General features: G+C 70.0%; 53 protein-coding genes and 1 pseudogene (1 of these 54 running past the window's edge). 22 read left to right on the forward strand and 32 right to left on the reverse strand.

The genetic code is table 11. The annotated features are described in order from the left end of the window. The 5 genes from ACFWYS_RS29810 to ACFWYS_RS29830 all read right to left on the reverse strand — a co-directional run. Window positions 1–270: the start of an oxidoreductase gene (locus tag ACFWYS_RS29810; RefSeq protein WP_384775501.1), read on the reverse strand. 660 nt of this gene lie to the left of the window's left edge; only the first 270 of its 930 coding nucleotides appear in the window; it begins with the start codon at window positions 268–270; the stop codon falls past the left edge of the window. Window positions 271–353: 83 nt separating this feature from the next. Continuing rightward, window positions 354–851, reverse strand: a complete 498-nt coding sequence (locus tag ACFWYS_RS29815) for an excalibur calcium-binding domain-containing protein (protein ID WP_384775504.1) — start codon at window positions 849–851, stop codon at window positions 354–356. An 85-nt stretch (window positions 852–936) separates the two neighbouring features. After that, entirely contained in the window at window positions 937–2,094 is a 1,158-nt protein-coding gene (locus ACFWYS_RS29820) for an alkaline phosphatase PhoX (protein WP_384775507.1), read from the reverse strand. Window positions 2,095–2,334: 240 nt separating this feature from the next. Next, complete coding sequence (locus ACFWYS_RS29825) at window positions 2,335–3,819, reverse strand: sensor histidine kinase (RefSeq protein WP_384775509.1); 1,485 nt, start codon at window positions 3,817–3,819, stop codon at window positions 2,335–2,337. After that, entirely contained in the window at window positions 3,816–4,733 is a 918-nt protein-coding gene (locus tag ACFWYS_RS29830) for a winged helix-turn-helix domain-containing protein (RefSeq protein ID WP_384775513.1), read from the reverse strand. Before ACFWYS_RS29830 ends, ACFWYS_RS29825 begins: the two co-directional genes overlap by 4 nt. Window positions 4,734–4,932: 199 nt before the next feature. Here ACFWYS_RS29830 and ACFWYS_RS29835 point away from each other — a divergent pair, with 199 nt between their 5' ends. Then, window positions 4,933–5,538 carry a carbonic anhydrase gene (locus tag ACFWYS_RS29835; RefSeq protein ID WP_384775517.1) on the forward strand — a complete coding sequence of 202 codons (606 nt, stop codon included), beginning with the start codon at window positions 4,933–4,935 and terminating at the stop codon, window positions 5,536–5,538. Next, window positions 5,535–7,397, forward strand: coding sequence for a SulP family inorganic anion transporter (locus tag ACFWYS_RS29840; RefSeq protein WP_384775520.1), 1,863 nt, complete (start codon window positions 5,535–5,537; stop codon window positions 7,395–7,397). Before ACFWYS_RS29835 ends, ACFWYS_RS29840 begins: the two co-directional genes overlap by 4 nt. Window positions 7,398–7,494: 97 nt before the next feature. Here ACFWYS_RS29840 and ACFWYS_RS29845 read toward each other — a convergent pair whose 3' ends face one another. Further along, window positions 7,495–8,520, reverse strand: a complete 1,026-nt coding sequence (locus tag ACFWYS_RS29845; RefSeq protein WP_384775523.1) for a response regulator — start codon at window positions 8,518–8,520, stop codon at window positions 7,495–7,497. 173 nt (window positions 8,521–8,693) lie between these two features. Between ACFWYS_RS29845 and ACFWYS_RS29850 the strand changes: the two genes are divergently transcribed. Next, window positions 8,694–8,894 (forward strand): hypothetical protein, encoded by a 201-nt coding sequence (locus ACFWYS_RS29850; RefSeq protein WP_384775526.1) that lies wholly within the window; start codon window positions 8,694–8,696, stop codon window positions 8,892–8,894. Between the two features lie 117 nt (window positions 8,895–9,011). Continuing rightward, window positions 9,012–9,296 (forward strand): hypothetical protein, encoded by a 285-nt coding sequence (locus tag ACFWYS_RS29855; protein WP_384775528.1) that lies wholly within the window; start codon window positions 9,012–9,014, stop codon window positions 9,294–9,296. Between the two features lie 88 nt (window positions 9,297–9,384). On the opposite strand, the gene ACFWYS_RS29860 is transcribed toward ACFWYS_RS29855, so the two are convergent. Continuing rightward, window positions 9,385–10,176 carry a hypothetical protein gene (locus ACFWYS_RS29860; RefSeq protein ID WP_384775531.1) on the reverse strand — a complete coding sequence of 264 codons (792 nt, stop codon included), beginning with the start codon at window positions 10,174–10,176 and terminating at the stop codon, window positions 9,385–9,387. 430 nt (window positions 10,177–10,606) lie between these two features. Between ACFWYS_RS29860 and ACFWYS_RS29865 the strand changes: the two genes are divergently transcribed. Further along, entirely contained in the window at window positions 10,607–10,903 is a 297-nt protein-coding gene (locus tag ACFWYS_RS29865; RefSeq protein WP_384775534.1) for a hypothetical protein, read from the forward strand. 221 nt (window positions 10,904–11,124) lie between these two features. Here the strand turns inward: ACFWYS_RS29865 and ppdK are convergent, their stop codons facing one another. Both ppdK and ACFWYS_RS29875 read right to left on the reverse strand, forming a co-directional pair. Continuing rightward, on the reverse strand, window positions 11,125–13,845 hold the full coding sequence (gene ppdK, locus ACFWYS_RS29870; RefSeq protein ID WP_384775537.1) for a pyruvate, phosphate dikinase: 2,721 nt from the start codon (window positions 13,843–13,845) through the stop codon (window positions 11,125–11,127). Window positions 13,846–14,286: 441 nt separating this feature from the next. Further along, window positions 14,287–15,483, reverse strand: coding sequence for an ROK family protein (locus ACFWYS_RS29875; protein ID WP_384775540.1), 1,197 nt, complete (start codon window positions 15,481–15,483; stop codon window positions 14,287–14,289). A gap of 120 nt (window positions 15,484–15,603) precedes the next feature. Here ACFWYS_RS29875 and ACFWYS_RS29880 point away from each other — a divergent pair, with 120 nt between their 5' ends. The 3 genes from ACFWYS_RS29880 (at window position 15,604) to ACFWYS_RS29890 (ending at window position 21,125) form a co-directional block, all read left to right on the forward strand. Further along, window positions 15,604–17,025 carry a hypothetical protein gene (locus ACFWYS_RS29880; RefSeq protein WP_384775543.1) on the forward strand — a complete coding sequence of 474 codons (1,422 nt, stop codon included), beginning with the start codon at window positions 15,604–15,606 and terminating at the stop codon, window positions 17,023–17,025. Then, on the forward strand, window positions 17,022–18,959 hold the full coding sequence (locus ACFWYS_RS29885; RefSeq protein WP_384775546.1) for a glycogen debranching N-terminal domain-containing protein: 1,938 nt from the start codon (window positions 17,022–17,024) through the stop codon (window positions 18,957–18,959). Before ACFWYS_RS29880 ends, ACFWYS_RS29885 begins: the two co-directional genes overlap by 4 nt. A gap of 336 nt (window positions 18,960–19,295) precedes the next feature. Continuing rightward, window positions 19,296–21,125, forward strand: a complete 1,830-nt coding sequence (locus ACFWYS_RS29890; protein WP_384775549.1) for a sulfatase-like hydrolase/transferase — start codon at window positions 19,296–19,298, stop codon at window positions 21,123–21,125. Window positions 21,126–21,287: 162 nt separating this feature from the next. Here ACFWYS_RS29890 and dusB read toward each other — a convergent pair whose 3' ends face one another. Next, a complete protein-coding gene (dusB, locus tag ACFWYS_RS29895; protein ID WP_384775552.1) occupies window positions 21,288–22,442 on the reverse strand; it encodes a tRNA dihydrouridine synthase DusB in 1,155 nt (384 codons plus the stop codon). Window positions 22,443–22,506: 64 nt separating this feature from the next. On the opposite strand from dusB, the gene ACFWYS_RS29900 reads away from it, so the two are divergent. Further along, complete coding sequence (locus ACFWYS_RS29900; protein WP_384775555.1) at window positions 22,507–23,952, forward strand: MFS transporter; 1,446 nt, start codon at window positions 22,507–22,509, stop codon at window positions 23,950–23,952. A 7-nt stretch (window positions 23,953–23,959) separates the two neighbouring features. Here ACFWYS_RS29900 and ACFWYS_RS29905 read toward each other — a convergent pair whose 3' ends face one another. Both ACFWYS_RS29905 and ACFWYS_RS29910 read right to left on the reverse strand, forming a co-directional pair. Then, complete coding sequence (locus tag ACFWYS_RS29905; protein ID WP_384775558.1) at window positions 23,960–24,208, reverse strand: hypothetical protein; 249 nt, start codon at window positions 24,206–24,208, stop codon at window positions 23,960–23,962. A 411-nt stretch (window positions 24,209–24,619) separates the two neighbouring features. Beyond that, window positions 24,620–25,537 carry a helix-turn-helix transcriptional regulator gene (locus ACFWYS_RS29910; protein WP_384775561.1) on the reverse strand — a complete coding sequence of 306 codons (918 nt, stop codon included), beginning with the start codon at window positions 25,535–25,537 and terminating at the stop codon, window positions 24,620–24,622. A 101-nt stretch (window positions 25,538–25,638) separates the two neighbouring features. Here ACFWYS_RS29910 and ACFWYS_RS29915 point away from each other — a divergent pair, with 101 nt between their 5' ends. Together ACFWYS_RS29915 and ACFWYS_RS29920 are read left to right on the forward strand one after the other, a co-directional pair. Next, on the forward strand, window positions 25,639–27,066 hold the full coding sequence (locus ACFWYS_RS29915; RefSeq protein ID WP_384775564.1) for an MFS transporter: 1,428 nt from the start codon (window positions 25,639–25,641) through the stop codon (window positions 27,064–27,066). A 162-nt stretch (window positions 27,067–27,228) separates the two neighbouring features. Beyond that, on the forward strand, window positions 27,229–27,444 hold the full coding sequence (locus tag ACFWYS_RS29920; protein ID WP_384775567.1) for a hypothetical protein: 216 nt from the start codon (window positions 27,229–27,231) through the stop codon (window positions 27,442–27,444). A 16-nt stretch (window positions 27,445–27,460) separates the two neighbouring features. Here the strand turns inward: ACFWYS_RS29920 and ACFWYS_RS29925 are convergent, their stop codons facing one another. Further along, window positions 27,461–28,057, reverse strand: coding sequence for a TetR family transcriptional regulator (locus tag ACFWYS_RS29925; protein ID WP_384775570.1), 597 nt, complete (start codon window positions 28,055–28,057; stop codon window positions 27,461–27,463). 26 nt (window positions 28,058–28,083) lie between these two features. After that, a complete protein-coding gene (locus ACFWYS_RS29930; protein WP_384775573.1) occupies window positions 28,084–29,094 on the reverse strand; it encodes an aldo/keto reductase in 1,011 nt (336 codons plus the stop codon). A gap of 149 nt (window positions 29,095–29,243) precedes the next feature. Between ACFWYS_RS29930 and ACFWYS_RS29935 the strand changes: the two genes are divergently transcribed. Both ACFWYS_RS29935 and ACFWYS_RS29940 read left to right on the forward strand, forming a co-directional pair. Continuing rightward, window positions 29,244–30,290, forward strand: coding sequence for a chitinase (locus ACFWYS_RS29935; protein ID WP_384775576.1), 1,047 nt, complete (start codon window positions 29,244–29,246; stop codon window positions 30,288–30,290). Window positions 30,291–30,393: 103 nt separating this feature from the next. Then, window positions 30,394–31,227 (forward strand): hypothetical protein, encoded by an 834-nt coding sequence (locus ACFWYS_RS29940; RefSeq protein ID WP_384775579.1) that lies wholly within the window; start codon window positions 30,394–30,396, stop codon window positions 31,225–31,227. On the opposite strand, the gene ACFWYS_RS29945 is transcribed toward ACFWYS_RS29940, so the two are convergent. The 3 genes from ACFWYS_RS29945 to ACFWYS_RS29955 form a co-directional block, all read right to left on the reverse strand. Then, window positions 31,228–31,833: a LysE family translocator gene (locus ACFWYS_RS29945; protein ID WP_384775581.1), complete on the reverse strand. Its 606-nt coding sequence runs from the start codon at window positions 31,831–31,833 to the stop codon at window positions 31,228–31,230. Between the two features lie 67 nt (window positions 31,834–31,900). Further along, window positions 31,901–32,815, reverse strand: a complete 915-nt coding sequence (locus ACFWYS_RS29950; protein WP_384775583.1) for a DUF4394 domain-containing protein — start codon at window positions 32,813–32,815, stop codon at window positions 31,901–31,903. 169 nt (window positions 32,816–32,984) lie between these two features. Beyond that, window positions 32,985–34,367 carry a glycine--tRNA ligase gene (locus ACFWYS_RS29955; RefSeq protein ID WP_384775585.1) on the reverse strand — a complete coding sequence of 461 codons (1,383 nt, stop codon included), beginning with the start codon at window positions 34,365–34,367 and terminating at the stop codon, window positions 32,985–32,987. A 150-nt stretch (window positions 34,368–34,517) separates the two neighbouring features. Here ACFWYS_RS29955 and ACFWYS_RS29960 point away from each other — a divergent pair, with 150 nt between their 5' ends. The 4 genes from ACFWYS_RS29960 to ACFWYS_RS29975 are packed head-to-tail and all read left to right on the forward strand — an operon-like array spanning window position 34,518 to window position 37,647. Next, entirely contained in the window at window positions 34,518–35,480 is a 963-nt protein-coding gene (locus ACFWYS_RS29960; RefSeq protein WP_384775587.1) for a metal ABC transporter substrate-binding protein, read from the forward strand. A 20-nt stretch (window positions 35,481–35,500) separates the two neighbouring features. Next, entirely contained in the window at window positions 35,501–36,268 is a 768-nt protein-coding gene (locus ACFWYS_RS29965; protein ID WP_384775589.1) for a metal ABC transporter ATP-binding protein, read from the forward strand. Beyond that, a complete protein-coding gene (locus ACFWYS_RS29970) occupies window positions 36,268–37,170 on the forward strand; it encodes a metal ABC transporter permease (RefSeq protein ID WP_384775591.1) in 903 nt (300 codons plus the stop codon). Before ACFWYS_RS29965 ends, ACFWYS_RS29970 begins: the two co-directional genes overlap by 1 nt. A 60-nt stretch (window positions 37,171–37,230) precedes the next feature. After that, window positions 37,231–37,647, forward strand: a complete 417-nt coding sequence (locus ACFWYS_RS29975; RefSeq protein WP_384775593.1) for a Fur family transcriptional regulator — start codon at window positions 37,231–37,233, stop codon at window positions 37,645–37,647. Window positions 37,648–37,656: 9 nt separating this feature from the next. Here ACFWYS_RS29975 and ACFWYS_RS29980 read toward each other — a convergent pair whose 3' ends face one another. The 6 genes and pseudogenes from ACFWYS_RS29980 to ACFWYS_RS30005 all read right to left on the reverse strand — a co-directional run. Next, window positions 37,657–38,193: a YcxB family protein gene (locus ACFWYS_RS29980; RefSeq protein ID WP_384775595.1), complete on the reverse strand. Its 537-nt coding sequence runs from the start codon at window positions 38,191–38,193 to the stop codon at window positions 37,657–37,659. Window positions 38,194–38,238: 45 nt separating this feature from the next. Further along, window positions 38,239–39,078 carry an isoprenyl transferase gene (locus ACFWYS_RS29985; RefSeq protein ID WP_384775597.1) on the reverse strand — a complete coding sequence of 280 codons (840 nt, stop codon included), beginning with the start codon at window positions 39,076–39,078 and terminating at the stop codon, window positions 38,239–38,241. A gap of 25 nt (window positions 39,079–39,103) precedes the next feature. Beyond that, window positions 39,104–39,850 carry a DNA repair protein RecO gene (gene recO / locus ACFWYS_RS29990; protein WP_384775599.1) on the reverse strand — a complete coding sequence of 249 codons (747 nt, stop codon included), beginning with the start codon at window positions 39,848–39,850 and terminating at the stop codon, window positions 39,104–39,106. 26 nt (window positions 39,851–39,876) lie between these two features. Continuing rightward, window positions 39,877–40,470, reverse strand: coding sequence for a DUF1266 domain-containing protein (locus tag ACFWYS_RS29995; RefSeq protein WP_384775601.1), 594 nt, complete (start codon window positions 40,468–40,470; stop codon window positions 39,877–39,879). Between the two features lie 52 nt (window positions 40,471–40,522). Then, a complete protein-coding gene (locus ACFWYS_RS30000) occupies window positions 40,523–40,726 on the reverse strand; it encodes an Arc family DNA-binding protein (protein WP_384775603.1) in 204 nt (67 codons plus the stop codon). A 15-nt stretch (window positions 40,727–40,741) separates the two neighbouring features. Further along, window positions 40,742–40,888: pseudogene (locus ACFWYS_RS30005) on the reverse strand (RNA-guided endonuclease TnpB family protein); the annotation flags it as partial. A 56-nt stretch (window positions 40,889–40,944) separates the two neighbouring features. On the opposite strand from ACFWYS_RS30005, the gene ACFWYS_RS30010 reads away from it, so the two are divergent. Continuing rightward, window positions 40,945–41,838, forward strand: a complete 894-nt coding sequence (locus ACFWYS_RS30010) for an RNA-guided endonuclease InsQ/TnpB family protein (RefSeq protein ID WP_384775605.1) — start codon at window positions 40,945–40,947, stop codon at window positions 41,836–41,838. Window positions 41,839–41,900: 62 nt separating this feature from the next. Here ACFWYS_RS30010 and ACFWYS_RS30015 read toward each other — a convergent pair whose 3' ends face one another. After that, window positions 41,901–42,116: a hypothetical protein gene (locus ACFWYS_RS30015; RefSeq protein WP_272113076.1), complete on the reverse strand. Its 216-nt coding sequence runs from the start codon at window positions 42,114–42,116 to the stop codon at window positions 41,901–41,903. A gap of 317 nt (window positions 42,117–42,433) precedes the next feature. Here ACFWYS_RS30015 and ACFWYS_RS30020 point away from each other — a divergent pair, with 317 nt between their 5' ends. Together ACFWYS_RS30020 and ACFWYS_RS30025 are read left to right on the forward strand one after the other, a co-directional pair. Then, window positions 42,434–43,267 carry a helix-turn-helix domain-containing protein gene (locus ACFWYS_RS30020; protein WP_384775607.1) on the forward strand — a complete coding sequence of 278 codons (834 nt, stop codon included), beginning with the start codon at window positions 42,434–42,436 and terminating at the stop codon, window positions 43,265–43,267. Further along, the gene (locus ACFWYS_RS30025) at window positions 43,249–43,446 is read left to right on the forward strand and encodes a DUF397 domain-containing protein (RefSeq protein WP_384775609.1); all 198 of its coding nucleotides are present in this window, start codon (window positions 43,249–43,251) and stop codon (window positions 43,444–43,446) included. Before ACFWYS_RS30020 ends, ACFWYS_RS30025 begins: the two co-directional genes overlap by 19 nt. On the opposite strand, the gene ACFWYS_RS30030 is transcribed toward ACFWYS_RS30025, so the two are convergent. From ACFWYS_RS30030 to ACFWYS_RS30060, 7 genes are all read right to left on the reverse strand, one after another. Beyond that, entirely contained in the window at window positions 43,424–45,613 is a 2,190-nt protein-coding gene (locus ACFWYS_RS30030; protein ID WP_384775611.1) for a tetratricopeptide repeat protein, read from the reverse strand. The two genes, ACFWYS_RS30025 and ACFWYS_RS30030, sit on opposite strands and share 23 nt — an antisense overlap. A 506-nt stretch (window positions 45,614–46,119) precedes the next feature. After that, on the reverse strand, window positions 46,120–47,091 hold the full coding sequence (locus ACFWYS_RS30035) for a DUF6879 family protein (protein WP_384775613.1): 972 nt from the start codon (window positions 47,089–47,091) through the stop codon (window positions 46,120–46,122). A gap of 42 nt (window positions 47,092–47,133) precedes the next feature. Next, on the reverse strand, window positions 47,134–48,102 hold the full coding sequence (locus tag ACFWYS_RS30040) for an SCO2521 family protein (protein WP_384775614.1): 969 nt from the start codon (window positions 48,100–48,102) through the stop codon (window positions 47,134–47,136). A 1-nt stretch (window position 48,103) separates the two neighbouring features. Beyond that, window positions 48,104–49,084 (reverse strand): SCO2522 family protein, encoded by a 981-nt coding sequence (locus ACFWYS_RS30045; RefSeq protein WP_384775616.1) that lies wholly within the window; start codon window positions 49,082–49,084, stop codon window positions 48,104–48,106. Next, entirely contained in the window at window positions 49,081–49,998 is a 918-nt protein-coding gene (locus tag ACFWYS_RS30050) for an SCO2523 family variant P-loop protein (protein WP_384775618.1), read from the reverse strand. The genes ACFWYS_RS30045 and ACFWYS_RS30050 overlap by 4 nt, the downstream gene beginning before the upstream one ends. Window positions 49,999–50,001: 3 nt before the next feature. Continuing rightward, entirely contained in the window at window positions 50,002–51,852 is a 1,851-nt protein-coding gene (locus ACFWYS_RS30055; RefSeq protein WP_384775620.1) for an SCO2524 family protein, read from the reverse strand. Between the two features lie 74 nt (window positions 51,853–51,926). Further along, on the reverse strand, window positions 51,927–52,694 hold the full coding sequence (locus ACFWYS_RS30060; RefSeq protein WP_384775622.1) for an SCO2525 family SAM-dependent methyltransferase: 768 nt from the start codon (window positions 52,692–52,694) through the stop codon (window positions 51,927–51,929). Between the two features lie 210 nt (window positions 52,695–52,904). Between ACFWYS_RS30060 and ACFWYS_RS30065 the strand changes: the two genes are divergently transcribed. Beyond that, on the forward strand, window positions 52,905–53,438 hold the full coding sequence (locus tag ACFWYS_RS30065; protein ID WP_384775624.1) for a GNAT family N-acetyltransferase: 534 nt from the start codon (window positions 52,905–52,907) through the stop codon (window positions 53,436–53,438). Between the two features lie 83 nt (window positions 53,439–53,521). Further along, the gene (locus ACFWYS_RS30070) at window positions 53,522–55,003 is read left to right on the forward strand and encodes an alpha/beta hydrolase (RefSeq protein WP_384775626.1); all 1,482 of its coding nucleotides are present in this window, start codon (window positions 53,522–53,524) and stop codon (window positions 55,001–55,003) included. Between the two features lie 71 nt (window positions 55,004–55,074). On the opposite strand, the gene ACFWYS_RS30075 is transcribed toward ACFWYS_RS30070, so the two are convergent. After that, window positions 55,075–56,217 (reverse strand): abortive phage infection protein, encoded by a 1,143-nt coding sequence (locus ACFWYS_RS30075; protein ID WP_384775628.1) that lies wholly within the window; start codon window positions 56,215–56,217, stop codon window positions 55,075–55,077. Window positions 56,218–56,307: the final 90 nt, after the last annotated feature.

Genomic DNA, 56,307 nt, shown 5'->3' on the forward strand with positions numbered 1-56,307 from the left:
GTCGTACGGAAAGGTCTCGGCGAACTCCCGCACGGAGGCGAGGTCCCCGAGGTCCAACCGCCTCAACTCGACGTCGGCGCCCGGCACTTCGGCAGCCATCCGGTCCCGCGCCGCCGCACCCCGCGCCTCGCTCCGGCACGCGAGCACCACCCGGGCACCGCGCCGCGTCAGCTCCCGCGCCGTGACATACCCGAGCCCGCTGTTGGCCCCGGTGACGACGGCGACGCGCCCGCTCTGATCGGGGATGTCGAGCGTGTTCCATCCGGACATGACCGAGCTCCTTTCCCGGCTACCGGAAGGCGTTGCGACACCCTCAATCCTGCCCCCGCCGCCCCCTTCGGGCGAGACCACGCTCAGCTGTCGCAGGCCACGCCGTCGTTGTCACGGTCCAGATGGGAGGCATAGCCGGGCTCGCCCCGGTAGATCGGCGCAGCACCGGCGGCCCGGGCCGCGCTGCAGTTGGCGTAGTAGACGTCATCACCGGACGAGCCGCCGTCGCCGCCGGACGAGCCACTGCCGTCACCGGAGACGGACCCGGCGTCGGCGTCGGCCGCGGGTGTCGCCGTGACCGTCCTGGTGACCTTGACCGTCTTGGTGGCGGTCACGGTCGGCGCCGGTTCGGGTTCCTCCGCCGGGGCCGTCGTCGTCGTCGTGACGGTGACCGTGGGCCGCGGTGAGGCCGCCGCCGGCTTCGCGTCGGAGGTCTTCGAGCCCTGGTCGGACGCCCCCGCGCCGATGCCCAGGAAGAAGGCCAGGCCGAGCGCCGGAAGTACGTAGCGCTTCCGTGCCCATCTGGGGGCGGGGCGGAAGGGCGGTCGCGGCATGGATGGTGCGGTGTACGGATTGGTCATGTCATCCCCCCACTGGTGTTGCGTGAGGGGATGACCGTAATGCTCGGTGACCGGATGTGAAGGAGGTGTGTCTAATTCGTGACCGTTATGAGCGGAACGGGCCCGTCACCTCGTATGTGATGCCGCCCGACGAGCTGCCCGACGTGCCCCGCTGGCTGGAGAAGTACAGCCGTGTGCCGTCCGGGGAGAAGGCCGGGCCCGTGATCTCCGAGCTCGACTGGCCGTCGATCCGCAGGAACACGGCGATGACGTCGTCCGGGGTGATCAGGCAGATCTCCATGTTGCCGCCGTCCTCGGCGACGAACAGGTCGCCGGAGGAGGAGCCGGTGATGTTGTCGACGCCGGTGAGCGGGGCCGTGCCGTTGACGAGGGAGTCGTCGTAGGCCAGCTCGTAGGTGCTGTTGGCGAGGTTGACCTGCCAGACCCGGTTGTCGCCCTTGGTCGTGAACCAGACCGTGTCGTTGGCGTAGTGGCAGCCCTCGCCGCCGTTGAAGGACTTGGAGCCCGAGACCTGGGTCCGGGTGGTCGTCGGGGAGCCGTCCGGGTCGGGGACGTTGGCCCAGGTGAAGGAGCCGGACGTGCCGCTGCCCGCGACCATCACCTGGAGCGTGCCGGCGGACAGGTCGCCCCAGGTCGTCGGCACGAAGCGGTAGAAGCGGCCGTTGGTCTCGTCCTCGGTCAGGTAGATGACCTGGCGCACCGGGTCGGCGGCCGCCGCCTCGTGCTTGAAGCGGCCCATCGCGTCCCGCCGGACCGCCGCGTTCACGCCGAAGGGGTCGGTCTCGTAGACGTAGCCGAGGGACACCTCCTCGCAGGACAGCCAGGTGTTCCAGGGGGTCTTGCCGCCCGCGCAGTTCTGGCGGGTGTTGGACAGGATCCGGTAGGCGCCCGTGATCGCGCCCGCCGACGAGAACTTCACCGCGCTCGCCCCGCCGGAGGGGTTGATCTCCGAGTTGGAGACGTAGATCCAGCCGCTGCCGTCGGCGTAACAGGCGCCGCCGTCAGGGGCGTTGTGCCAGCTGTACGACGTTCCGGAGACGGTCTGGCCGGAGCGGGCGATGACGCGGCTGGTGAAACCGCTGGGGAGTCTGATGCCGTTGGCGTCGGGGGAGCCGATCGCCCCGTAGGGGCCGGGGCCGGGCTGGGCCGGCGCGGCGTACGCGGCGCCACGCCACAGGCTGCCGCCGAGCGCGGCGGTGGTGCCGCCGAGGACGGCCGCACGCAGGAGGTTACGACGTTCCACTCTCACTCCAAGAGGTGGAGTACCGCCCCGCCACCGGTCGGCGACGGGGTCGTACGAGGGGGGCGGCTTGGAACCTAGGGGCGGTTGGTTGACGGACCGTGGCCAACGCATGACTGTCGGACGGCCTGCCTGAGTGCTGACTGTGCGCCCCTCAAGAGCGCTCACGTGAATGCCGACCGCGCACGCTCCCCGGCGCATCACCACCCGCCTGCGCCCCTCTGAGTGCCCGCCAGTGTGCGCTCACGCACGCAACGCCGGAACCCCTCGCTTCCGCTGCCCGGACCGCTCCGCGACCGGCGCGTGCCCCTCCCGCGGCGGCTCCGCCGACGGCAGCCGGATCACCACGTCCAGCCCGCCCGCGGCCGCCGCGTGCAGACTCGCCTCCCCGCCACTCGCGTGCGCGAGCCGCTGCACCAGCGAAAGCCCCAGCCCCGTCCCGCCCTTGGGGGCGCCCGGCGCCCGCCAGAAACGGTCGAAGGCGCGGGCGCGCTGCTCCGGCGTCATACCGGGACCCTCGTCGGTGATGTGCAGGTCCACCCAGGCGGGACGGGCGTCGCGCAGCGCACGCCGGGCCGCCACATGGAGCCGTAGCTCCATCGTCACGGTGGAGCCGGACGGTGAGGCGCGCAGGGCGTTGGACAGCAGATTGTCCACGATCTGCTCGACCCCGCCCGGCACCGCCAGCACCGGCCCCACGCTGCCCGCGAACAGTACGAGGCTCACCCGCTGCTTCTCGAACAGCGGCTGCCAGGTGCGGTGCCGCTCCGCACAGACGCCTCCGACGTCGACCGGCCCCGGTATCGCGGCGTCCTCCTCCAGCCGGGCCATCGCCAGCAGGCCCTCCACCAGCCGGGAGAGCCGGTCCGTCTCGGTCACCGCGGCGGCGAGGCTCCCCCGGCCCCGCACGGCGACACTGGGTTCCAGGTTCTCCAGCCGCAGCCGCAGCGCCGCGAGCGGTGTCTTCAGCTGATGGGAGGCCTCGCCCGCGAACGCGTGCTGGGCGGCGAGGAGATGGGCGAGCCGGGCGGCCGTACGGTTGAACGCGGCGGCGAGACGCCGTACTTCGGGCGGGCCCTTCGTGATCGTCACCGGAGTGGCGAGACCGCCGTCCGCCAATTCGTCGGTGGCTTCCTCCAGTTCCCGGATGGGCCGGCCGGTCCAGCGGGCAATGCCGAAAGCGACCCCGGCGACCGTGGTGAGGACCCCGGCCCCGCCGACGGCGAGCAGCAGCCAGACGTGATGGACGCGCTCGTGCACCGTCCGCGTCGGCAGCGTCAGCCACACCGCGCCCTGGAGCCCCGAGTCGTGCCGGATCGGCGCGGCGACCGAGAGGTACTCGACGCCGCCGATGGTCGACGTACGGACGTCCACCGTGGAGGTGCCTCGGAGGGCGGCCGCGATCCCGGGGCGGGAGGCGAGGTCGGCCGACATGACGGCGGCCATCGGATGCGAGGCGGCGAGCAGGGCGCCCGCGGCGTCCACGATCACCACCTTGCCGCCGATGCGCTCGGCGCAGTGGGCCACCCGACGGGGCAGGTCACGCTCGGCCCGGCCGGTGCTGAGGGACAGCGACGCGTACGCCGCCACCGACTCGGCCTCGTCCTTCGCCGCGTTCACCACCCGCTCCCGCTCACTGCGCGAGTAGACGAAGCCCAGCGGGATCTCCAGGCACAGCAGCACCAGCGCGGCGAGGCTGACGTAGCTGAGCAGCAGCCGGCGGGTCATGGCGAGGACACCTGCTGCCCGCCCGGCTCGGTCTGCACCGCCAGCCGGAAGCCGACCCCGCGCAGCGTCTGGATCCACGCCGGGTCGCCCAACTTCCGCCGCAGCGAGGCGACATGGACGTCCAGCGTCTTGGTCGGCCCCTCGTAGTGCGGATCCCACACCCGGTCCAGGATCTGCTGCCGGGAGTAGACGGCCCCCGGATCCTCGGTCAGCAGCGCCAGCAGCTCGAACTCCTTCGGAGTGAGGGTGACGGGCACCTCGCCGACCCAGACCTGACGGGTACGGCGGTCGACGACGAGGGGGCCGGGTGCGTACGGGGGTTGCGGCGCGGTGTCGTCGTACGACGGGTTCGGCGGCGCGGCCTCGTAGGACGGGGGCGGGGGTGGCGCGGCCTCGAACGACAGGGGCGCGGGTGGTACGGCGGCCACCGGTTCCGGGTCCGCTTCCGCCCCCGCCGACACCCCGGCCGCCGCACGCAGCCGCTCCACCAGCGCTTCCGTACGGCCACTCCCGGCCGGCGTCGCCGCACGCACCGGCTCCGCCCCCGCCGCCTCCATGCGCTGGGTACGCCGGGTCACCGCCCGCACGCGTGCCACCAGCTCCCGCACACTGAACGGCTTCGCCAGATAGTCGTCGGCGCCGAGCTCCAGCCCCAGCACCCGGTCGGCCTCCTCACCCCGCGCACTCAGGATGATGACCGGTACGTCCGAGAGCCGCCGGATGCCGCGGCAGACGTCGATGCCGTCCATGTCCGGCAACCCGAGGTCGAGCAGGACGACATCGCCGTACGGCCTTCTCAACCCCTCGGTCCCGGTGGTGACGTGATCCACCGTCAGCCCGAAATGCGCCAGCCCCTCGATGAGCGGTTCGGCGATCGTCTCGTCGTCCTCGATGAGCAGCACTTGTATGCCCATGGGTTCTGTTGAGTCCCGTCTCTTGAATTCACATTCTCTGCCCTGGAGTCGACACGCTACAGGGAACAAGCGCTTTCATGGGCTTGCGACAAAGAATGTCCAATTCCTGGGCGGGCTCTGGCCTTCACTTAACCTTCGTCTGGTGCGGCCCTCTCTACGCTGTGATGACCTGGCCGAACTCCCAGCCGAGGAGGCTGCGTTGAAGGCATTGCTGGATCGTGCCCGTTCATTCAAACGACGGGTGGATTTCGAGAGCGTTGAATACCGGAAACTGGCCGACGGGCAATATCCCGAGGCCCTCTTCATTACCTGCGCGGACTCACGGGTCATACCCGCCCTGATTACCGGCGCACGCCCCGGAGAGATATTCGAGCTGCGCAACGCGGGCAATATCGTGCCGCCGTACGGCAGCCCCGGCGCGTCCGGGGAGGCCGCCACCATCGAGTACGCACTGGAGGTGCTCGGGGTTCAGGACATCGTCGTGTGCGGTCACTCACACTGCGGCGCGATGGGCGCCCTGAAGTCCGGCGACGACCTGACCGCGCTGCCGGGCGTGGACGCCTGGCTCCGACTGGCCCGCCCCGAACTGACCCCGATCCTCACGACCGCCTCCGACGACCCGTCCCTGCCGGACGTCTCCCAGGGCAATGTCGTCAACCAGCTCGCCGTACTGCGGACCTACCCGGTGGTGCGGCAGCGGCTGGACACGGGGCGGCTGCGGTTGCACGGCTGGTACTACGAGGTCGACACCGGGCAGGTGCACGAGCTGGAGGGGGACGGCCGGTTCCGGGTGCATAGCGGATGAGCGGGGCGCATGCGCGCAGTCGCGGCCCGGGACGCACGAAGGCGGCTCCCGCCCCGAAGAGCACGGGGCCGAAGAGCACGGGACCGGGGAACACGAGGCCGGGGAGCACGGGACCTGGGAACACAGGACCTGGGAACACAGGACCTGGGAACACAGGACCTGGCGCAGGGGCGCCATCGGCGAAGTCCGGTGCCAAACCCGACCTCGCCACCGAGATCACCGCCTCCCTCGTCGTCTTCCTCGTCGCCCTGCCGCTGTGCATCGGCGTGGCCGTCGCCTCCGGTGTGCCCGCCGAACTGGGGATCATCTCCGGGGTGATCGGCGGTCTGGTCGTCGGCGCGGTACGGGGCAGCACGCTTCAGGTCAGCGGCCCGGCCGCCGGGCTCGCCGCGCTGGTCGCGGAGACGGTGGCGGAGCACGGGCTCGCGATGCTCGGCGTGATCGTCCTGTTCTCGGGCATCCTGCAGATCGTCCTCGGCGTCGTACGCCTGGGCCGGATGTTCCAGGCGATCTCCCTCGCCGTGGTGCAGGGGATGCTGGCCGGCATCGGGCTGCCGCTGATGTTCAGCCAGGCGTACCCGATGGCCGACGCGAAGGCGCCCGGCACGCCGATCGAGAACATGGCCGGGATCCCGGGCCTGTTCGCCGACGTCCTCACCGATCCGCAGGCGATGATCGCCACGCTGCTCGGCATCGCCACGGTCGTGCTGAGCTTCGTGTGGAAGAAGGTGCCGGGCCCGGTGAAGCGGATCCCGGCCGCGCTGGTGGCGGTCGCCGTCGGCATCGTGGTCGCCGCGCTGCCCGGGGTGGACGTGAAGACGCTCCAGGTGGGCAATCTGCTGGCGTCGGTGAGGGTGCCGGGAGCGGACGAGTTCGCGGGTCTGGCGGATACCGCGATCCTCACCTCCATCCTCACGTTCACGGTGATCGCCTCCGCGGAGAGCCTGTTCACCGCGGCCGCCGTGGACCGTATGCACAGCGGCCCGCGCACCCGCTACAACACCGAACTCATCGCCCAGGGCGCCGGCAACACGATCGCGGGCATCCTCGGCGCCCTCCCGATCACGGCGGTCGTCGCCCGCAGCTCGGCGAACGTCCAGGCGGGCGCGAAGACCCGCATCTCCCGCACCCTGCACGGCCTGTGGCTCCTGGCCTTCGCGCTGCTGCTGCCGCAGGTCCTGGCCCTGATCCCGATCTCGGTACTCGCCGGCGTCCTCGTGTACAGCGGCTGGAAGCTGTTCGCGCCGGAGGAGTTCCCGAAGATGTGGCGGCAGGACCGGGGCGAGTTCGTGGTGATGACGGTGACGACCCTGGTCATCGTGGCGACGGCCCTCCTGGAGGGCGTCCTGATCGGCCTCGCGGCCGGCATCGTACTGGCGGCCCTGCGCATGTCCCGGACGGTGATCCGACAGCACATCGAGGACGACACCGCGAAGGTCGTCATGGCCGGCAACGCGACGTTCCTACGACTCCCCCAGGTCATCGAGGCCCTGGAATCCGCAGCGGCCTCGGGCAAGCCCCGCATCCGCCTGGACCTGACCGGCGTGACCCACCTGGACCACGCCTGCCGGAACCAGGTGGAGGAATTCACGGCGCAGCAACGGGGGTTGGGCCTGCGGGTGGAACTGCTGATGCCGGGGCCGGCGACAGGGGCAGAGGCGGGGGCAGCAGCATCGGCGGCAGCGGCAGCCACCCCATCCGAGCCGGCATCGGGGCCGACGCAGCCCTACCCACCGGCCGCCCACCCCTCACCGCCCGGCCCGGACGCCGAGTGGTTCTACCTGGACACGCGCCCGATGCCGGGCGAGTACGGCCGCGGGTACGACGACTACGCGGGGCGACCGCCGTTGGTGGGCTGAGCGGACGGGGGCGGGGGCGGAGCGGGGGAAGGGGGGCGGCGGAGCCGGGCACACGGAGAGCCGCCCGCCCCCCGGTCCCGTCACGCTCGCATCACCGTCACGCTCGCATGACCGTCCCGTCGACCAGGCCGTGCTCGACCGCGTAGCGGACCAGTTGGATTCGGCTGTGCAGGCCCAGTTTCTCCAGCAGTCGCTGTACGTGGAGCTGGACCGTACGCACGGATACACCCAGGCGTTGGGCGACTTCGCGGTAGCTGCTGCCTCTGGCGACCAGGCTCAGGATCTCGGTCTCCCGTGCGGTGAGGCCTGGTGCGGGGGCGTCGCGGGAAGTGAGAGGTTCGTGGTCGGAGTCACTGGCCAGCCCCGGGCTGAACACCCGCTCGCCTGCGGCCGTTCGGCGTACGGCGTCGATGAGCTCCTCACGCGTGGACGACTTGTGGACGTATCCCGAAGCTCCCGCTGCCAGGGCCTGCCGTACATCCTGCGGCGATCGGCTGGCGGAGAAGACCAGGACGGGCGCGGCCACTTCGCCGGCCCGCAGCTGGCGGCAGAGCCGGGCACCTGAGGCGTCCGGCTGATCCATCCCCGCCACCACCACATGGGGCGCCCTGGCCCGCGCCTCCCGCACGGCTCCGACCATCTCGCCGACGGTGGCGACGACTTCGCATCCCGCCGCGGTCAACTGCGTGGCGACCTCGCGCCGCCAGAGCGGATGCCGGTCGACGACCAGGACACGCGTCCTGTCTCCGCCCTGGCGCCGGATCCGAGCCCCCCGACTCGACGTGGACGGCCCGGCACGGGTCCCCGTCCCGACGGCCCGCCGACCGCCGACGGCCTCCGTCCGTGCGTCGCCCAAGTCGCCGTCCATCGGGTCCTGACCCGCCTCGGCCAGCCGTGCCGCCACCCAGAGATCGCGGAACTGCTCGACGTCCCCGCCCAGCGCGGTCACCACCAGCTCAAGCGGACGCCAGCGCGGTGTCTCGGAGCGGGTCAGGACCCGATGGACGGTGTCATGGCTCAACAGCCGGGTCCGGCCCGCCAGTTCGCGCATGCTGGGCTCTCCGCCGCGCAGGTGCAGCAGGTACAGGGCCCTCAGCAGGTCGGCGAGAGGACCTGGTGCCACGTCGGGTCTCCGTATACGGGCCATGCGTGCACTCCTGCTCGGCGCGGGCCGGGGGGCCGTAGTCCGATGCTGTCAGATTTTGTCGAACCAGATGTACAAGATACTCAGAGAACCGTGAGTATTCCAGGAAGTGCCGCTCTCTGGCGGCGAGTTGGGATTCCTTGGAGCACTCGATGGGCCGACGCCGGACCGACCCCGCCCCGGAGCCGTTGTTGTCGCTGCGGGCTGCCGTGATCCTGCTCTTCGGGATCGTGGGCGCGTGCGCGGCCGGAGGCTTGTCCGTGCTGGCCGGGGCGCCTTGGGCACAGGCCGTTCTGACCGGCGCGGGTGCCTTCCTGGCGCTCGTGGCGTTCCTCGACGCGATCATCGCCTGAAACCCGCGACCGACCGCACCGAGAACCAAGAACAAACACCGCCCCCCGCCCGATGAACCCCCCTCCCCACAGCCCCGTCTTCCCTCCCGGCCACCACGTGCAGAGGGAGAACAGACCTTGCGGCAGAGCGATGCCGAGCAGAACGGCGAGCGGGCTGACGACCAGCGTCCCTGGTGGACGGAGCCCACCACGTGGGGTGCCGTCGTACTGATCACCCTCGGGTTCCTCCTGGCGGCATGGACCTACTTCGGCCTGCCCGGCGCACCGGAGGAGGCGAACGGCTACTTCGGAACCGGCAAGGTCGTGGCCTTCGGCCTGGTGCTCCTGGGAACCACGGTTCTCGGCCGCCGCGATACGGCATCGGGGGACGACACGGACCCGGACGAGCCTGAACGTCCCTGACCGACGCCGACCGGAGCACCGCCCGCCGCAGTGCCGATTGCGACGGACGGTCACTTCTCAGGGCCGGGCTCACTTCATCGGGCCGGGCTCACCTCACATCGACGAAGTCGGCCGAGCCGGTCGTGGCCGTGGTGAGGCTCGTGCCCGCGAAGTCGTAGCGGTACGCGCCGTCCGCCGTGGCCGGCACGGTGGCCGTGGCCCAGCCGTTGCGATCGGTCTTGACCTTCTTCAGCGTGACGAAGGCGCCGCTGGTGCCCTTGCGGTACTGGAGCAGCACCTGGTGCCCGATGAGGGGCACGTTCTTGTTCGTCTCCCAGCCGGCGACGGTCATCCGGGCCTTGACCGAGAGGTTCGTACCCTTCTTCACCCTCTGCGGGGTGGCGACGGTCTGGGACATGGAGGTCTGCCGCTTGATGCGAGCGAGGTAGGCGCCGTCCCCGCGGGTGACGTTGCCGGCGCCGTCGGTGGCCACGGGGGTGATGGTCCAGACGCCGGCGAGGGCGTTGCTGCGGAGGTTGGCGTTCGGGTCGGCGGTCACGAGGGCCTCGCAGAAGGAGGTGGTCTCGTTGAGCTTCACGCAGTGGCCGGCCCCGGTCAGAACGCCGTCGGCGTTCGCCCGGTCCGCCCCGTGCCACAGCTCGTACGACACGCTCTGGACGCCGGACGGGTCGCTGACCGTCGCGGAGACCGAGAACACCCTCTTCCGCGCCGCCTCGACGCCGACGGTGTAGTCGCGGTCGTGGTTGACATCGATGTTCCAGAACTGCGTGGCCGAGTCCTCCTGATCGGCCCCGGCGGCCGGTACGGCGAGAGCGGCTACGGCCAGGACGGCGCTGAAGGCGGCGGCGGTTGCTATGGCGGCGGTGGCGCGTCTGCGCATGGTGTTCGGTTTCCCCACGCTCGATGAATTGGGTGGTGACTTCACCCGCGTGAGACCAGGGGGACTGCAGGGGGGTTGTGCCCTCTGACCGCCCCGGCCCAGCTCTTGACCCTGCCGTCGCCTCGGGTTGGCGAAATCACCGGTCGCCGGCCAACTTCCCTGAGAGCTGACGTGGCTTCCCATGGCCGACGCCGTCAAGGCGGCCGTACAGGGCCGATTCCTGCTCCCGGCCGGCCCTTTGAGGCTGGAAGACGCCTGCGTCCCACCCTCGACGCAAACCCGGCCTTGGTCACAACCGAAGCCAGGCGGCGCACTCCGGTGATGGGAGGTTGCCTCCGCACGCCGAATACGGACAGCACTAGATCGAATACCTTGAGTGACATCGGCGGGCCGCATCGTGCGCGGCCTGCTCTGTGGAGGGGGTCTCAACATGATTCGACGACGCATGGCCGTGGCTCTGGGGGCGCTGGCGGCCGCCGCGACCTTGGCGGTCGCGGTGCCGGGATCGGCGTACGCGGCGGAAGGCGTCCTGGTCATCAACGGCGCTGCGTACGAAAGCCCGAGCGGCTGCTACGCCGTCGACTGGTTCCCGTCCTCGGTGAGCAACTACACAGACGCCATCGCCGAGGTCCACTCCGGACCGGACTGCTCCGGCCCGGTCGAGTGGCTGGTCTATCCGGGCGAGACGTACCAAACGGACACAGCCCAGAGTGTCTTCATCCTCTGAGCCGACCCGCGGCATTGGCGCCCCGTCCCCAGCGGGGCGCCCCGGTCTGGAGCCCCTGATCACACTCAGAATGCAGTGGAGGGCGGCACCCCCGCACAGGGTGCCGCCCTCTTTGGTGCACCGGAGTCGCCGCCCATCGGTCTTGAGGGTCGGGGACAGGCGACGACTCCGGAGTTTCCGTGGCCGGCGGCCGTAGGGGCTGCCGTTGGCCGGTGTCGGGGCTAGCGGTGGTCGCTGCCCTCCGACTGCGTCGCCGCGCGGCCGGCCTCCAGGCGGGCCACCGGGATGCGGAACGGCGAGCAGGAGACGTAGTCCAGACCCACCTCGTGGAAGAAGTGGACGGACTCCGGGTCACCGCCGTGCTCGCCGCAGACGCCGAGCTTCAGGTCGGGGCGGGTCTCGCGGCCCGCCTTGGCCGCCGCCGCGACCAGGGAGCCGACGCCGTCCTTGTCGATCGTCTCGAAGGGGGAGACGCCGAAGATGCCCTTCTCCAGGTACGCCGTGAAGAACGAGGCCTCCACGTCGTCCCGGCTGAAGCCCCACACCGTCTGGGTGAGGTCGTTCGTGCCGAAGCTGAAGAACTCCGCCGCCTCCGCGATCTGGGCCGCCGTCAGCGCGGCGCGCGGGAGTTCGATCATCGTGCCGATCGAGAGCTTCAGCTTCGTACCCGTCGCCGCCTCGACCTCCGCGATGACCTGGTCGGCCTCCTCGCGGACGATCTCCAGCTCCTGGACGGTGCCGACGAGCGGGATCATGATCTCGGCGCGCGGGTCGCCCTTGGCGTTCTTGCGGGCCGCCGCCGCTTCCGCGATCGCGCGGACCTGCATCGTGAACAGGCCGGGGATGACCAGGCCCAGGCGGACGCCGCGCAGGCCCAGCATCGGGTTCTGCTCGTGCAGGCGGTGCACCGCCTGGAGCAGGCGCAGCTCGTTCTCGTGCGGCTCCTGGCGGGACTCCGCCAGCGCCACGCGGACCGACAGCTCGGTGATGTCGGGGAGGAACTCGTGCAGCGGCGGGTCGAGGAGACGGACCGTCACCGGCAGGCCGTCCATCGCCGAGAACAGCTCGACGAAGTCCTTCTTCTGCAGCGGCAGCAGCTCCGCGAGGGCTGCCTCGCGCACCGCCTCGGTGTCGGCGAGGATCAGCTTCTCGACCATCTCGCGGCGCTCACCGAGGAACATGTGCTCCGTACGGCACAGGCCGATGCCCTGCGCGCCGAAGCGACGGGCCCGCAGCGCGTCCTCGGCGTTGTCCGCGTTGGCACGCACCCGCAGCCGGCGCTTGCGGTCGGCGAACGCCATGATGCGGTGGACCGCCTCGACCAGCTCGTCGGCGTCCTGGGCGCCCGCGTGCATACGGCCCTCGAAGTACTCCACGACGGGAGACGGGACGACCGGGACCTCGCCCAGGTAGACCTTGCCGGACGAGCCGTCGATGGAGATGACGTCGCCCTCCTCGACGACGTGTCCGCCCGGGACCGTCATCCGGCGGCGCTTGGTGTCGACCTCCAGCTCCTCCGCACCGCAGACACAGGTCTTGCCCATGCCGCGCGCGACGACGGCCGCGTGGGACGTCTTGCCGCCGCGGGAGGTGAGGATGCCCTCCGCCGCGATCATGCCGTCGAGGTCGTCGGGGTTGGTCTCCCGGCGGACCAGGATGACCTTCTCGCCCGAACGCGACCACTTCACCGCGGTGTACGAGTCGAAGACCGCCTTGCCGACCGCCGCACCCGGCGACGCCGCGATGCCCCGGCCGACCTGCTCGACCTTGGCCTCCTCGTCGAACTTCGGGAACATCAGCTGGGCGAGCTGGGCGCCGTTGACGCGCTGCAGCGCCTCGGCCTCGTCGATCAGGCCCTGGTCCACGAGCTGCGTGGCGATACGGAAGGCCGCGCCCGCCGTGCGCTTGCCGACCCGGGTCTGGAGCATCCACAGCTGACCGCGCTCGATGGTGAACTCGATGTCGCAGAGGTCCTTGTAGTGGTTCTCCAGCGTCTCCATGATCTGCATCAGCTGGTCGTACGACTTCTTGTCGATCGTCTCCAGCTCCGCGAGCGGCACGGTGTTGCGGATGCCCGCGACCACGTCCTCGCCCTGCGCGTTCTGCAGGTAGTCGCCGTAGACGCCCTGGTGGCCGGAGGCGGGGTCACGGGTGAAGGCGACGCCGGTGCCGGAGTCCGGGCCGAGGTTGCCGAAGACCATCGAGCAGACGTTGACCGCGGTGCCCAGGTCGCCGGGGATGCGCTCCTGACGGCGGTAGAGCTTGGCACGGTCGGTGTTCCAGGAGTCGAAGACCGCGTGGATGGCGAGGTCCATCTGCTCGCGCGGGTCCTGCGGGAAGTCCCGGCCGGCCTCCTTCTTGACGATCTTCTTGAAGGCGGTGACCAGCTTCTTCAGGTCGGCGGCCTCCAGGTCGGTGTCGACCGTGACCTTCTTGGCCTCCTTGGCCTTGTCGAGGGCCTCCTCGAAGAGCTCGCCGTCGACGCCGAGGACCGTCTTGCCGAACATCTGGATGAGGCGCCGGTAGGAGTCCCACGCGAACCGCTCGTCGCCGGCCTGCTCGGCGAGGCCCTTCACGGACTTGTCGGAGAGTCCGATGTTGAGGACCGTGTCCATCATTCCGGGCATCGAGAACTTCGCGCCGGAGCGGACCGAGACGAGCAGCGGGTTGTCGGGCTGGCCGAGCTTCTTCGCCATCCGGGACTCAAGGGCGTCGAGGTGCGCACTAACCTCGTCACGCAGTGCCGCGGGCTCCTCGCCGCTTTCGAGGTAGACCTTGCAGGCCTCCGTCGTGATCGTGAAGCCGGGAGGAACGGGGAGCCCCAGGTTGGTCATCTCGGCGAGGTTGGCGCCCTTGCCACCCAGGAGGTCCTTGAGATCCTTGTTGCCCTCGGTGAAGTCGTAAACGAACTTCGCTACGTGGGGTTCTTTGTTTTCCGACACGGTCTCGACTCCCTCGGGACGCGGTGGCTGCCCTGACGGCGAGGAACATACCCAGATCGAAGGCGTCTGGGTACGTCCACTCATGCGTCATGCAGCCGTAACCACCCGTCCGCCAGCGGATCGAAAGTCAAGGCTTGGCAAGCCATGACGCGCTGATGTTTTCACTTCTTGAACGCAAGCCGACCCACGAGGGCGGCCAATCGCTCAGATGAGCGCCCTTACCGCACGTTTGATTTCGATCGATGAACGATCAAGGGGTGGCACTGAGTGCCACCCCTTGGAGAAGTGCAGTCGCTCAAGATCCGCTCATCTGAGCGCAACCCTTATCAAGGGTGGCGAGAATCACGCTGCCACAGCGCGCCGGATTTCACCATGCGGACGTGCGTCCCGAGATGGAAACGCGCCCGTCACACCCGGTGCGAAACACCTGCCGCACCCCCGTCACACCCCCAGCGCGACCAGCCGTTGCTCCACCCGCTCCGGTGCGTACAGATGCTCCACGACCAGCGCCCCGGCCCCCACCAGCCCGGCCCGCTCCCCCAGCCGCGAGGTCATGACGTCCAGGTGGGCCGTGGAGCGCGGCAGCGCCCGCTGGTACAGCAACTCGCGTACGCCGGTGAGGAAGGGGGTTCCGGCCAGATCCCCGGCGATCATCAGCACGCCGGGGTTGAGCAGCGTCACCACGGTCACCAGCACGTCCCCGACCTGCCGCCCGGCCTCCCGCGCCAGCGCCGCCGCCCCCGGATGCCCGGACGCCAGCAGATCCCGCACATCCGAGCCGGACGCCGCCCGCACCCCGCTCTCGGCGAGCCGCCGGGCCACGGCACCGCCGCTCGCGACGGCGGCCAGACAGCCGTAGGACCCACACCGGCACAGCGCGTCGGCGCCCACCCGGATGTGTCCGATGTCGCCCGCGCCCCCGTCGATCCCCCGGTACAGCGAGCCGTCCACCACGACCCCGGCGCCGATGCCGGTCGACACCTTGACCAGCACGAACGCCGAGCAGTCGGGGAAGCCGGTGCGCTGTTCGCCGTACGCCATGAGGTTGGCGTCGTTGTCGACCAGGACCGGGACGGGGGCGGCGCCGGTGGCCTCCGTGAAGGCTCTGGCCAGGCGCCCTCTTATGTCGTAGCCGTCCCAGCCCGGCATGATCGGCGGCTGGACCACCCGGCCGGTCTCGGAGTCGACGGGGCCCGGCACCGCGAGCCCGATGCCGCAGACCTCCTCGGCACGATGGCCCGCCTTCTCCAGCAGCTCGGCGAACCAGCGGCCCAGGTCACCGAGCACCGCGTCCGGCCCGTCCTCGATGACCAGCGTCCCGGTGTGCTCGGCGAGGATCTCACCGGTCAGCGACAGTACGGCGGCACGCGCGTGCCGGGTCTCCAGATCGGCGGCGAGGACGACGGCGTGGGCGTCGTCGAACTCCAGGGTGATGGACGGGCGGCCGCCGAGCGGGGAGCCGACCGGGCCGCCGGCGCCCTCGCGCAGCCAGCCCGCGCGGAACAGCCGGTCGAGGCGCTGGCCGACGGTGGCACGGGACAGCCCGGTGGCCTGTTGAAGTGCTCCGCGTGTGACGGCCCGTCCGCTCCGCACCAGTTCGAGCAGTTCTCCGGCACTCACCTGACCCCGTGCGCTCATGCACACCCCCTTGTGTTTCTCAAGCTTGCATTACATATTGAGTTTTGCGTGTTAAATAGACGTAACCCTACGGTGGCTAAGACCGAACTGGTCGGCCGGACGTCTTTTGGGGAGCCCCGAGTGGATCGCACTGCCCAGCTCACCGCCCGCCGAGCGGACCGTGACATCGCATACGATCCGCCGCCGGACGACGCCTTGCATCTCAGAGCCGCCGGTGTGCTGGAGGCCAACTGGACCGGCGCCTCGACGGTGCCCTCCCGCAGTCTGTATCCCCACCAGTGGTCCTGGGACTCGGCGTTCATCGCGATCGGCCTCAGGCACGTCTCACCGTTACGGGCCCAGACGGAGCTGGAGACACTGCTGGACGCCCAGTGGGGTGACGGGCGCATCCCGCACATCGTCTTCAACCCCTCCGTACCCCTCGACGCCTACTTCCCGAGCCCCGACTTCTGGCGTTCCTCGACCGCGGGGCAGTCCGCCGGCGCCCCGCGCACCGTACAGACCTCGGGCATCGTGCAGCCACCGGTGCACGCGCTGGCCGCCTGGCTGGTGCACTGCGCCGACCCGGGCCTGTCCCGGGCGCGCGGTTTCCTCGCCCGGACGTATCCCCGCCTCGCCGCCTGGCACCGCTATCTGCTGCACCGCCGCGACCTCGGCGGAGCCGGCCTCGCGTCCGTCGTACACCCCTGGGAACAGGGCATGGACAACAGCCCCTGCTGGGACGCCCCGCTGAGCAGGGTGACGCCCACCCCCGCCCGCTCCTTCCGCCGCGCCGACCTCGCCCACGGGGCGCCCGAGGACCGGCCCACGGATCTCGACTACGGACGCTATGTGCGCCTCGCGACGGACTACCGCGACGGCGGCTACGCCGACGGGACCGGCGACTTCGCCGTCGAGGACCCGGCGTTCAACGCCCTGCTCATCGCCTCCGAGCACGCGCTGGCCCGGATCGCACAGGAGCTGGGCGCGACGGGCACGGCCCGGCACGCACGCGCCGAGCGGCTGACGGCGGCCCTGATCGCCCGGATGTGGGACCCGGCGGAGGGGATGTTCTTCTGCCGCGACGTGCGGGGCGACGGACCGGGCGGGGAGCTGATCCCGGAGCGCAGCGTCTCCGGGCTGATCCCACTGCTCCTGCCCAAGCTGCCGCGCGACATCGCCACCACCCTGGTACGGACGATGAGCGGACCGCACTTCGGCCTCGGCGGCACGACCCGCCTCGTACCGAGCTACGACCTGCTCGGCGAGGCCTTCGAACCGCACCGCTACTGGCGGGGCCCGGCCTGGTTCAACACCAGCTGGCTGCTTGAGCGCGGGCTCCGGCTGCATGGCGAGCGCGGCCGGGCCGACGCCCTGCGCAGGGCGATCCTGCACACCGCTGACGCGTCCGGGTTCGCCGAGTACGTCAACCCGTACACCGTTGAGGCATGCGGAGCCACCAACTTCGGCTGGACCGCCGCGCTCACGCTCGACCTTCTGCACGACCACCCATCGTGGGACACGAACGGCATCAAGGAACTCAAGGGAGGTAACCGGGGATGACGGACCGGCAGCATCTGCTCGTGTACGGGAGTACGTTCGCCGCCGTGGGCGACGGCGGGGACATCAGCGGAGTGCGGGGCACCGGCTCCCCCGACGGGTTATTCGTACGCGACGCCCGCCATCTGAGCCGCTGGCAGCTCACCGTGGACGGGGCCGTACCGGAGGCCCTCAGCCCGGTCGCCGACGGGGACACCACCCGCTGTGTCCTGGTCCCGCGCGGTGGCCGCAACGAACCCCCGGGGTACACGCTCTTCCGTGAACAGGCGGTGGGGGACGGCTCGTTCGTCGAGTCCCTGCGCGTGACCAGCAACCGCCCGGTCCCGACGACGGTCCGCCTCGCCATCACCGCCGACGCCGACTTCACCGACCAGTTCGAGCTCCGCTCCGACCACCGCACCTATGCCAAGGCCGGTGCCGTCCGCTCCCGCCAGGTCCTGGACCACGGCGTGGAGTTCGCCTACCAGCGCGGTGAATGGCGCTCGGTCACGACCGTGACGGCCGACCCCTCCCCCGACGGCGTGGAGGAGACCGGCACCGGTGCCCGCCGCCTGGTCTGGACCCTGGACCTGGACCCGCACGGCACAGCGGAACTGACCGTCCGGGTGATGGCCCGCCCGCACGGCGACAAACGGACGCTGCGCGTACCCCGCTCCCCCGCCGCCCTCAACGCCCAACTCCTCTCCCTGGAGGGAGAGTTCGTGGAGGGCGTGGCCTTCCCGACCGGCTGGCCGGAGCTGGCCGCCGCCTGTGCCCGGGGCCTGGCCGACCTGGCCTCGCTCCAGGTCCCGGCGCAGGGCCCGGACGGCGAGGAGCTCCGCGTCCCGGCGGCCGGTGCCCCCTGGTTCCTGACGCTGCTGGGCCGGGACGCCCTGCTGACCTCCCTCTTCTCACTCCCCTACCGCCCCCAGCTGGCCGCCGCGACCCTCCCCGCGCTGGCCGCCACCCAGGCGACGGAGACCGGCCTCGACGCCGTCTCCCAGCCCGGCAAGATCGTGCACGAGGTACGGCACGGCGAGCTGGCGTACTTCGAGCAGGTGCCGTACGGCCGCTACTACGGCTCGGTGGACGCGACGCCGCTGTTCCTGATCCTGCTGGGCACGTACGTGGAACAGACGGCCGACACCGAGCTCGCCCGCCGCCTGGAGCCCCACGCCCGAGCGGCGATCGGCTGGATGCTGGACCACGGCGGCCTCACCACCGTCGGCTATCTGGTCTACCGCGCCGACCAGGGCGGCCTGGCCAACCAGAACTGGAAGGACTCCCCCGGCGCCATCTGCTCCGCCGACGGCACCCGCCCCACCGGCCCGGTGATGGCGGCGGGCGCCCAGGGCTACGCCTACGACGCCCTGCGCCGCACGGCATGGCTGGCCCGCACGGTGTGGCAGGACGAGACCTACGCCGCCCTCCTGGAACAGGCGGCGGCCTCCCTCCGTGACCGTTTCCAGCGGGAGTTCTGGATGCCGGACCACTCTTTCCCCGCCCTGGCTCTGGACGGCACCGGCCATCAGGTGAACGCCCTGGCCTCGGATGCGGGGCATCTGCTCTGGTCCGGCCTGCTGGACAAGGAGTACGGCGAGCTGGTGGGCCGCCGCCTCCTGGAACCGGACTTCTTCTCGGGCTGGGGCGTGCGCACCCTGGCCTCCGGCCAGCCTGCCTACCATCCCCTCTCCTACCACCGCGGCTCGGTCTGGCCGCACGACAACGCCCTCATCGCCCTGGGCCTGTCCCGCTACGGCCTGCACGACGAGGCCCGCACGGTGGCCCACGCCTTGGTCGACGCGGCGACGACAACCGGCCACCGCCTCCCCGAGGTCCTGGCGGGCTACGGCCGCGACACCCACGCGGAACCGGTCCCCTACCCCCACGCCTGCGTCCGCGAATCCCGCTCGGCGGCGGCCCCGCTGGCACTGCTGACGGCCGTGGGAGGGGCGTAGGGCCGCCCCCCTGGGGCAGTTGGCCTGGTGTTTGCCCAGCGTTTGCCGAGCGCTGGGGCGATTTGGCTGAACAGCGCCTGGGGGCCCACCGTACGGATGGGTGGCGGGCCCGGGCGGGTCCGAGGAGGTGCGGGTGCGTTCCCGCGTCGTTCGGTGCGTGCTCTCGGTGTGCCGGGGGAAGGCCCTCGTAGCGGAGCTACTTGGGTCTTCTCCCGGTGCGGCGAGAGTGCGTGCCGGGCGGCGTGGGGGCGTGCTCGCACCTCCTCGGACCCGCCACCTCCCCAGCGAGGCCCGCCGCACCACTCCACCAGGGGCCTCGCACGGAAGGACCTTCGGGTGCCTGTCTTCACTCGCCTACGTCAACTGCCTGGAAAGAACGACGACTTGGCCGTCGAGGCACCCACGGACACCGACGTACCGGTAGCCGCCGACGACGAAGAAGCCCCACAGGGGGCACCCGCACCCGACGACGAAAGTGACACGGGTGGTGCGGGTGGGAACGACCCGACCGAAGGCGAAGCCGAGGCCGAAAAGCCCGCAGCCCGCTACCTCCGCTGGACCCTGACCGTCCTCGCCGCCGTCCTCATCCACGTCTGCCTGCAAATGCCGAACACCCTCGGCAACCTCAAGCCCACGGAGTTCCTGCGCCTCCCCGCAGAGGCCGTCATCGGAGCGGCCGTACTCCTGACCCTCCCCCGCCGCCCCCGCCTGATCACCGCAGCGACCTCCGGCGCGGCCCTGGGCGCCCTGACCGCCCTGAACCTCCTCGACATGGGCTACAACGAGTACCTGGGCCGCCACTTCAACATCGTCCTGGACTGGGAACTCCTCGACGACGCCCATTCGTACATCAAGGACTCCCTCGGCGGCACGACCACGGTCCTGCTCACCATCGGCCTCGTCATCCTGGTCATACTCCTCATAGCCCTGGTCGCCCTGGCCACCGTACGCATAGCCAACCTCCTCGCCCGCCACAAGGCCGATGCCTCCAGGGGCGCCCTGATCGCCGGCACCGTATGGATCACCTGCACGGCGTTCGGCCTGCAGATAGCCGGCGTACCGATCGCCGCGGACCACACCGCCGGCGTCATCAAGGTCCACGCCCGCCGCGCCATGGACACCCTGCGCGACGAGGCGGCGTTCGCGAAGGACGCGAAGACCGACACCTTCGGCAACACACCCGGCGCCCAACTGGTCCCCGACCTGCGCGGCAAGGACGTCGTCTTCACCTTCATCGAGAGCTACGGCCGCAGCGCGATCGAGGACCCGGAGATCGCCCCCGGCGTCACCGGCACCCTCGACACCTCCACCAAGGCCCTGGCGAAGGCCGGTTACCACGCGAAGAGCGGCTGGCTGACGTCGGCGACCTACGGCGGCAGCAGCTGGCTGGGCCACTCCACCACCCTCTCGGGCCTGTGGATCGACAACCAGCAGCGCTACCGCACCGTCATGGCCAGCGACCACCTCAGCCTCACCAAGGTCTTCCAGAAGACCGGCGACTGGGACACGGTCGGCGTCATGCCGGGCGTTCAGAAGGCCTGGCCGGAACAGCAGTACTACGGCCTCGACAAGGTCTACAACGCCTTCCAACTCGGCTACAAGGGACCGAAGTTCAGCTGGTCGACCATGCCCGACCAGTACGCCCTCGAAGCCTTCCAGCGCCAGGTCCACGGCAAGAAGCACGACAAGCCCCTGATGTCGGAGATCATCCTGACCTCCAGCCACCAGCCCTGGGCGCCGATCCCGAAGATGGTCGACTGGGACGACCTGGGCGACGGCTCCGTCTTCAAGCCCATCCAGGAGGTGGGCACCAAGCCGGCGGACATCATCAGCGACTCCACCCGTTCCAAGCAGGAGTACGGCAAGTCGATCTCGTACTCGGTGACCAGCCTCACCCAGTGGCTGGAACGCTACGGCACCGACGACACCGTCCTGGTCTTCCTCGGCGACCACCAGCCGATGGCCCGGGTCAGCGGCACCAAGGCCAGCCGGGACGTCCCGATCTCGATCGTCGCCAAGGACCCGAAGGTGCTGGACAAGATCGCCGACTGGAACTGGACGGACGGCCTCCAGCCGGCCGCCAAGGCCCCGGTGTGGAAGATGAGCTCCTTCCGCGACCGCTTCCTGACGGCGTACGGCTCGACACCGAACCCGTCGAAGGGCTGACGCTCACGACGGCTCGCTCATCGCCGCGCGTGCCACTTCGACGAAGCGTTCCAGGCGGAGCAGACAGTCCGCCTGCGACGCGTCGAAGTATCAGGGGGTCGAAGGCGGCACGCCGCAACTCCCGTATCCGGCTGCGGTGTTGTGCCCGCTGTCGAGGCCGCCTCAGCCGCCCGACGTGTCCAGTTCCGCGTCCTCGCTCACGCCCGCGCAGTCGTACGGGTCCTTCAGCCAGCCGTCCGGCAGCACCACCCGGTTGTTGCCGGACGTACGGCCGCGGGGCCCGTCGGCGCCGGTCGGCCAGGGCTGGTCGAGGTCCAGCTCGTCCAGCCCGCCGCGCAGTTCCTCCAGCGAGGACGTGATCGCGAGCCGCTTGCGCATCTCGGAGCCGACCGCGAAGCCCTTGAGGTACCAGGCGACGTGCTTGCGGAAGTCGATGACGCCGCGCGCCTCGTCGCCGATCCACTCACCGAGCAGCGTGGCGTGCCGGACCATGACGTCGGCGACCTCGCGCAGGGTGGGCCGTGCGATGTCTTCCGTACGTCCTTCGAAGACCGCGACCAGGTCCGAGAACAGCCACGGCCGCCCGAGGCACCCGCGCCCGACGACCACGCCGTCGCACCCGGTCTCCCGCACCATCCGCACGGCGTCCTCGGCCGACCAGATGTCCCCGTTCCCGAGCACGGGAATCTCCGGCACATGCTCCTTCAGCCGCGCGATGGCGTCCCAGTCGGCCGTGCCGCCGTAGTGCTGGGCGGCGGTGCGGCCGTGCAGCGCGATGGCCGTCACACCCTCCTCGACGGCGATCCGCCCGGCGTCGAGGTAGGTGATGTGATCGTCGTCGATGCCCTTGCGCATCTTCATCGTGACGGGCAGATCGCCCGCCCCGCTGACGGCCTCCCGCAGGATCGCCCGCAGCAGGTGCCGCTTGTACGGCAGCGCCGAGCCGCCGCCCTTGCGCGTCACCTTCGGCACCGGGCAGCCGAAGTTCAGGTCGATGTGATCGGCGAGGCCCTCCTCGGCGATCATGCGCACGGCCTTGCCGACCGTCGCCGGGTCGACGCCGTACAGCTGGATCGAGCGCGGCTTCTCGGTCGCGTCGAAGTGGATCAGCTGCATGGTCTTCTCGTTGCGCTCGACCAGCGCCCGGGTCGTGATCATCTCGCTGACGAACAGCCCCTTGCCACCGCTGAACTCCCTGCACAGGGTGCGGAAGGGCGCGTTCGTGATCCCGGCCATCGGGGCCAGGACGACGGGCGGCTGGACGGTGTGCGGGCCGATCCGCAGGGACGAGGCGGTGGACGAGACGGTCGTGGGCATCCACCCATTCTCACGTACCGGACGGGGTGCGGCGAAATTGATTAGTTAGGCGTACTATTCAAGGATGCCGGAGCTCAGCCCACGCCGCCGCGTGCTGGTCCTCGCGATCTGCTGTATGAGCCTGCTCATCGTGAGCCTCGACACCACGGCCCTCAATGTGTCCCTCCCCGCGATGCAGCGCGACCTCGGCGCCAGCACGTCGGGCCTCCAGTGGACGATCGACGCCTACACCCTCGTCCTGGCCTCCCTGCTGATGCTGGCCGGCTCCACGGCGGACCGGATCGGCCGCAAACGTGTCTTCATGGCGGGCCTCGTCCTGTTCACCATCGGCTCGGCACTGTGCTCGCTGGCACCGAACCTCGACTCGCTGATCGCCTTCCGGATGGTGCAGGCGGTGGGCGGTTCGATGCTCAACCCGGTCGCGATGTCGATCATCACCAACACCTTCACGGATCCGCGCGAGCGGGCGCGGGCGATCGGTGTGTGGGGTGCGGTGGTCGGCATCTCGATGGCCGCGGGGCCGCTGGCCGGGGGCCTGCTGGTGGACGGGGTGGGCTGGCGGGCGATCTTCTGGGTCAACCTGCCGGTGGGCCTGGCCGCCCTCCTCCTCACCCTGCGCTTCGTCCCCGAGTCCCGCGCCCCCAAGCCACGCCGCATCGACCCGGTGGGCCAGCTCCTGGTGATCGCGCTCTTCGGCTCGCTGACGTACGCGATCATCGAGGCGCCGAGCGCCGGGCCGGTCTCGGTCCTGCCGTTCGCGGCGCTCGCGCTGGCGGCCCTGCTGGGCCTCCTCCGGTACGAGCCGCGCCGCGCCGAACCCCTGATAGACCTGCGGTTCTTCCGGTCGGCGCCGTTCAGCGGGGCGACCGTGACGGCGATCGGCGCGTTCGCCGGACTGGGCGGGTTCCTGTTCCTGTCGACGCTGTACCTCCAGAACGTGCGGGGTCTGGACGCCCTGCACGCCGGCCTGTGGATGCTGCCGATGGCGACGCCGATGTTCCTGTGCGCACCGCTGTCCGGACGGCTGGTGGGCAGTCGCGGGCCCCGGCTCTCGCTGCTGGTCGCGGGGGTCGCGATGACGGCCGGCTGCGCACTGTTCGCCCTCTTCCAGGCGGAGACGTCCGACGCCACGATGGTCCTCGGGTACGTGCTGTTCGGCATCGGGTTCGGCTTCGTCAACGCGCCGATCACGAACACGGCGGTGTCCGGGATGCCGCGGGCCCAGGCGGGGGTGGCGGCCGCCGTCGCCTCCACTAGCCGCCAGCTGGGGCTGACGCTGGGGGTCGCGGTGGTCGGGGCGGTGCTGGCCGCCGGCGTGGGGACGTCGTCGTACGAGGAGACATTCGTGTCGGCGGCGGTGCCGGGGTGGTGGATCCTCACCGGGTGCGGGCTGCTGGTCCTGGTGGTGGGGACGCTGACGAGTGGTCCGTGGGCGCGCCGGACCGCCGCACGAACCGCTGAGCGGCTGGATGCGGGCGAGGTGCGGCAAGCCCTGGGGGTACACGGTTGAGCAGCGCTCAGGTCGGCGTCCCGGTCCGGGGCTGAGGTGGGGGCGTGGAACTTCCCCTGTCGTCGGTGAAGTCGAAGAGAGCGATCACGGCCACTCCGATGGCAAGCAACGCCACCGTCGCACCTCCGCCGGCGGAGACCGCCGCCAGCCGGGACGCGCCGAGCGCGCCGACCGCCAGCCCCGACGCGAACCCCAGGACGAGGGAGATCAGGACACAGAACGCGAAAGCGATGAGCCTCTTCTGATTGGCGCTCACCGTTGCTCCTTCTTCTGAAGGTGGCCGGTGAGCGCGCGACAGCCTCGACCAGCCACCTGCGCATGCAGATGACGTGTACTCCTCGCCCCGTGCCGCGCCGTCTGACGCGGTCCTCTCAAGGAGTTGGTCGAGTCCCGTCGCACCAGCCCTGTGCTTCAGTCCTCAAAACGGGCCACTGGCCCGGTGGAACTTCCGTGCTGTTGGTGATCGCGTCTCCCGCGCTTCGCGAGAAACCCCCCGTGCTCTCGTCCGGCTGGGCTGTGCACCGGACGAAGCAGGGTCGAACCGCGGCCGTGGCATTTCCCAGCCGCTCCTGCTGAACAGCAAAGTAGCACAGCACCAAGTGGCGCAACATATGCGAAAGGCCCCTCAACTGTGGTCAGTTGAGGGGCCTTTGGCAGCCGCGACAGCTCAGGCCGGCGCCCGCTCCGACGCGATCGCGTGCAGCTTCTCCAGGCGCGCCCTCGACTCCTCGTCCGCCGGTACATACGTCACCATCCGCGGACCCACCTCCGGGCTCAGCCACAGGTCGGTGTGGTCGACCAGGATCCGGCCCACATACCGGTTGAGGAACTCCTTGCGCTTGCTGCGGTGCGCCACCACCTCATGCCGGTCCCACGCTTCGCAGAACTCGGGCGACTCCGTGCGCAGCCGCTTGAGGAGCATCTTCCAGACGGGCTCGCCGAGGTGACCGGCCATCGCGGCGCGGAAGCGGGCGGCCATCAGGCGCTGGGTCTGCTCCAGGTGCACGATCGAGGACTGCCACTCGTCGTGCGTGTAGGACAGGATCATGCAGTTGCGGTCCTCGGGCGGCACCGCTTCCAGGTCGCACAGCAGCAGGCCGTACGTACGGTTGTGGGCGAGGATGTCGTACCTGCTGTTCTGCAGGCACGCCGGATACGGCTCCAGCTGCTCAAGAATGGCGCGCATCGCCGGCGTCACCGAGGGGCAGGTCGTCGCCGGGGTCGGGTCCACCGCGCCGGCCAGCTGGAAGAGGTGGGACCGCTCGCTGGGGTCGAGCATCAGCGTGCGGGCGAGGGCGTCGAGGACCTGGACCGAGACCTGGATGTCGCGGGCCTGCTCCAGCCACGTGTACCAGGTGACACCGACCGCGGCGAGCTGGGCGACCTCCTCGCGGCGCAGACCGGGGGTACGGCGGCGTCGGCCGCGAGGGAGGCCGACCTGCTCGGGGGCGATGTGCTCGCGGCGGTGGCGCAGGAAGGCGGCGAGTTCATGGCGCCGGATCTCGGACGCGGCCGTGGCGCGGGGCGCCGGGGTCACCGTCCCTTGGGCATTCGTCCGAGTCGTCGTCCCGGCCATCGTCGTCATGCCTCCAGCCTGCCCTCACCCGGACCCTGTTTCCAGGTGCTTCCGCTACCAGGATAAGGACACTCTGGTACCAGTCTCGGAGTACTCGCAGGCTCGTAACCGTGACCGAAACCATCACTGCACACAAGCCCCGGGCCACCCCGGCCCCACCCACACTCGGCGGTCTGGGCCTCTTCACGGTGCTCCTGGCAGCCGCACTCCCCCTCATCGACTTCTTCATCGTCAACGTCGCCCTGCCCGCCATCGGCCACGACCTCGCGGCGAGCGAGACCATGCTCGAACTCGTCGTCGCCGGTTACGGGTTGGCGTACGCCGTGCTCCTCGTCCTCGGCGGGCGGCTCGGCGACCTGTTCGGCCGGCGGCGGCTCTTCCTCGGCGGCATGGCGGCCTTCGGGCTGACCTCGCTGGCGTGCGGGCTGGCGCCCAGCGCGTGGGCGCTCGTCGCGGCGCGGGTCGCACAGGGCGCGGCGTCGGCGGCGATGCTGCCGCAGGTGCTCGCCACCATCCAGGCGACCACCAGCGGCCCGCGCCGCGCGAAGGCCATGGGCCTGTACGGCGCCACGGCCGGCCTGTCGATGGTCGCCGGGCAGATCCTCGGCGGCGTCCTGGTCGCGGCCGACGTCGCGGGCACCGGCTGGCGCTCGGTGTTCCTGGTGAACGTGCCCGTCGTCCTGGTCGGCCTCTTCCTCGCCGCCCGCGCGGTCCCGGAGACCCGCTCACCGCATCCGGAGCCGCTCGACGGACCCGGCACGGTCCTGCTCGCCGCCGCCCTCCTCACGCTCCTCGCCCCGCTCACCGAGGGCCGGGCGGCGGGCTGGCCGCTGTGGACGTGGCTGTCGCTGGCGGCGTTCCCGTTCGTGGCGGCGGCGTTCTACGCCGTGGAGCGCAGGGCGGACCGTCGGGGCCGTACGCCGCTCGTGCCGCCGAGCCTGTTCGCGCTGCCGTCCCTGCGCCGCGGTCTGGTGATGATCGTGCCGTTCTCGATCGGCTTCAGCGGGTTCATGTTCGTGATCGCGGTGGCGTTGCAGCAGGGCGCGGGCCGCGGCCCGGTCGCGGCGGGGCTGGCGCTGGCGCCCATGGCGGTGGTGTTCTTCTTCGTCTCGCTGGCGGGCCCGCGTCTGGTGGCCCGTTACGGCACCCGGGTCGTGACCGCGGGCGCGGCGATCCAGGCGGTGGGCGTGGCCCTGATGGCCCTGGCGGCCTGGCGCTCCTGGCCGGACCTGGGCCTCGTCGAGCTGCTGCCGGGCGCGGCGGTCGCCGGTGCGGGTCAGGCCCTCCAACTCCCCGTCGTCTTCCGGATCGTCCTCTCCGAGGTGCCGACGGCGCGAGCGGGTGTGGGCAGCGGGGTGATGATCACGACCCAGCAGTCGTCGCTGGCCCTGGGCGTGGCGACGCTGGGCACGCTCTTCCTCGCCCTGATCCCGGGGCTGGGCATGCGGGACGCCCTGGTGACCACGCTCCTGGTCCAGTTGGCCGGGGTGGCCCTGACGGGACTGCTCAGTCTGCGACTGCCGCGCACGATCGGCTGACCGAGATGTGGCTGATCGAAATGTGAGGGTGTGGCCACAGGTTGGTCAACTCATGAAGGAGGTGTCCCTGTTGATGTTGGTCTTGCTGCACACTCCTTGCTGCGCAAAGCCGCGCGCGGACTCGACGTCCGCAGACTCGATGTCCCGGACGCTGGAGGCGTCATGCTGGAGATCAACACGAGCAAGGTGAGCCGCTGGGACCAACACGGACGGGAGCACGTCGTACGGGTACAACGCAAGGGCACGCAGCGCACGGTCAGATGTGACACCTGTGGCTGGCGCAAGGGCGCCCAGTTCCTGCCGTGGCTGAAGGCCGAGGAGCATCTCGCGGAGGCCCATCAGGCGACGGTGGACCCGGCGGAGGCGCAGACCGAGTGACCGACGGCTCAGAGCCTCAGTCGCGGGCGCGCAGTCCGCGCAGCAGCAGGTCGACGACCGCTTCCAGCTCGCCCTCCACACCGGGCAGTTCCCATTCCTTGGCGTAGCAGGGGTCGTGGAAGCGGCCCGTGGCCTGGAAGAGGGCGCGGGCCGCGATGGCGGGGTCCGCGACGGTGAAGGCGCCCGTATCGGTGCCCGCACACACGATCGCGGCCAGCTGGTCGGTCAGCTCGGTGATGTGCTCGCCGACGACGACGCCGCTCTCGCCGGCCAGCACGGTGTACGTGGCGAACAGCTCCGGATCGTCACCCGCCTTGCGCCGCTTGGCGGCGAGCAGGGCCGCGAACCACTCGCGCAACCGGGCTTCCGGCTCCCGCTCCGTGTCCGCGACGATCGCGGCGAGCACCTCGGTCGTACGGTCCAGCCAGCGCTTGGTCACCGCCTCCCGCAGCGCGGCCTTCGTGCGGAAGTGTCGGTAGACGCTGCCGTGGCTGACGCCGAGCGCGCGGGCCACGTCGACCACGGTGGCCTTGGCCGGTCCGTGTCGGCGCAGCACCTCCTCGGTCGCTTCGAGGATGCGCTCGGCGGTCAGGGTCGGGGAGGTCGCTGCCATGCCCTAGACGGTACCCGGCACCACGATCAGCGTTCGCTGTCGAGCATGGCCATCTGGGCGGGGGCGTACCGCTCGCCGGCCGCCGCGTCCGCCGGTACGGCGGCCTCGATGGCGGCGAGGTCGGCCGCGTCCAGAGTCACGTCCAGGGCGCCCAGCGCCTCACCGAGCCGCGCGCGGGTCTTGGCGCCGATCAGCGGCACGATGTCCTCGCCCCGGGAGAGCACCCAGGCAATGGCGATCTGGGCGACGGAGACACCCTTCTCCTCGGCGATCTTGCGCAGGGACTCGACCAGGGTGAGGTTGTGCTGGAGGTTGTCGCCCTGGAAGCGGGGCGAGTGGGCGCGGAAGTCGTCCGCGCCGAACCCCTGGCCGGGCGTGACATGGCCGGAGATCAGCCCGCGGGAGAGGACGCCGTACGCGGTGACGGCGATGCCCAGCTCGCGCAGGGTGGGCAGGATCTCCCGCTCGGGGCCACGGGAGATCAGCGCGTACTCGATCTGGAGGTCGACGATCGGGGCGGTGGCGGCGGCGCGGCGGATGGTCTCCGCACCGACCTCGCTGAGCCCGATGTGGCGGACGTACCCCTTCTCGACGAGCTCCGAGATCGCGCCGACGGTCTCCTCGATCGGGACGTTCGGGTCGAGGCGGGCGGGGCGGTAGACATCGATGTGGTCGACGCCGAGGCGCTGGAGGGAGTACGCGGCCCAGGCCTTCACGGCGGCCGGGCGCGCGTCGTAGCCGAGCCACTCGCCGTCCGGGCCGCGGTGGGCGCCGAACTTCACGCTGGTCAGCGCGTTCTCGCGCAGAGCGGCCGGGGCGGTGCGCAGGGCCTCGGCGATGAGTAGTTCGTTGTGGCCCATGCCGTAGAAGTCGCCGGTGTCGAGCAGGGTCACGCCGGCTTCGAGGGCGGCGTGGATGGTGGCGATGGACTCGGCGCGGTCCGCCTCGCCGTACGCGCCGGACATGCCCATGCAGCCGAGGCCGAGGGCGGACACCTGGGGGCCGGTGGTTCCGAGGGAGTGGGTTCGCATCGTCATGGCCTCCACCTTGCCCTAACAACTGACAGATTTCAATATCTGTCACTCCATACTTGTCCAGAATGGTCCAGACCTATTGACGGGAGGTCTGGACCACGAGCACTGTCATGCCTACGACACCTCACCGCACCCCCACCGGGAGGCCCCGCATGCTCCGCCGCGCCCTGCGCCTGCTCGCCACCGCACTGACGACCGCCTGCCTCGCCCAGCTCCCCGTCGCCGCCACCGCGTCCGCGGCCGACACCTGCGCCGTGAAGTCCAAGCCCGCCGGCAAGGTCCTCCAGGGCTACTGGGAGAACTGGGACGGCGCCGCCAACGGCGTCCACCCGCCCTTCGGCTGGACCCCGGTCACCGACTCCCGCATCGCGGCCCACGGCTACAACGTGCTCAACGCGGCGTTCCCGGTCATCCGCTCCGACGGCACCGCGCTCTGGGAGGACGGCATGGACAGCGGGGTGAAGGTGGCCACGCCCGCGGAGATGTGCGCGGCGAAGGCGTCCGGCCAGACGATCCTGCTGTCGATAGGCGGCGCGACGGCGGGCATAGACCTCAACTCGACCGCCGTAGCCGACCGGTTCGTGGCGACGATCGTCCCGATCCTGAAGAAGTACAACTTCGACGGCATCGACATAGACATCGAGACGGGCCTGGTGGGCAGCGGCACCATCACCCAGCTCTCCACGTCCCAGGCCAACCTGATCAGGATCATCGACGGGATACTGGCCCGGATGCCGTCGAACTTCGGTCTGACCATGGCCCCGGAGACGGCCTACGTCACCGGCGGCAGCGTCACCTACGGCTCGATCTGGGGCGCGTACCTCCCCGTCATCAAGAAGTACGCCGACAACGGCCGTCTGTGGTGGCTGAACATGCAGTACTACAACGGCAGCATGTACGGCTGCTCCGGCGACTCCTACTCCGCCGGCACGGTGGAGGGCTTCGTGGCCCAGACGGACTGTCTGAACAAGGGCCTGACCATCCAGGGCACGACGATCAAGGTCCCGTACGACAAGCAGGCCCCCGGCCTCCCCGCCCAGCCCGGCGCGGGCGGCGGCCACATGCCCCCGTCCCTGGTCGCCCAGGCCTGGCGGCACTACGGCACCTCGCTCAAGGGCCTGATGACCTGGTCGGTCAACTGGGACGGTTCGAAGAACTGGACGTTCGGCGACAACGTGAAGTCACTGCAGGGCCGCTGAGACATCGAGTGAGCGGCCGCAGGAGCAGCCGTGGAGGCGGCCGTCGAAGGCACCGCCGAAATCGCCGCGACAGCGGCAGGACCCCCATGGTTCCCTGACGCCCGTGAACGACACTGCACCCCTCGACGGCCCCCGCGCCCCCTACACCCGGGAGGCACTGGCCCGGCTCGTGCTCAGCCGGGCCGCGGTCGATCTCGCCCAGGGCGCGGGACCGTTGGCGATCACCCGCAACGATGCCGACACCGGCCTCGGCGGGCGGGTGAGCGAGGCCCGGCAGCTGGTCGAGCACGCGGCGCGGCTGCTGGTGCGGGCGGTCGTGTTCGAGCGGGAGCGGGGCGCCTCGTGGGAGGACATCGCCCGGTACGCCGGCATGGACGCCCAGGCGGCCGAGGAGCGGTTCGCGCCCGAACTCGCCCGCTGGAGCGAGGAGTTGGAGGCACCGCACCTGTACGACGAGGCCGGTCGCAGGCAAGTCCTGCGGCTGCCCTACGCCGCGTACGCCCCGCACCTCGTCAGCCGCGACCTCGACCTCTGGGCACACCTTCACCTCACCACCAGGGACCTGCACGCGGTCAGCGCGGGGCTGCGCACGGCCGGACCGGCGGAGCGGGTGACGTATCCGGAGACCGAGTCGGACGAGATGGGCGGCGCGGTCTGGGGCGAGTCCCGTCTGCGTACCTTCCTCGAACTCCTCGCCCACTACATCGACCACCCCTTCGACGACACCGACTGGGAGACGATCGAGATCGGCCTTGAGCCGACCGACGACGAGGCGGACGTCTGGTACTCCTACCCGCTGATCGGTTCCGTCCAGTCCCTGGACGTCCGTCTCGCGCGGGACGCCGAGGCCGACATCGTCCGGGTGACCGTCACCGGCGCCACTCTGGCCGACCTGCGGCTGCGGATCGGCACCCTCTTCGACGCCTTCAGCTGGTGATCACGTCCACGCCAGCTTCGCCCCCAGCGCCACGAACGACCCCGCGAAGGTCCGCCGCAGCCAGGTCATCACCCGGGGCCGGGAGGTGACGTGGCTGCGGACGGAGGCCGCGAGGATGCCGTATGCCGCGAAGACCACGAACGTGGCCGCCATGAACACGCCGCTGAGCGCCAGCATGCGGGGCAGGGCGTTCGGCTCGGACGGGTCCACGAACTGGGGCAGGAAGGCGAAGAAGAACATCGTCAGCTTCGGGTTGAGGATGTTGATCAGCACGCCCCGCACGATCACACGGCCCGAGGAGAGCGGTGTGGTGTCGTCGTCCAGCGCGATGGCCTCCTTGTCCTTCAGGGTGGACCACGCCATGTAGAGGAGGTACGCGACACCGGCGTACTTCAGGATCTGGAACGCGGTCGCACTCGCGTGCAGCAGCGCGGCCACCCCGGTGACCGTGGCCAGCATGTGCGGCACGATCCCGAGCGTGCAGGCGAACGCGGCGATCACGGACGCCCGGCGGCCACGGGAGAGACCGGCGGCCAGGGTGTAGACGACGCCGGTGCCGGGGGTGGCGACCACGACGAGGGTGGTCAGGAGGAAGGCGAGGCTCATGCCGTCACCCTGCCGTGGCCGCCGGATCCGTATACAGGGCCAATCGCCGGCCCCGTTACCGGACCACTCAGCCCTGCTTCAGCGGTATCGCGAGGTCGACCACCTGGCGCCCCTGCGGGAAGCCGCCCGTCACCGTCGCCTTCCCGGTGAGCAGATCGATCCGGAGGACTCGTGAACCGGTCACCGCGTAGCCGGAGTTGGTGCCCGACTTCGCCGAGCTGTAGATGTCGAAGCCCGCGTCGCCCGGCACGTCCACGCCGGTCCTGCCGGCCGGGGCGAGGTTGCCCGCGTTGGCCGGGGACTGGATGGAGACCTGGTCCTGGGCCGAGTCGAGGTCGAACAGGGTCGTGGCCGTCGTCGCGTCGAGGTCGTTGTTCGTGTACGCCGCCCCCGTGACGCCCGTCGCCGTCGTACCGGTCGTCGCCGGAGGCACCGGCGGGTTGGTGAGGGTGCCGTCCACGGCCGTCGTCCCCGCGGCGGGGGCGCCCGCCGGGTCGTCGAGGTTGTGGCGGAGGTTCTGGCCGGTGTCGCTGATGACGCGCAGCCGGTTGGCGGCCGGGTTGAAGTCGACGCCGAAGCTCTGGCCCTGCAAGGCCACGGTCAGCTGCGAGACCTTCGTGGCCTTGGCGCCGGCCTCCCGCAGCGTGTAGATGCCGCCCTTGTCGCCGACGCCGTAGAGCGTGTTGTTCTGCACCCGGAAGTCGATGCCGACGAGCTTGGTGTCGCCCCTCAGGCCGCTCACCTTGCCGAGCGGGAGCACGACGCCGGGCCGGTCGACGCGGAAGCGGACGAGACGCTGGTCGCCGGTGAGGCCGACGGCGACGAGCCGGTCGCCGGACGCCTGCGGCAGCCCGGCCGCCGTGCCGCCGGACTGGGTGGAGATCGCCGACGAGGACTCGCCGTCGTCGTGCGCGGCGACGAAACCGGCGGTGCCGACGGCCAGGGCGAGTGTGGCCGCCCCGATGACTGCTTGCTTGCGCATGGTGCCCCCGTAAGAGACGCGTGGCCCCCGGTGGGCCGCGCATGCCTCCCCTTCGGAGCCGTCTGCGCCCGGGATGGGCGAAACCCCGGTTTCGCTACGTCTGTTACGTCCGTAACGAAACCGGGGTTTTCAGTAGATCCCTAAGGCTAGGCCCCTCGGGCCAGATCCCTCAGGCGCCGATGAGGCGCCCGGCCAGGTAGCCCTCGATCTGGTCGAGCGACACCCGCTCCTGCTTCATCGAGTCCCGCTCGCGCACCGTCACGGCGTTGTCGTCCAGCGTGTCGAAGTCGACGGTCACGCAGTACGGCGTACCGATCTCGTCCTGGCGGCGGTAGCGGCGGCCGATGGCGCCGGCGTCGTCGAACTCGATGTTCCAGTTCTGGCGGAGCGCCTGCGCGAGGCCCTTGGCCTTCGGGGACAGCTCCGCGTTCCGGGACAGCGGCAGCACCGCGACCTTCACCGGGGCCAGCCGGTGGTCGAGGCGCAGCACCGTGCGCTTCTCCATCTTGCCCTTGGCGTTCGGCGCCTCGTCCTCGACATAGGCGTCGAGCAGGAACGCCAGCATCGCGCGGCCGACACCGGCCGCCGGCTCGATGACGTACGGCGTCCAGCGCTCCTGGGCCTCCTGGTCGTAGTAGACGAGGTCCTGGCCGGAGGCCTTGGAGTGGGCGCCGAGGTCGTAGTCGGTGCGGTTGGCGACACCCTCCAGCTCGCCCCACTCGTTGCCGCCGAACTGGAAGCGGTACTCGATGTCAGCGGTGCGCTTGGAGTAGTGGGAGAGCTTCTCCTTCGGGTGCTCGTACCACCGCATGTTCTCCTCGCGCAGGCCCAGGCCGGTGTACCAGTTCCAGCGCTGCTCCATCCAGTACTCCTGCCACGTCTCGTCCTCGCCCGGCTTGACGAAGAACTCCATCTCCATCTGCTCGAACTCGCGGGTGCGGAAGATGAAGTTGCCGGGCGTGATCTCGTTGCGGAAGGACTTGCCCATCTGCGCGATGCCGAACGGCGGCTTCTTGCGCGAGGCGACCTGCACCTGGGCGAAGTTGGTGAAGATGCCCTGCGCGGTCTCGGGGCGCAGGTAGGCGATCGAGCCGGAGTCCTGGGTCGGGCCGAGGTGGGTGGAGAGAAGACCCGAGAACTGCTTGGGCTCGGTGAACTGGCCCTTGTTGCCGCAGTTCGGGCAGTTGATGTCCGCGAGGCCGTTCTCCGGGAGGTGCCCCTTCTTGGCCTCGTACGCCTCCTCAAGGTGGTCCGCGCGGAACCGCTTGTGGCAGGAGGTGCACTCGGTGAGCGGGTCCGTGAAAGTGGCGACGTGGCCGGAGGCGACCCAGACCTCGGGGGCCAGGATCACGGACGAGTCGATTCCGACCACGTCCTCGCGCGACGTCACCATGTAGCGCCACCACTGGCGCTTCAGGTTCTCCTTGAGCTCGACACCCAGCGGCCCGTAGTCCCAGGCGGCACGCTGACCGCCGTAGATCTCACTGCAGGGGAATACGAAGCCACGGCGCTTGCTCAGGCTGACGATGGTGTCGATCTTGTCGGCGGCCACGGTGCTCTCTTCATTACGACGACGGGCGACGAAGCGAGGCGCTTCACAGCGAATGCTTCAGGGTACCGGCGGGGCCTCCCCCTCAACCAAATCGGTTCTCCCCAACAGGTTTGTTGACAACGGTTTCCATCTTTGATGAAAATGACTGTCATGAACGTACGACGCCATCACATATCCGGGGTTGCCATGGCGGCCGTCGCCGCCCTCGGCCTCGGCACGCTGTCCGCCTGCTCCTCGGACAGCGCCGCCGCCGGCAACACGGAGAAGTTCGACGTCGTCGCGTCGTTCTACCCGCTGGCCTTCCTCGCCGAGCAGATAGGCGGCGACCATGTGAAGGTCACCAGCCTCACCGAGCCCGGCCAGGAGCCGCACGACCTGGAGGTCAGCGCCCGGCAGCGGGGGCAGATCGAGGAGTCGGACGCCGCCCTCTTCCTCAAGGGGCTCCAGCCGTCCGTCGACGAGGCCGTCGAGCAGTCGGGACTCAAGACGAAGATCGACGCCGCCGACCTGACCTCCCTTGAGCAGCACGGCAGCGAGGTCGGCGGGCACGCGGCCGAGCACGACGAGGAGCACGGCCACGAGGAAGAGGGCGGCAAGGACCCCCACATCTGGCTCGACCCGGTGAAGTACGCCGAGGTCGCCAAGGGCGTCGGCGCGGCCTTCGAGAAGGGCGACCCGGACCACGCGGCCGACTACAGGAAGAACACCGAGGCCCTGGTCAAGAAGCTGGACCAGCTGAACACCCGGTACAAGGACGGCCTGGCGAAGACCGGCTCCAAGGTCTTCATCACCACGCACGCCGCCTTCGGCTACCTCGCCGAGCGCTACGGTCTGACCGAGGAGGCCATCGCCGGTCTGGACCCCGAGTCCGATCCCAGCGCCGCGCGGGTCAAGGATCTTGAGAAGATGGCCAAGGCCGACGGCGTCACCACTGTCTTCTACGAGACGCTCGTCAGCGACAAGACCGCGAAGACCATCGCCGCCGACTCCGGCCTGAAGACCGACGTCCTCGACCCGCTTGAGGGCATCACGGACAGGTCCAGGGGCGACGACTACTTCCAGGTCATGGAATCCAACCTCAAGGCGCTTCAGACCGCCCTGGGAGCGAAGTGACCCACCCCATGGAGGACGGCATGACCGAGCCCGTCATCGCACTGCGCGGCGTACGCGCCGAGCTGGGCTCGCGCCCCGTCCTGCGGGGCATCGACCTCACCGTGCACCGCGGTGAGGTCGTCGCGCTGCTCGGCGCCAACGGCTCGGGCAAGTCGACGGCCGTGCGCAGCGTCATCGGCCAGGTGCCGGTCAGCGCCGGCGAGATCGAGCTGTTCGGCACGGACCGGCGCCGGTTCCGCGACTGGCATCGCGTGGGCTACGTCCCGCAGCGCACGACCGCCGCGGGCGGCGTCCCGGCCACGGTCGCCGAGGTCGTCTCCTCGGGCCGCCTGTCCCGCACCCGCTTCGGCGTCTTCCGCAAGGCCGACCGTGCCGCCGTACGGCATGCCCTGGAGCTGGTCGGCATGGCGGACCGGGCGAAGGACTCGGTCGACGCCCTGTCCGGCGGCCAGCACCAGCGGGTGCTGATCGCCCGCGCCCTGGCCTCCGGTCCCGAACTGCTGATCATGGACGAGCCGATGGCGGGCGTGGACCTGGGCAGCCAGGAGGTGCTGGCGCGCACGCTCAGGGAGCAGGTCGCGGCCGGTGCGACGGTCCTGCTGGTGCTGCACGAACTGGGCCCCCTGGAGCCCCTGATCGACCGGGCGGTCGTCCTGCGCGACGGCTGTGTCCTGCACGACGGCCCGCCCCCGAAGGCCGTCGGCCAGCACGCGCTGCCCGGCCACGACCACGTACACCCGCACGCGGCTCACGACGCCGAACCGATCCGGACGGGACTGCTGAGCTGATGGAACTCCTGAATTACGCCTTCATGCAGCGGGCGCTGCTCGCCGCCGTCCTGGTCGGCATCACCGCCCCCGCCGTCGGCATCTACCTGGTCCAGCGCCGCCAGGCCCTGATGGGCGACGGAATCGGCCATGTCGCGATGACGGGCGTCGGCCTGGGCTTCCTGCTCTCCTGGTCCCCGGTCTGGATGGCGACCCTCGTCTCCGTCCTCGGCGCGGTCCTGATGGAGCTGATCCGCTGGTACGGCCGCACCCGCGGCGACATCGCCCTCGCGATGCTCTTCTACGGCGGTATGGCGGGCGGCGTGATGTTCATCAACCTCGCGCCGACGGGCTCCAACGCGAACCTCACGTCGTATCTCTTCGGCTCCCTCTCCACGGTGAGCGAGTCGGATGTGACGGCGATCATCCTGCTGGCCGCTTTCGTGGTGCTGGTCACCCTCGGTCTGCGCCGCCAGCTGTTCGCGGTGAGCCAGGACGAGGAGTTCGCCCGGGTCACGGGACTCCCCGTGCGCGCCCTGAACCTGCTGACGGCGGTCACGGCGGCCGTGACGGTGACGGTCGCGATGCGGGTGGTCGGGCTGCTGCTGGTCAGCGCGCTGATGGTCGTCCCTGTCGCGGCGGCGCAGCAGCTCAGCCGCAGCTTCGCGGCGACGTTCGCCATCGCCGTCGCGATCGGCGTCACGGTGACCATCGGCGGCACCGTGACCTCGTACTACCAGGATGTGCCGCCCGGCGCGACGATCGTGCTGCTGACCATCGGCGCGTTCATCGCGCTGACGGCGCTGGCGGCCCCGCTGGCCCGCCGCAGGGCCCGCGCGCTGGCCGCGGCCCAGCCCGCAGGCGACCCGGCGGAGTGTGCGATTCCGGCCAGCCGGGAAAGCGACGGGAAGGTCGGCGTCTGACCACTGACAGTCCGGGCTGGCACAATGGCCCGGCAAGTGCAGACGTGAGGAGGCATACCGGTGACGACCGCTGGACCGCCCGTGAAGGGCCGCGCTACCCGGCAGCGGGCAGCCGTGGCGGCGGCTCTTGACGAGGTCGACGAGTTCCGCAGCGCGCAGGACCTCCACGACATGCTCAAGCACAAGGGCGACTCGGTCGGACTGACCACCGTCTACCGCACCCTCCAGTCCCTGGCCGACGCCGGCGAGGTCGACGTCCTGCGCACCTCCGACGGCGAGTCGGTGTACCGCCGCTGCTCGACCGGCGAGCACCACCACCACCTCGTCTGCCGCATCTGCGGCAAGGCGGTCGAGGTCGAGGGCCCGGCGGTCGAGAAGTGGGCGGACGCCATCGCCGCCGAGCACGGGTATGTGAACGTGGCCCACACGGTGGAGATCTTCGGCACGTGCGCGGAGTGCGCGGCCGCGCAGCGCTGAGACCAGGGGTCAGACGCGGGTCAGGTTGCGGTCGAGGAGCTCCCGCAACCTGTCGGCGTCGGCGGGGTCCTGAATGCCACGCTTGGGCAGGACGGTGATACCGACGGCCTTGTTGTCGCCGCTGAGCAGGACGAACACCTGCGAAGTCTCCGCGTAGCGCGGCAACGCCGCCCAACCGATCGTCATGTTGGCGTTGTCGGTGACCACGCTCACCCCGGTGTCCGCCACGACCGCGCGGAAGGTGCCCTGACGTTCGGCGAGCCGGTGCAGCTGGCGGGCCTGGAGCCAGGGCGTGGCCGCCATCAGCCCCGCCGCGATCAGCATCCAGAGGACGGACGTGACCGACCCGTCGTCCCTGGCGGTCATGAGCGCCAACTGCAACGCGGCGAGAACAGCCAGGGCACCGGGCAGCCATCGCCGCATCCGTCCCGCCCGGCTGGCGCGCAGCCGCACTCGCAGTGCCTGCGCCAAGTCCTGCACGGTCGGCTTGTACTCAAGCTCGACCACGCCGTCCTGTACGGCGTCCCGCCCCATGTCCATGACCATGAGGCGGGATCGTACCGTTGGCCGGTGGCCGGAAGTCAGCCGGTGCTAGGCCTCGTCCTGCCTGCCCTCCATCGCCAGCAGCTCCTCGTTCGGGATCGCCCCGCCGAACCGTCGGTCGCGGGAGGCGAACTCCACGCAAGCCCGCCACAGGTCGCGACGGTCGAAGTCCGGCCACAGGACGTCCTGGAAGACCATCTCGGCGTAAGCGCTCTGCCAGAGCAGGTAGTTGGAGGTGCGCTGCTCGCCGCTCGGGCGCAGGAACAGGTCGACGTCCGGCATGTCCGGGTAGTACAGGTACTTCGCGAAGGTCTTCTCACTCACCTTCGACGGGTCGAGGCGACCGGCCTTCACGTCCTCCGCCATCGCCTGCGCGGCGTCCGCGATCTCGGCCCGCCCGCCGTAGTTCATGCAGAAGTACAGGGTCAGCTTGTCATTGCCCTTGGTCTGCTCCTGGGCGATCTGGAGCTCCTTGGCGACCGACTTCCACAGCTTGGGCATCCGCCCGACCCACCGCACCCGGATCCCCAGCTCGTCGAGCTGATCACGGGTCTTGCGGATGAAGTCGCGGTTGAAGTTCATCAGGAAGCGCACCTCGTCCGGCGACCGCTTCCAGTTCTCCGTGGAGAAGGCGTACAGCGAGATCGCCCCCACGCCCTGCTCGATCGCGCCCTGCAGCACGTCGAGCACCCGCTCGGCACCGACCTTGTGCCCCTCGGTGCGCGGCAGCCCCCGCTCCTTCGCCCAGCGGCCGTTGCCGTCCATGACGATCGCCACATGCTTCGGAACCAGCTCACCGGGGATCTTCGGCGCGCGGGCACCGGACGGGTGCGGCTCCGGCGTCTTGTACTCGCGGCGTCGACGCCCCAGGAACCCACTCACGGCCATGTGTTTCTCGTCCTCCTCTTACGGCTTACTTCTCTACGTACCGCAGCGAACGCAGCCCGCGCTCCAGATGCCAGTGCAGATAGGCCGACACCAACCCGCTGCCCTCCCGGACGTACCGCGCCTCGCAGGCGTCCGCGGTCTCCCAGTCTCCCGTAAGCAGCGCACCGAGCAGTTCCAGGGTCTGCGGCGACGGTACGACGCTACCGGCCACCCGGCAGTCGACGCAGACCGAGCCGCCGGAGGCCACCGAGAAGAAGCGGTTCGGTCCCGGCATGCCGCACTTCGCACAGTCGCTGAAGGTCGGGGCGTACCCGTTGACGGCGAGGGAGCGGAGCAGGAACGCGTCGAGAACAAGATGCGGCGCGTGCTCGCCCCGGGACAGGGTGCGCAGGGCGCCGACGAGGAGCAGATACTGCTGGACGGCCGGCTCGCCCTCATGATCCGTGAACCGCTCGGCGGTCTCCAGCATGGCCGTCCCGGCGGTGTAGCGCGCGTAGTCCGTGACGATCCCGCCGCCGTACGGCGCGATGGTCTCGCTCTGCGTGCACAGCGGCAGCCCGCGCCCGATCAGCTCGCTCCCCCGCGCGAAGAACTGCACGTCGACATGGGAGAACGGCTCCAGCCGGGCCCCGAACTTGGACTTCGTACGCCGCACACCGCGCGCCACGGCCCGCACCCGCCCGTGCCCGCGAGTGAGCAGCGTGATGATCCGGTCCGCCTCACCCAGCTTCTGGGTGCGCAGCACGATGCCGTCGTCGCGGAACAGACTCATGGGTTCATTCTCCCGTACGGCAGGAGTCAGCGGGTGCGGTCGGGGTGGCTTATGGCGTCCCAGGGGGCCATGTTCCACGGGCTGGCCCGGTTCTCCGGGTCCAGGAGCGAGCGCAGGTGCTCGTCCGCGACCTCCTGCCCGGCCGGGAGCCCGGAGTCCGCCATGTTGCCCCGCAGCCCGTCCCGCCACACCCTCCGGCCGAGCAGATAGTGATCGGCGTACTCCTGCCAGGAGCCGTACGTCCGCGCCACCGCCGGCACGATGTTCTTCAGGGCCGTCCAGGCGTCCGCCTCGGCGATCAGCCCGCAGGCGAAGCCACGGCGGGCGATGTCGACGTACAGGGCGGCGTCCCAGGCGAGCGGCGCGACACCGGTGAGCCGGTACGCCCGGGCCCGGTACCCGCTGCGGGACAGCCCGTCGAGCCGGCCGGCCAGCTGCTCACGCGAAGTGATCTCCCACTGCTCGGCCAGCCACCGCCGGGCGCCCTCCTCGTCGATCCGGACGAACGGGTACAGCGTGGTGCGCGAGGCGCCTCGGTCCCTGCTCACCGGCGCGCTCAGCGACACCATCCACAGCTGGTGCATGGTGAGCGGCACGGGGTAGCGGCGCGCCGCCTTCACGCCACGCCTTCTCCATATCCACCTCTTATTTCGGGGCATGGCGTCCAGTCTTTCAGGGCCGGGGTGAATGCCCGCTCCCACGTAGCGGGGCAGGGGGAGCCGGATCGCCGCCAGGGCGATCCGGCGTGCCGGAGGCTTCCACGGCGCATCGCACTACGGCGACCAGCCATGAGTTAAGGGAGCGGTCGTCGGCTGCGGCAATCGCCTTGGCGGCGTCGTACAGGTCGTCAGGAAGTCGAAGGTTCAGCTTGATCACGTACCAAGTGTGGCCCTAAAATGGGGCCATGTCGAGGTTTCGGATGTACTCCGAGAAACCGGGAGCGGACTTGCGTCCGGGCCTCCAGTGCGCGTGCTGTTCGACGGCGAGGTTCCACACGTACCGAGCGTGCGCGCAGTGCATCAGCATCTGCTGCTCCTGCTCGCTCGTGGGGGAAGCTGAACGCGAAGACCGGCAAGCAGATCATGGGCCGGTCGGTGCTCGTGCAGAGGCTGAACCGCCGCTGGGTACAGGTCAAGGTGCCCGGCTGCGGCTGGGTCCGCTTCCGCCTGAGCGCCAAGAGCAAGGGCGCCGAGCTTCCCTCGGCGAAGACGTTCCGGGTCACCTTCCGCAACGGCCAGTGGCACGTGGCGTTCGCCGTCATCCCCGACCCGATCGTGGCGCCCGGCACGGGTGAGGTCATCGGCATCGACCGCGGCGTGACTATCACTGCGGCCTTGTCGGACGGCCGGAAGCTGAACTGTCCGCAGCTCACGACCAAGGAGCGCGCACAGATCCGCAAACACGAGCGCCGGGCGGCACGGGCAGGGAAGGAAAGCCCAAAGAAGGCGGCTGAGTACGCCAAGGTCGCCCGGCTCAAGGCGCGGGAGGCGAACCGCCGCAAGGACTGGTGCGAGAAGACCTCGACGATGCTCGCCCGCACCTATGGCCTGGTGCGGTTCGAGAAGCTGAACATCAAGAACATGACCCGCTCCGCGAAGGGCACCTTCGCCGAGCCGGGCAGGAACGTGGCGCAGAAGGCCGGCCTGAACCGGGCGATCCTCGCTCAGGGCTGGGGCTTGCTGCGGCAGCGCACCGAACACAAAGCACCTGGCCGGGTCAAGGACGTACCCGCCCCGTACACGAGTCTGCGGTGCAGCGCGTGCGGATGGATCGAGAAGAACTCACGCAAGAGCCAAGCCGAGTTCGTCTGCGTATCCTGCGGCTTCACCTGCAACGCCGACACGAATGCAGCGAACAACGTCGCGGTAGGACAGGGCGGGATCCCCCGCCCCCGGAGATCAGCCGGTACCGGAGGGGTGACAGCGGCCACCAGCCGTTCGAGCGCCCGTGAACCTCAACCCAACTGGGTTGGAATCCCCCTCTTTTAAGAGGGGGAGGATGTCAAAAAGCCATGCCGCCGCCCCCCAGCACCCTACGCGCCGGCCTTACGTCAAGGAACCTCACCCCTGCTGCGTGCGTTCGCGTACGCCGTCGCCGCGCGCAGCCGCTCGGCGGGCGTGGCCCTGCGTACCGCCCCCGGCTCGGCGTCCCACTCCTTGCCGCCGCCGTACGGTCTCAACTGGACGTACGGTCCCTCATGTCCCATCACGACGCCGATCCGACCCGAACGAGTGTCGACGACGTAGGACCCGATGGGTGGCTTCATCGCAACACCGCGGCGAGGCGCTGCGCCGTCTCCACGGAACAACGGCCCAATTCCACGAGCGGACAAGGAGCCTCACGCGCAAGACTCGCCGGATCAAGCCGGAGTGTCGGGAGCGTAATTCCTGCCTTCTCCAGCACCGCCCGCAATTCCTTCACTGCTTCCTCCGCTTCTTCGACGCAGCGCGCCGAGTGTCGTGCCGTCACGTGACTCCCCTCCTATTTGGGTTTCACTCTTTACCTCTCCATGGTGTCCTGCTCCACCTACACTCGGCAGGAGTCTGTGCTCTACAAGTGCAGGGCAGCGCAAGGAGGTTGGCCATGGCCAACGGTTCACGGTTGGCGGCCTGGGAGTTCTTCGGAAGCGAGCTGAAGCGGCGGCGGGAGAACGCCGGGATCACTCAAGTGGAGTTGGGTTCCCGGGTTTTTGTCTCCGGTGGTTACATCGGGCAGTTCGAACAGGCAATTCGAAAGCCGCAATTTGACGTCGCCCAGCGGATTGACGAGGCGCTACAAACCGACGGTTTTTTCGAACGGCTGTGGAAGCGGCTCATCAAGGAGCAGCCGTACACGGAGTACTTCGCGCATGCGGCGGAGCTGGAGCGGCTCGCGACGGAGATCTGCCAGTTCGCACCAACGGTCGTGCCGGGGCTTCTCCAAACGCCGGAGTACGCGCGGGAGGTCTTCCTCGCGAGCAATCCGCTCGCCACGGACGAGTACATCGAGGAGCTTGTCGCGGGACGCATGGACAGGGCTCGGATCCTCAAGGACGCTACACGGCCCGTGTATTGGGTGATCCTGCACGAGACGGCCCTGCGCATCCCGGTCGGCGACCCAGGGATCATGGCGCGTCAGCTGGACCACATCACGGCACTTATGCGGGAGCGCAAGGTGCTGGTGCATGTGCTGCCGTTCGCGGCCGGGGCGCACCCCGAGATGGGCAAGATGATGATGCTCATGAAGTTCGACGACGCACCGCCAACTGTCTATACAGAGGGCGTGCGTTCGGGAAGTCTTCTGGACGAACCGGCTGTGGTGCAGCGGATCCAGGCGTCTTACGATCTCATCAGGGGCGCCGCGCTGTCGCGGGATGCATCCATGGCCCTGATCGAGTCGGCAGCAGAGGACCACAGACGATGCGCGAGTACGACCTGAGCAACGCCAGCTGGCGCAAGAGCAGCTACAGCGGCGGCAGCGGCGGGGAGGAATGCATCGAGGTCGCCGACGGAGTCCCCGGCGTCGTCCCCGTCCGGGACAGCAAGGTCCCCTCAAGCCCCGTGCTCGTGATCGGCGTCGACGCCTGGGCCGCCTTCATTCGCGACGCCACTCGGTGAGCCACTGACGGAGCTCGACCACGAGGGGATGCTCCGGCCCCAGCGTCCTGTCGCGGATTTCGATCAGCTGCTCCAGTAGCGGCAGCGCCTCGTCCGTCCTGCCCAGCCCGCGCAGCACCCTCGCGGTGAGGGTGAGCGCACTGAGCGTGAACGGGTTCTCCGGGCCCTGGACGCGCCGTCGGTCGGTGAGGGTGCGCTGTGCCAGGGGCTCTGCCTCCTCGTAGCGCCCCAGCAGCAGGAGCCCGTAGCCGTGGAGGTGGCGGGCCATCAGGGTGGTGAGATGGTCGGGCGGCAGAGCCCGCTCACAGGCCTCGATCACCGCACGGGCCTCGGCATCGAAGTCCTCCACCTTGCCGAGCTGGGGCAGGACCTCCAGCAGGCACGCCCGGCTGTACAGGGTCTCTGTGGAGTCCTCGCCGAGCACTCGACGCTGGCCCTCGATCGCCCGCCGGTTGAAGTGCTCCGCTTCTTCGTCCCGGTCGAGCAGGTCCAGTGGCTGACTCAGTGCCAGACAACTGTGCAGCGTGTCGGGATGGTCGGGACCGAGCACCCGCTCACGGGCCTCCAGCACCTGCCGGTGAACCACCTCGGCCTCGGCATAACGCCCCATGCGGTGCAGCGACTGCCCCAGCACATAGCGCGCGTTGAGGGCCACGGGGTGCTCAGCACCCAGCAGTTGCCCCACCCGCTCCGCGACGGGTTCGGCCAGCGCGAGTGAGCCGGACCAGTCCCCCGCCTCGTACAGTCGCCCTACGACCAGAGCCGACACTCGAACGATCTCCTCGCTCTCCGCACCCGAGGCGAAGCGAAGGAGGGCGACGGCGTGCGGGGCCAGGATGGCCAGTGCGGCGAGCGCCTGCTCGGAGGTGTCGTCCGGGTCGGGCAGGGCGGCACTCAGCAGTCGGGCGGCGGCGAGTCCGAGAGCCGTACGCTGCGGTCCCGCCGGGACTCCCCCGGCCACGCTGTCCAGCAGCACCCCGTGGGCGCTGACGCACCGGGTGCCGCGTAGCTGGACGAGTTCGATGAGGGAGTGGTCGAGCAGGCCGCGTAGGGCGGGCTCCAGACGGTCGGTGGGGAGGGCGGGTTCGATGTCCGTCAGGTCCACCTCGCCTCGCGCCGCGGGCATGAGCATCGTCAGGGGTACCGGGTCGGCCGACCAGCAGGACAGCAGCCGTAGCAGGGGCGTCGCCTCGGGGAGCCCCTGGTCCGTGAGGGCGTCCAGGGACAACTGCCAGGTGCGGCTGACCAGTTGGCGGGACTGGCTGCTGCCGCGGCCGAGCGCGCCCTGGTCGACGATCGCCGTCGACTCCTCGGTCAGCTTGCGTTCGTACTCGTCCATGGTCCAAGACTCCAGGAGCTGGTGGGCGAGATGGGAACCGGCCAGCGTGAGGGCGAGGGGCAGTCGGCCGAGGCGCTCCGCGACCTTGCGGGCCGCCTCCGGGGTGCCCGCGTCCGGGGCGAGGTCGCACAGGACCTGGGCCGCGTCCTGGAGCGGGAGCAGGCCGAGCGTGTGGCGGGAGACGCCCGGGGCCTGCCACAGCGGGGAGTTGGCGATCCGGGTCGTGACCAGGACCGTGCCGAGCGGGCTGGTGCGCAGCCAGCCGCCCTCCTCCAGGATGGTGGGGTCGTCGGCGTTGTCCAGGACCAGCAGCCAGGGTTCGGCGGAGTGGTTCAGGTAGTGCCAGACGAGGTCGGCGGCGGCGCGCTGGCCGCTCGCGGCGGCGGCGAGTTCGCCGGTCGTCGCGCCCCGGTCACCGGCGACCGCGAGCATGCCGGCGCGCAGCGACATCCGGTCCGACGCGTTCACCCACAGACCGAGGCGGCCGTGTTCCCGTACGGCCTGGGTGAACAGCCAGTACGCGACGGCCGTCTTGCCGAGGCCACCCATGCCGTGCACGACATGGACCTCACCGCCCGGCCCGGCGATCGCCGCGCTCAGTGTGCGGCGCAGTTCCTCGCGGTTGCGCAGGATGCCGGGCGGACGCCCCACGAGGGGCACCCGCACGGAGTCGGCGGCGGTGACCGGACGCACCGGTCCGCCGCCCAGGAGGGGGGCGGTCCCGGGCGCGTAGTGATGGTGGTGCTCCTCGATGCGCTGATCGCCCGTCGCCTGAAAGACCCGGCCCTGCCCGGAGGCCCGTCCCTCGACCGCCCCGCCACCGCTCACCGCGAGCCCCTCTCTACGACCTCCGATCGTAGATCAGCGAGCCGTGGCTGTACGGGCGTCCCAGAGATGCTCGAACCGTGCCTTGCGCCGGGCGACCTTGTCCTGCCGGGCGCCGAGTCCGGCGTTGGGGTTGAGCTGCTGCACATGCGTGGTGATCTCGAAGCACAGCGCTTCGTCGGTGGCCCTGCGATCCCACCTGCGCGGCGCTCCTGGCCAGCCGCTTGACCTCGCCGGAGGGCATCCCCGAGCCCTCCAGCCCGGCGAACAGGTCCGTCGCCTCCCCGACCCGCCGGAAGCCCTGGTCCACCAGCTCTGTCAGCTCGTGCTGGTGTTGCCGTTGGCCGTTCTCCAGCGCCCCGAGGCGCTCCTCGAAGTCGACCATGTACTGGACGATCAGTGCCGCCCCGCCGATGACGACGGCCAGGGCGAATTGCCACAGGTCCTCCCGGGACGGGGCGGCACTACGGGCGGTATGCGCAGTCCGCCCGTCGGCGCCGCTCGCGCACTCACCCCGACGCCACGCTCGGCGCCGCCCCCGGCTGCGGGTCAGGGTCCCGCTGGGGCTCGGGGCTCGGCTCCGTCGCCGCCGCCCACAGCTCGTCGAACTGGTTGATGCGATCCTCGACGTGCTCCTCCTCCCGCCTCAGCCAGGTCCCGTCGGGATTGGACTGCAGGTCGGGGGAGGTCTCGTAGCACAGCTCACGGTCGAAGACGATGAAGTCGTTCACCTTGGGGTTCGACGCCATCGACGAGCGCACCAGTACACGTGCGTCGATGCCACGCCGCTTGTGCTCCTCGCAGAGATCCCTGAGGCTCTCGGTGACCTCGTTCGGCGTCTTCACCACGAACAGCCGCCTGATCTCCACGCCCCGCCGCCTGATCGCCTTCTCCTGGGCGACGAGATACCGCTCCGCGGGCCCGCTGTACCAGAAGTCCCGGTCCACGGAGGTGCTCGTGGCGTCGAGGGTCATCTTGACGCAGTCGGTGATGTCGATCAGCCACTCGTGGTTCTCACCCGGGCAGTCCGCGCTGCCGCCGCTGAGGCCTTCCATCAGTTTGGCGAGGCGGGCCAGCTCCTTCTCGCCGAAGGCCTGCACGATGTCGCCGCCCTGTTCACGCAGCTTGGTGTACCCGAGGACCAGTCTGGTCACCTCTTCGGAGCGGAGCACGGAACCGTCCACCTTGCTGAACAGCTCCGTCGCGGAGATGATCTCGGCGAACCGCCGGTCGACCTTCTCGAACCGCTCCCCGAAAGCCACGAGATACTGCACGATCAGCGCCGCGCTGCCGATCGCGATGGACGCCGTCAGCTGCCAGATGTTCCCGTCGTCCACGCCGAGCAGGCTGGTCAGCAGGAAGGTGCCGCCTCCCACCGCGGCGCTGAGCAGGATCCGCAGGAACAGCCTGGGGAAGCGCTGGTCCTGCTGTGGTGCGACTTGTCCGTTGTTGTTCCCTGCCCCTAATGACGCTCCGCTCATTTCTCATCCCCCGTCGGGTTTCGGTATGGCTGCCGCCGCCCCTCAACGTGCGCTGAGCTGCTCCTGCGACATTGCTACGGCCTGGAGGGCCAGCCGGTCCCTGATGCGCCGGCTCAGGTTCTCCCACTGCCGGGAGAACCCCGGTTTCTCTTCCAGCACGTCCCACAGGTGCCCCAGCGCGGGGTCCACGTGCGCCCGCGGCATCCACAGATGCAACAGATGGACCACGACCGGATGCAGTGCCTCGACGACCGGAGGTCCGTCCGCCACACCGAGCCTGTTGTCAAGCATGTGCTGAACAGTCGTCAAAAGCCAGTCGTGCAGGGCGAGATCCTCGCAAATGCCCGCTGCGGATGCGGCTGGGATGTGCTCGGGCAGCCGTAGCTCCATGGTCCGCAGTCCGCCCTCGGCCACCGTGAAGTTCGTGAGAGACGCCCGCTCGTCCTTCGGTCCTCGTCGCGCGACCCAGCGCAGCCGGGTGGGGCTGGACTTGAAGGGCACCCGGCGGTCGAGCAGCGGATGGCGGCGGAGCTGGGCGAGCAGGCCCTCGGCGATCATCCCGAGGTCCAGCTCACCGCGTCCGGCGCCGCGCAACATGCCCTCCGCCGTGGCCTGCTGGGGCAGTTTGCCGAACGGTTCGACCAGGCCCGGGCGGACCAGGTACTGGCCCCAGGGGCGGCGCAGGTCGGGCCCGGCGGCCGGGAGGCTGAAGTAGGCGGTCGACTGGAGCAGGCGGCCCTCGGTCAGCGCGGCGCGGACGGCCACCGTACCGACGGCCCGGACCTTGCTGCCGTTGGAGGTGGGCAGCCGGCAGTCCACGCCGGTCAGGATCTCGGGGGACAGGACGTACATGGTGGGCCGTTCCGAGAGCCGGACGTGTACGTCGGCGCGCAGCCTCAGCAGCTGGGCGGCGGCCCTGCCGTCCAGGGCCTGGAAGGACGGCAGCAGACAGGTGCGTACCTCGCCGCAGGCGAGGACCGAGCGCTCGGTCTGTCCGGGGGCCGCCGTCATCTCAGGACTCCTCGGCCTCGGAGGAGTCCGCGGGCTCCTCGTAGAAGACGTAGGTGGCGCGTTGCGCGACCGCCGTCGGCACCGGCATCCCCTCGGCGGCGGACCGGTCCTCGACCTGCTTCAGCGCCCCGGCGTCGACGTCTATCTGGTCCAGGATGAGCCGTACGGCGTCCTCGACGGCGAGGAACCGGTTCGGCATGAGGGTGCAGGTGCGGTAGGCGCTGAACGGCGCCTTGGTGTCGGTGAGCTTGAGCAGCGGCGGCAGCCGGTCCCAGTCGTGCGGGAAGTCCTCGCCCTGCCATTCGTTCGGCTCCAGCACGGGCTCACCGAGGTGCCGTAAGAGACCGAGGCGGGCAAGTTGCCATACGGCGGCCAGGAACGGGCAGGACCACAGCCGCCGTCCGTCCTTCTCGGACCACAGCTCCACGTCCATGAAGACGGAGTGGTTGCGGGCCGCGGTCTCCCGGGGCGGCTCCCAGACCTTGACCTCGCCGAGGGCGCTGCGCGATGTCGTGGGGGTGCGCTGGCCGTTGGCGAGCCACCCGGTCTGGCTGACGGGCGGGCGGGAGCCGTAGCTGCCCGGTGGCGGCGACTCGACCAGGCGGTGCATGACGGACTCGGCGAGTTCGACGCGGTCGGCGACCGCGCAGGCCGACTCGCGGGCGAGGTAGTCGATGACCAGGCCCGCCTTCTCCGCCTCCTTCAGCACCATCGGGATCAGCTCGGCCGGGGTGGAGAAGCGGGTGAAGTAGTCGTCGATCAGAAAGCAGGTGCTGATCCGCGGCCGCTTGCTGCGCCGGGCGGCGGAGGCGTGCACCGCGTCCACCCAGATCCGCACCTCGGCGAAGTGCTCGCCCAGCCGCTTGGGGCCCGCCTCGAAGTCCTCCATGTAGAGGTGGCCCAGCTCAAGGGAGAGATGGGCGAGCGGCACGGACTGGGTGCGGAGCTCCGCGGTGGTCTCCTGGAACACGGCCTCGGTCACGCCTGCTCCCAGTACTTGTCGTCGGTCAGGCGTCCGGCGAGCTGACTCAGTGCCGTCCAGGTCTCCTCGTTGGCGATCTGGCTGTCGAGCACGTCCTCGTCGGTGATGAGCTGCTCGCGCCACTGCAGGACCGGTTCGAGGGGAACGGAGCCGAGCACCTGGCTGTAGCCGATGCCGTGGTTGGAGGCGAGCTGCTTGAGGTCGCCGTCGGTCTTGCGCATCCACGCCGACTGGGTGGGCGAGACCTGCGACCACAGCGGCGATTCCGGGTCGGGCACGGCGGCCCGTACGAAGCGGATGGCGCTCCGCAGCGCCTCCTCGTCATGGCCGCGGTCGGCGCCGCCCGCGACGATGCCGCGCGGGCCGAAGACCAGGCTCGCGGCGGCCGCCACATGCTGGCGGGTCCAGCGGTGGAAGACCAGCCAGCGGGCCGTGACGCCGCGCATCTCGGGCCGTGCGGTGGCCGCCAGGACCATGTCGACGGCGTAGGAGCGGCCGGCGCTGAGGTCGACGACGACCAGGTCGAACTCGTAGGACAGGTTCAGCAGCAGGTCGACGCAGCGACGCTGGTGGTCGTCGCTGATGGCGAACTCGCCGCCGCTGACGTCGCCGGGCATCAGCACCAGCCGGCCGCAGCCGGGCGGCGGGAAGCGCAGCACCTGGTGCTCGGTCTCGGACCAGACGTCGATCCGGGCCGGTTCGCTGACCGTGCCGGTCAGATAGGCGTGCAGGCCGAGGTCCTCGGTGGCCTGGCGGGCGTCGGCCACGTCGAAGACGGCCGCCGCGGTGGGCGAGCCGAAGTCGAAGTCCAGGTAGCAGACGTCGTCCCCGGCCAGCGCGCGGTGGTAGGCGAGGTTGGCGCTGGTCACGGAGCGGCCCGTGCCTCCCTTGTCGGAGGCGGCGAAGATCAGCACGGTTCACACTCCCCGGTCCGCGGCCTCGCGGGCGCGGGCGAGCGCGTCGAGCTGTCCCAGCACGTCGAGGGTCAACGCGTAGGCCGTGCCCGGCTGTTCGTCCACGAGGGTGCGGGCGCGGCGCAACTTGACCTCGATGTTCCTGAGCTGCATCCCGTGCCGGCCGTCGTCCTTGGGCGCGGGTTCCATCTGTTCGTTGCCCAGCAGGTGGGCGGACTCACTGAGCAACGCCCTTGCCAGTTCGGTGAGTTCGAGGCTGCGGATCGGGGCCTGGCGGTACATCTCATGGGCCTGGACCATCACCTCGGTGACCCGCTCGGTGATGCTCCACGACACCGGCACGCGCCGCTTGTGGATCTCCGCGTCGGGATATGCGTGGTGCACGCTGTCCCACAGGCCGACACCCTCGCCGTCCCGGATCCGGCGGCGCCACATGTGGTCGAAGATGTCCTCGGCGAGCCGGAGCAGCCGGTCGTGCGAGGCGAGGTTGCGCGAGAGCGTGCACAGCTGGACGGTCCGCTTCAGCAGCTGCGCCGAGAAGTCGGTCATGGACCAGGTCATGGGCGGCCCGATCCGTTCGCTGCCCTGCAACGGCAGGGCGACGCCCACGTTGTGCAGCTCATGGACCAAGGGGTCGTCGCGGACCATCCGGCTGGTGATGCGGCCGCGTTCGGCGAGGCGCTCCATGACACCGACGGTGCGGGACAGGTCGTCGTCGGTGGCCCGGCGCCGCATCAGGTCGTGCACGAGGATGGCGGCCACGGAGAGGGAGAAGTACTCGGACTCCAGCTTCTGTCCCGTCGTACGCCAGGGCAGGTCCTCCAGGGGCCAGCGGTCGGTGTCGAAGCGGGCGATGCCGGACCAGTACTGCTGGGTGAGCTCCCACCGCAGCCGCAGCGCCTCGGCGAGCCGCTGCTGTTCGGTGTTGAGCAGACCGAGGGTGAGGGTGCGGTCGGAGAACAGGTCCTGGATACCGTCGAGGGCGACCACGGTGAAGTACAGATACGGCACCGGGTTGGCGACGCCCTCGGGCTGCGGCCCGATGGGTTCGTCGGTCTCGACCTCGGGGGAGTCCTTCACCAGGCTCCAGGCCCAGCCGCACTCGAAGAGCTGGTTCTCGTCCTTGAGCCCTTCCTGGACGTCGATACCGAGGATGATGCTCTCGACGATCCCGGCGCGCAGGGCACGGAAACGGTTCTGGTACTTGTTGAGCACCTGCCTGTTCGACTGCCGGCCCTGGCCGAGGAGTTCGATGAGGGTACGGCCCTGCGAGGAGTCGGTGTCGAAGACGTTGACCGTGAAGGAGCGCAGCAGGCTCACCATGGCGGCGGTGAGCCTGCTGCTGGTGGCCGAACGCAGCTCGGCGATCGTCTCCCGGATGTCACTGCGCCGGGTTCTGGTCTCGTAGACCTTGAGGAAGCCGAGGGTGGCCAGGCACAGGGTGATCGACATGGAGAAGGAGTCGACCACGCCGACCTGGCGCTGTTCCTCGGTGATGTCCTTGGTCTTGTCGGCGGAGCCGAAGTAGTAACCCCCGGCGAAGGTGGGCCTCTTGTCCTCACCGGTGTGCGTCCGCATGAACCCGGCCGCGGCCGTGACGAGGTTGGCCGGGACCTCCAGCCGTCCGCCGGCCCGCTTCAGGACCTGCTGGACGTCCTCCTGTGTGGTGTCCGGGTCGTCCAGCCGGAATGCGGGGATCTCGGTCGCCGGGTAGAGCAGGCAGAGCAGCCGCTCGGCGTCGGCCACACTGCTCTCTCCGCCCCACTCGCCCCAGTTCCACTCTCCCCCGTCGAAAGAGTGGCGAGCGATTCCCTGCCAGATGTCCAGCAGATGCTGGCGTGGCTTGATCTGCATCCCCAATGCCCCTCACACAGGCCGCACTGCCATCGGTCGAGGAATATCCCTCTGCTGTTGTGAAGATTCGCCGGTCAGTTGACCGGAATGGCCGTGTCGGAATTCCGGCGCCAGCCGTAGGCGACAACCATGCCCTTATAGCCTTCGCGTACCCGCGCCGAGGACGTGAGCGGCATGACCTTGAAGTCCCTGGCGAACCGCTCCAGGCTCGCGTACACATCGGATTCCCCGACGTCGCAGGCGGGGAAGAAATGCTCACCCGCGTGATAACCCGCCGAATGAGCCATGAAGGCGGCGGCAAAGGGAGCGTCCGGGGCCAGGGCCCGCATGAAACGCTCCACGCCCAGTGAGAACTCACGGGGAGAGGTGGTCATCGATTCGGCGACGAAGAACATGGTCCCCACGGACCAGCGCCCCTCGTGCCGCCTGAGATCGAAGATGTCGCCCTGCTCGACCTTGACGACCTCGCGGAATCTTTCACGCGAGTCCTCGCCGAGGGAGTCGTAGTCCTTGTTCCGGCACAGGGCGGCCCAGAACTTGTCCCAGCTCTTCTCATAGGAGTGGACCTGGCTCCTGAGATACTTCACATTCGAGGACGAGCGCTCGAAGAGGGTGATCTCGTCGCACCACGGCAGCATGGACAGTGCGGGATAGAGATTGACGCCCGCACCCACATCGATACCGGAAACCGACCCGACGCCCTGCTTCCGGAAGTGACCGCTGAAATGATCCCGGATGATCTGCAGGATCTCCGCGTCCTCGGGCTGTAAGTCGCGGTAATTGTGATCAAGGTAGGCGATCGAGTCGAATGCCTCGTCCCAAGGCACATCGGCATTCTTCACCTGGACGCCCCCCGACGATCTATGGGTCATTCCACTAACGGTACCGCAGGGAGGCGCACTGAGAGCGCGTTGGGGCATACATATGACACGGCCTTGAACACCCGGACCGCGCTGCTGAAGATGGGCGGACCTCTTCTGAGCACCTGAAACGGCAGGCAATAGGTGCTCACCCGCACGAGTGACTCCATTCCATCACACAGGGGGCGGACGATGGCGCTACCGGAGGAACGTTTCCCTTTCTCGGGCGGCCACACTGACCAGGCGTTCTTCGCGGACCGCGCCGACCGGCCGCTGACCATGCGCGGTGTCACCGAGGCCGACCTGCCCGAACTCCTCCGCGTGGACCGGGAGGTCTTCCCCGAGGACCCGTACCCCTACTTCGTGCTCCGCCAGCACCTCGATGTGCACGGCGACCGCATCCTCGTCCTGGACGACGGCGAGTGCCTGCACGGCTACGTCCTCTTCGTCAGCACCTCGGACGGCTATGTGAGTTGGGTCCTGAGTCTGGCCGTCAGCGCCGACCAGCGCGGGCGCGGGCTCGGCAAGCGGCTGATGCTGGAGGTGCTGCGGCAGCTGCGCCGGGAGCGGGTCCATGAGGTGCGGCTGACCGTCGAGCCGACGAACGCGGCGGCGATCCAGCTGTACCGGTCGCTGGGGTTCTCGGCGGAGGGCGGGGTGCACCGGGACTACCTGGGACCCGGGGAGCACCGGCTCATCATGGTGCTGGGGTTGGGTTCCGCGTAGTCCGTGCCGGGGGGTAATCCCCCCGAGAGATACGGGAGTTGCCAGGATGTGACACTGCGTCAAGAGGCAGCAGGCTGCTCTACATGAAGCAGATCACCAAGAGCGCCGTCCTGATCGCCACCGCCTCCGCCGTCGTCTTCGGAATCGTCACCCCGCTCACCGCGTCCGCCACCGGTGCGCCCGCGCCGCTGAAGTGGACCAAGTGCGAGGGCGAGGGGCTCGATCCGCGGCAGGAGTGCACGACCGTCTCCGTACCCATGGACTACGCCCGCCCCGGCGGACCGAGGATCGACATCGCCGTCTCCCGGATCCCCAGCGAGAAGCCGGCCGCGCGCCGGGGTGCGCTGTTCCTGATCCCCGGCGGGCCCGGCGGCACGAGTCTCAACGACCCTTCCGGCAAAGGGCAGAAGCTGCCGCAGGACGTGCGGGACACCTACGACCTGATCGGGATGGCACCGCGCGGCAACGCACCCTCCGCCCCCGTCAGCTGCGGCCTCGACCACGCCGACCTCGCCCTGTCGAAGCTGCGGCCCTGGCCCGCCCCGGACGGGTCCGTCACCGAGAACATGAGCAACGCCCGGCGGCTGTCCGACGCCTGCGAGCGCAACGGCGGCGAGTTGATGCGGCACCTCACCACCAAGAACAACGCCCGCGACATCGACCGCATCCGGGCCGCGCTCGGTGAACGCAGGCTGTCCGCGTGGGGTGTCTCGTACGGCACGTATGTCGGCGCCGCCTACGCCGAGATGTTCCCGCAGCGCACCGACCGCATCGTGCTGGACAGCAACGACAATCCCGACCCCGTGCGGGCGCAGCGCGCCTGGCTCCAGGCGTACGAGCCGGGCGTCGAGGACAACTTCCCCGAGTTCGCCAAGTGGGCGTCCAGGCCCGGCAATCCGGACCGGGTGGCCGACTCGGCAGCCGCAGTGCGCCCGCTCTTCCTCCGCCTCGCCGCCCGGCTGGACCGCGAGCCGATCCCCTGGCCCGGCGCCAACCCGGAGGAACTGAACGGCAATGTGCTGCGCCAGACCATGCTGGACAGCCTCCACGACCCTGACGACTACCCCACCCTGGCCAAGCTGATCCTGGCCGCCCGTAAAGGCACGGTGCCGCCCGCCCCGGCGGCCCCGCCGGACGCGGCCATGCAGAACATCGTCGCGGTCGGCGCCGCCACCGTCTGCAACGACGCCGCATGGCCGCGCGATGCCGCCACGTACCGGAAGGGCGTCGAGGCCAGTCGCGCCAAGTACCCGCTGACCGCGGGTATGCCGAGGAACGCCTTGGTGTGCGCCGCCTGGCCGTGGCAGCCGAAGGAGGCGCCGCTGCGGGTGACCGACCGGGGGCCTTCCAACGTCCTGATGGTGCAGAACGTACGGGATGTGGCCACGCCGTTGAGTGGGGCGGTCAAGCTGCGCGAGGCCCTTGGCCGGCGGGCCGTGATGGTCACCGTGAACTCGACCGGGCATGAGGCGTATTTGGCCAACGGCAACGCGTGTGGGGATGCAGCCGCCTCCCGGTTCCTGGCCACTGGAGTTCGGCCCCGCGCGGATCTCTACTGCGAGTGATTCGTCTGCGGCGCCGTTGTGGCTGGTCGCGCCCACGCGGCGGAGCCGCATAGTTACACGGCCCCGCGCCCCTAGGGGCAACTTGCGTACCGGTGTGCCAACGCGTGGAAGGCCTCCTTCGGCTCCCAGTGCCAGTCCGAGTTCGGGTCGTCCGGGCGGTCCTTGATCGGCTTGGTGATGGCGTAGCTCGCCATGTCGAGGTCGTAGTGGGGGTTGTCGGGGCGGTGGGGGGCGTCCGGGGTGACGAACTCGAAGGCCATGGCGGCGTAGAGGCCCATCGACTCGAAGACCCTCAGCAGATCGGTCAGGTAGGCGGCCTGGACGCGCTCGCTGCGCACCACGTCGCCTTTGATCTCCTCGGGGGTCTTGGTGTGGTCGACCACGTCCCAGCCCATGCCTCCCGCCTCGGGGGCGCCGACGTAGGTGCAGGTGCCGAACTCGGTGATGGCGAGGGGCTTGCCCCAGCGCTGGTAGCGCTTCAACTCACGGATGTAGGCGGATGGTTGGCGGTGGTAGGAGTAGTAGTCGATGCCGACGACGTCGAAGAGGTTCCAGTCGACCGGCTCGAACTCCTCGTCCTGGGCGGCGGCGTAGCTCAGCCGGCCGTGGAAGACGGAGCGGCCGGTCTTCGCCGCCTTGGCGGTGAAGCGGGCCAGGCGGCGCTGCATCTTCGGCATGTCGACGGTGCCCTTCTGGAGGTTCTCGATCCGGTCCAGGACCGTCTCCCCCGGCACGATCCCCGGCACGAACAGCCAGAACTCGCAGCCCACGCTGAAGTCGACGCTCGCGCCCTGCCGTCGCAGCCGCTCCGCGAACCGGCCGCACTCGGCGATGCTCTCCAGGATGTCCCGCTCGGGGATGTCCCCCAGGGTCGGCTGGAGCCAGACGTGCAGTCCGCGTTCGGCGGCCTCAGCGGCCGTGGCGGTGAGGCGCTCGACGCCGTCGCCGGTGACGTCGAGGGTGTCGGCGTGCAGCTGGTCGCGGATGACGCGGACGTCCCTGCGCATCCGGGCGGCGCTCCACGCGGTGCCCGGCGTCTCGCCCTCGCCGAGGGTGTAGACGACGCCCCGGTGCTTCAGCCCCCGGCGCCTCGCCGCTCCCCCGCTCGCCTCGCTCGCAGCGGCCTGCCCCGCGGGCAGCACCGCCCCCGCCAGTCCGACGGCCGCCGCCCCTGCCAGAAACCGCGCCCGGCTGATCCCCTTGGTGTTCTCCATACGCCCACTGTGGCGAGCCCATGCCCTCCGCGCCGTCGGCCGATGGTCTACGGCACCGCGACCAAGGGATGAGAGAACACGGCGGACAGG

Origin of the sequence: Streptomyces sp. NPDC059010 (assembly GCF_042740355.1) — a bacterium.
Classification (GTDB): Bacteria; Actinomycetota; Actinomycetes; order Streptomycetales; family Streptomycetaceae; genus Streptomyces.

Coding starts and splice junctions, on each gene's coding strand:
- ACFWYS_RS29930 (WP_384775573.1), bottom strand. CDS start 29,094: ATGACGATGCGAACCCACTCCCTCGGAACCACCGGCCCCCAGGTGTCC.
- ACFWYS_RS30020 (WP_384775607.1), top strand. CDS start 42,434: ATGGCCAACGGTTCACGGTTGGCGGCCTGGGAGTTCTTCGGAAGCGAG.
- ACFWYS_RS30055 (WP_384775620.1), bottom strand. CDS start 51,852: ATGCAGATCAAGCCACGCCAGCATCTGCTGGACATCTGGCAGGGAATC.
- ACFWYS_RS29950 (WP_384775583.1), bottom strand. CDS start 32,815: ATGCGCAAGCAAGCAGTCATCGGGGCGGCCACACTCGCCCTGGCCGTC.
- ACFWYS_RS29815 (WP_384775504.1), bottom strand. CDS start 851: ATGACCAATCCGTACACCGCACCATCCATGCCGCGACCGCCCTTCCGC.
- ACFWYS_RS29900 (WP_384775555.1), top strand. CDS start 22,507: ATGCCGGAGCTCAGCCCACGCCGCCGCGTGCTGGTCCTCGCGATCTGC.
- ACFWYS_RS29980 (WP_384775595.1), bottom strand. CDS start 38,193: ATGGTCATGGACATGGGGCGGGACGCCGTACAGGACGGCGTGGTCGAG.
- ACFWYS_RS30035 (WP_384775613.1), bottom strand. CDS start 47,091: ATGAGCGGAGCGTCATTAGGGGCAGGGAACAACAACGGACAAGTCGCA.
- dusB (WP_384775552.1), bottom strand. CDS start 22,442: ATGCCCACGACCGTCTCGTCCACCGCCTCGTCCCTGCGGATCGGCCCG.
- ACFWYS_RS30025 (WP_384775609.1), top strand. CDS start 43,249: ATGCGCGAGTACGACCTGAGCAACGCCAGCTGGCGCAAGAGCAGCTAC.
- ACFWYS_RS29960 (WP_384775587.1), top strand. CDS start 34,518: ATGAACGTACGACGCCATCACATATCCGGGGTTGCCATGGCGGCCGTC.
- ACFWYS_RS29865 (WP_384775534.1), top strand. CDS start 10,607: ATGATTCGACGACGCATGGCCGTGGCTCTGGGGGCGCTGGCGGCCGCC.
- ACFWYS_RS29920 (WP_384775567.1), top strand. CDS start 27,229: ATGCTGGAGATCAACACGAGCAAGGTGAGCCGCTGGGACCAACACGGA.
- ACFWYS_RS29910 (WP_384775561.1), bottom strand. CDS start 25,537: ATGACGACGATGGCCGGGACGACGACTCGGACGAATGCCCAAGGGACG.
- ACFWYS_RS29825 (WP_384775509.1), bottom strand. CDS start 3,819: ATGACCCGCCGGCTGCTGCTCAGCTACGTCAGCCTCGCCGCGCTGGTG.
- ACFWYS_RS30070 (WP_384775626.1), top strand. CDS start 53,522: ATGAAGCAGATCACCAAGAGCGCCGTCCTGATCGCCACCGCCTCCGCC.
- ACFWYS_RS29965 (WP_384775589.1), top strand. CDS start 35,501: ATGACCGAGCCCGTCATCGCACTGCGCGGCGTACGCGCCGAGCTGGGC.
- ACFWYS_RS29830 (WP_384775513.1), bottom strand. CDS start 4,733: ATGGGCATACAAGTGCTGCTCATCGAGGACGACGAGACGATCGCCGAA.
- ACFWYS_RS29840 (WP_384775520.1), top strand. CDS start 5,535: ATGAGCGGGGCGCATGCGCGCAGTCGCGGCCCGGGACGCACGAAGGCG.
- ACFWYS_RS30065 (WP_384775624.1), top strand. CDS start 52,905: ATGGCGCTACCGGAGGAACGTTTCCCTTTCTCGGGCGGCCACACTGAC.
- ACFWYS_RS29945 (WP_384775581.1), bottom strand. CDS start 31,833: ATGAGCCTCGCCTTCCTCCTGACCACCCTCGTCGTGGTCGCCACCCCC.
- ACFWYS_RS29985 (WP_384775597.1), bottom strand. CDS start 39,078: ATGGCCGTGAGTGGGTTCCTGGGGCGTCGACGCCGCGAGTACAAGACG.
- ACFWYS_RS30015 (WP_272113076.1), bottom strand. CDS start 42,116: ATGAAGCCACCCATCGGGTCCTACGTCGTCGACACTCGTTCGGGTCGG.
- ACFWYS_RS29875 (WP_384775540.1), bottom strand. CDS start 15,483: ATGAGCGCACGGGGTCAGGTGAGTGCCGGAGAACTGCTCGAACTGGTG.
- ACFWYS_RS29885 (WP_384775546.1), top strand. CDS start 17,022: ATGACGGACCGGCAGCATCTGCTCGTGTACGGGAGTACGTTCGCCGCC.
- ACFWYS_RS30075 (WP_384775628.1), bottom strand. CDS start 56,217: ATGGAGAACACCAAGGGGATCAGCCGGGCGCGGTTTCTGGCAGGGGCG.
- ACFWYS_RS30040 (WP_384775614.1), bottom strand. CDS start 48,102: ATGACGGCGGCCCCCGGACAGACCGAGCGCTCGGTCCTCGCCTGCGGC.
- ACFWYS_RS29970 (WP_384775591.1), top strand. CDS start 36,268: ATGGAACTCCTGAATTACGCCTTCATGCAGCGGGCGCTGCTCGCCGCC.
- recO (WP_384775599.1), bottom strand. CDS start 39,850: ATGAGTCTGTTCCGCGACGACGGCATCGTGCTGCGCACCCAGAAGCTG.
- ACFWYS_RS29850 (WP_384775526.1), top strand. CDS start 8,694: ATGGGCCGACGCCGGACCGACCCCGCCCCGGAGCCGTTGTTGTCGCTG.
- ACFWYS_RS29860 (WP_384775531.1), bottom strand. CDS start 10,176: ATGCGCAGACGCGCCACCGCCGCCATAGCAACCGCCGCCGCCTTCAGC.
- ACFWYS_RS29925 (WP_384775570.1), bottom strand. CDS start 28,057: ATGGCAGCGACCTCCCCGACCCTGACCGCCGAGCGCATCCTCGAAGCG.
- ACFWYS_RS29935 (WP_384775576.1), top strand. CDS start 29,244: ATGCTCCGCCGCGCCCTGCGCCTGCTCGCCACCGCACTGACGACCGCC.